Source organism: Aromatoleum toluvorans, assembly GCF_012910905.1.
GTDB classification, from domain to species: domain Bacteria; phylum Pseudomonadota; class Gammaproteobacteria; order Burkholderiales; family Rhodocyclaceae; genus Aromatoleum; species Aromatoleum toluvorans.
This window is the reverse complement of the sequence record NZ_WTVN01000020.1, coordinates 1-57375: the sequence shown is the minus strand read 5'-3', so window position 1 is coordinate 57375 and position 57375 is coordinate 1. Positions and strand designations below refer to the sequence as shown.

Sequence of the window (57375 nt, the reverse complement as noted above, 5' to 3'; positions counted from 1 at the left end):
AGACGGCTGCCGATAAATCACCCGGAAAGCCGATCACCCGAGCACGAAGCGGAGGCCAACATGGTGACCATCATGGACATGACGACGGGCAAGGCGATCGCGGAGCCGCCGGAAGAGTACGGCGACGAGGTGCTGAACGCGAACTGGCTGCCGCCGCAGCCGGAAGTCGCAGCGCAACTGCACGAAGTCGAGCACGCCCCGGACACGCCGGCGATCGACGTCGAGAGTTTCCTCGCAGCGGTGTACCGCTACCAGGAATGAACGACGCAGGTGTTGCGCGCGCGGCCGGTGGGGACGGCGCGCGCGCCGGATTTCCCGCGCCGGGACGCGCGGGCGGCCTGACTCATGCCGCTACAGCGCGTGCAGGCGGTCGCCGCGCATGAAACCCAGCAAGGGTTCGTCGATGCCGCGCCCCAGCGCGAGCACCTTGAACAGTTCCCCCATCTCCTGCGGCGTCGTCAGGCGCTGCACCGCGCGTGCGGCGCGGATGTAATCGGCGCTTTCCTCCGGCGCGCGCCGCGCGAGGCACTCCAGCACCCCGCAGTTGAACAGGAAGGCCGCCTGGTTCGTGTAGCCCATCACGTCCAGCCCGGCGTCGAAGGCGGCTTCGGCGGCCGCGGTGAAATCGACGAAGGCGGTGATGTCGTTGAGCCCCGGCCACAGGAAGGGGTCGGCATGCGCGTTGTGGCGGTAGTAGCACAGCAGCGTGCCGCTCGAACGCGAGGGCAGGTAGTACTCGGCGCGCGGATAGCCGTAGTCGATCAGCAGCAGCGCGCCGCGTTCGAGCCGCGCGGCCCATTCGCCGATCCACGCGCGCGCGGCCAGGTTGATCTCGGTAACATACTCGGCGCTGTCCGCGCGCGGCAGATCGAGTGCCGCGGCGGCCCCGGCGACCGCCCCGGTGGCGGGCGAATCGGCCCAGCGCAGCACGCCCTGGTCGTCGACCGCGACGCCACGCTCGAACAGGGCATCGCCGCGCGTCGCGACCAGATGCACCGGCATCACGTCGAGCACCTCGTTCGCGACCACCGCGCCGGCGAAGCGCTCGGGCAGCGCATCGAGCCATTGGACGCGCGACGCGAGATGCGGCGCCTTCGCCGCCAGCGTGTCGAACTGGCGCTCGCGCAGTTCGCCCGAGACCTCGAGGATGCCGTAGCTTTCCGGCACGCAGCCGCGGCGCTCGAGTTCGAGCAGCAGGTCGGCGGCGAGCAGCCCCGTGCCGGCGCCGACCTCGATCACGTGCGGCGCGGCTGCGCGCATCACCTGCTCGACCTGCGCCGCGAGCGCCTGGCCGAATAGCGGCGTGAGCTCCGGCGACGTGATGAAGTCGCCGCCGGGACCGAACTTTCGCGCCCCGCCGCTGTAATACCCGAGGCCGGGCGCGTAGAGCGCCAGTTCCATGTAACGCGAGAACGGGATCCAGCCGCCCGCTTCGGCAATGGCGGCGGTGATCGTACGGAGTAGGCGCGTGCTCTGGTCGAGCGCGTCGGCCGAAGGTTCGGGAAGGGACATGGGCGAAGTGAAACGGAAAACGCGTATTCTAACCGGCACACCGCAGTCCCCATGCCCGCGGTGCCGCACCAGGGCATTCTGAAACGCAGCTCAAGATGAACGCACAAGATCGACCCGTCATCCTCATCACCGGCGCCGCGCGGCGCGTCGGCGCCGACATCGCGCGCACGCTGCACGCCGGCGGTGCCGACGTCGTGCTGCACTACCGCAGCTCGTCGGCCGACGCCGAAGCGCTCGCCGCCGACCTGAACCGCACGCGCCCGGATTCGGCCTCGACCGTACGCGCCGACCTGAAGGACGACGGCGCCCCCGAGGCGCTCGCCGACGCGCTGCTGGCGCGCCACGGCCGCCTCGACGCGCTGGTGAACAACGCCTCGAGCTTCTTCGCGACGCCGATCGGCCGGATCGACGCGGCGGCGTGGACCGACCTCATCGGCTCGAACCTGAAAGGCCCGCTGTTCCTGTCGCAGGCCCTCGCGCCGGCACTGCGCGCGGCGCGCGGCGCGATCGTGAACATCGTCGACATCCACGCCGAGCGCCCCCTGCGCCATTACCCGCTGTACTGCGCGGCGAAGGCCGGCCTGCTGGGCCTGACCCGGGCCCTGGCGATCGAGCTCGCACCCGAGGTGCGCGTGAACGGCGTGTCGCCCGGCCCGGTCGACTGGCCCGAGGACGGCCAGTTCACCACCGCCGAACGGGACGAGATCGTGCGCCACACGCTGCTGGGCCGTCCCGGCAGCCCCGCCGACATCGCCCGCACGGTGCGCTTCCTGCTGCTCGACGCGCCCTACATCACCGGGCAGATCCTCGCCGTCGACGGCGGCCGCAGCGCGCATCTCTGAGCTGACGCACTCTGCCGAAAGGTATAATTCCGCTCGTTTTTGTCGCAGGATTCCGCCGTGAACGCCCCCACCGCTGCCACCGAGGCAGCCCTCCCGCCCGCCGACGCCCTCCCCGGCCCCTCCGCCGTCGCCAGCGATGCGCGCTTCTCCAACACCTTCCTGCGCCTGAAGAAGAAGCTCGAGCGCAGCGTCGGCAAGGCGATCGCGGACTTCAACATGATCGGCGAAGGCGACACCGTGCTCGTGTGCGTCTCGGGCGGCAAGGACTCCTACACGCTGCTGTCCTGCCTGATGGCGCTGCGCGAGCGCGCGCCGGTGGATTTCCGCATCGTCGCGATGAACCTCGACCAGAAGCAGCCGGGCTTTCCCGCCGACGTGCTGCCGGCCTACTTCGAGTCGATCGGCATCGAGTACCGCATCGTCACCGAGGACACCTACTCGATCGTCAAGGACAAGATCCCCGAGGGCAAGACCACCTGCTCGCTGTGCTCGCGCCTGCGCCGCGGCATCATCTACCGCGTCGCGAAGGAGATCGGCGCGACGCGCATCGCGCTCGGCCACCACCGCGACGACATGATCGAGACGCTGTTCCTCAACATGTTCTTCGGCGGCAAGCTGAAGTCGATGCCTCCGAAGCTCGTCAGCGACAACGGCGAGCACGTCGTAATCCGCCCGCTCGCCTACTGCACCGAGAACGACATCGCCCGCTTCGCGCGCACGATGGATTTCCCCATCATCCCGTGCAACCTGTGCGGCTCGCAGGAGAACGCGCAGCGCAAGCAGATCAAGAACATGCTGCAGGCCTGGGGGCGCGAGTTCCCGGGGCGTATCGAGTCGATCGCGACCGCGATGACCCAGGTCGTGCCTTCGCACCTCGCGGACAACACGCTGTTCGATTTCCGCAGCCTGACGCGCGACACGCCGGTCGCCGAGGGCGACATCGCCTTCGACCGCCCCGAACTGCCGCTCAAGAACAATGTCATTTCCATCGTAAGCGACTTCACGGACGAGGGCTGAGCGCCCATGACGACAGCTTGCGCCGTCGGCGCCGGTTGACGATCATCATCCGGCCCGGAGAATACCGCTCATGCATCGCCCGGCTGCCCCGCAGCCGAACCGCCACAGCAAGGAAACACAGGTCATGGCCCAGCCGAACAATGTGTGCGTCCTCGTCGCCGAGATCCCCGGGGTCGATCGCCTCACCGACGCCCTGGACGCCGCAGAGGCGAAACACGCGCTGGAACGCTGCCTGAATCGCGTCGACCGCGCGATCGAGGCGAAGGGCGGCACGGCGCTGCGCCGCGGTAGCGCACGCATCCGCGCCGTGTTCCCGCGCACCGACGATGCCATCTCCGCCAGTTGCGAAATGCTCGAGCGCGTGCAGAGCCTGCCGCCGCTGCGCGGCCTGCGCATGACGATCTGCGTCGGCCTGCACTTCGGCGCGGACGAATCGGGCGAAGCCGAAGTCGGCGCCCTGCACCTGGCCGAAATCGCCAAGCCGGGGCAGGCGCTGGCGAGCGAAGCCGTCGTCGCCCGGTTGTCATCGGCCTCGCGCCAGTTCGTGGCCGCCGCGCCCTCGCGCGATCCCGCCCTCGCCGGACTGGGCTTCACCGCCTTCACGATCGCGCGCCAGCCTGCCTCGGTGCCGGTCGAGCGGCCGGCCGAGCGGCCGATCATGCAACGCGCGTGCGTGCGCCACGGCGAGGAAACGCTGGTCGTCGACGAATCACGGCCGGTCGTGCTGTTCGGGCGCGAACTCGGCAACGATGTCGTGATCGCCGACCCGCGCGCCTCGCGCCAGCACGCGCGCATCGAACGCCGGCGCGAGGGCTTCGTGCTGATCGACCAGAGCACCAATGGCACCTACTTCGCCGAGGACGGCGGCACCGAGCGCTGCATCAAGGGGGCGGAGATCGTGCTCACGGGCAGCGGCCGCATCGGCTGCGGCTTCGTCGCGAACGAAATCGAGCCCGAGCTGGTGTTCATCGAGATCGTGTAACCGCCCGCCTACGCTGCGGGCGCCACCGTCCGCAGCGCCGCAGATGGACTTCCTTGCCCTGATCGACCCCGGCCCCGACGGCGGGCTGGCCGCCCTCTTCCTCGCGAGCTTCCTGTCCGCGACGCTGCTGCCGGGCGGCTCCGAGCTGGTGCTCGCCGGCGTGCTGAAGCTGCGCCCGGAGCAGCTCGCCCCCGCGCTCGCGCTCGCGACGCTCGGCAACACGCTGGGCGGCATGAGCACCTGGGGCCTCGCACGCCTGCTGCCGCAACGCGCCGACACCACCCGCCTCGACTGGGTGCGCCGTCACGGCGCACCGGCGCTGCTGCTGTCATGGGCGCCCGTCTTCGGCGACGCGCTGTGCGCCGCCGCCGGCTGGCTGCGCCTCGCCTGGCTGCCCTGCCTGCTGTGGATGGGGCTCGGCAAGCTGCTACGCTACGCGCTGATCGCCTTTTCCGTCACCTGAACCTCCCGCATTCCGATGAGCATCCAACGTCACGGCACCACCGCCCGCTACTCCGATATCGTCATTCACAACGGCACCGCCTGGATCGTCGAAGTCCCCGCCAGCGAGGACGCCGACGCCGCCACGCAGACGCGCGAGATCCTCGCGAGCTTCGACCGCCTGCTCGCCCAGGCCGGCAGCGCGCGCGACCGCCTGCTGTCGGCGACGATCTACCTCACCGACATGGCCGACTACGACGCCATGAACGCCGTGTGGGACGCGTGGCTGCCCGCCGGCACGGCGCCCTCGCGCGCCTGCGTGCAGGTCGCCGCGCTCGCCCGCGCCGGCTGGCGCGTCGAAATCGCCCTCGTCGCGGCGGTGTCGCAGCAGAACTGAATCTTCCCGGCCTGCGCCTGTCTCATCCACGCCGACACCCCGCAAAATCAAGCCCCTACGGGCTTCAAGGGCTTAAAGAAGCCTTCTATTGCACCGCAGTAAGTTACAATTTGCGGTTCACTGCTGTCCGGTACCGGAACATCTCATGACCCAACGCCTGCGCGAGATTCCCTACAACTACACGTCGTTCTCCGACCGCGAGATCGTCATCCGCCTGCTCGGCGACGAGGCGTGGCAAGCGCTGAACGCGCTGCGCGAGGAACGCGTGACCGGGCGTTCGGCGCGGATGCTGTACGAGGTGCTGGGCGACATCTGGGTCGTGCAGCGCAACCCCTACCTGCAGGACGACCTCCTCGAAAACCCCGAGCGGCGCAACGCGCTGATCGAGGCGCTGCGCCACCGGCTGCGCGAAGTCGAGAAGCGCCGCGAGGAGAGCGCGGGTGAAGACCCGGAACGCAGCGAGAAGGTCGCGAGCCTCGTCGTCGTCGCGCATGCCGCCGTCGACCGCTTCGCCGCCTTCTTCACCGACACCGAGGCGCTGCGCAGGAAGACGCTCAAGGCGCTCGCCCGCCACACCCGGCGCGACAACATCTGCTTCGACGGCCACGCGCGCGTCTCGCACGTCACCGACGCGACCGACTGGCGCGTCGAATACCCCTTCGTCGTCCTCTGCCCCGATACCGAAGAGGAGATGGCGCCGCTGGTGAAGAGCTGCATCGAGCTGGGCCTCACGATCATCCCGCGCGGCGGCGGCACCGGCTACACCGGCGGCGCCGTGCCGCTCGATGCGCGCTCGGTGGTGATCAACACCGAGAAGCTGATCGACATCGGCGCGGTCGAGGAAACGCTGCTGCCCGGCCTCGACGGCAAGCCGACGCTGCCCTACATGACGATCCGCACCGGCGCGGGCGTCGTCACCGAGCGCGTGTCGGAAGCCGCGGGCCTCGCGGGGCGCGTGTTCGCGGTCGACCCGACCTCGGCGTCCGCGTCGTGCATCGGCGGCAACATCGCGATGAACGCCGGCGGCAAAAAGGCCGTGCTGTGGGGCACGGCGCTCGACAACCTGGCGTGGTGGAAGATGGTCACGCCGGACGGCAACTGGCTCGAAGTCGAACGCCTCGACCACAACTTCGGCAAGATCCACGATCAGGAGACGGTGCATTTCCGCCTGCGCCGCTTCGACGCAAAGAGCTACGCGCTGCTGGGCGAGGAGACCCTGACGATGCCGGGCGCCTCGTGCCGCAAGACCGGCCTCGGCAAGGACGTCACCGACAAGTTCCTCGGCGGCGTGCCGGGCGTGCAGAAGGAAGGCACGGACGGCCTGATCGTCGCTGCGCGCTGGGTGCTGCACAAGATGCCGCCGGTGACGCGCACGGTGTGCCTCGAATTCTTCGGCCAGGTGCGCGAAGCGGTGCCGGCGATCGTCGAGATCACCGACTGGTTCAAGCCGGGCGCCGAAGGCAACCGCCTCGGCGTGCAGCTCGCCGGCCTCGAACACCTCGACGAACGCTACGTGAAGGCGGTCGGCTACACGACCAAGGCGAAGCGCCACGGCCGGCCGAAGATGGTGCTGATCGGCGACATCGTCGGCCACGACGAGGCCTCGGTGATGACCGCGGCCTCGGAAGTCGTGCGCATGTGCAACGTGCGTGCCGCCGAAGGCTTCATCGCGGTGAGCCCGGAACAACGCAAGCGCTTCTGGCTCGACCGCTCGCGCACCGCGGCGATCTCGCGCCACACCAACGCGTTCAAGGTGAACGAGGACGTCGTGATCCCGCTGCCGCGCATGGGCGACTACTGCGACGGCATCGAGCGCATCAACATCGAGCTCTCCACGCAGAACAAGCTCGAACTGTGCGACGCGCTGTCCGAATTCCTGCAGGGCGAGCTGCCGCTCGACCAGGGCGACGCGAACCTCTCCAGCGACGAACTCATCGGCGACCGCCGCCAGGCCGCGCTCGACTACATCGCGAGCGTGCGCCGCCGCTGGCAGTGGCTGCTCGACCACCTCGACCTGCCGCTCGCCGAGGCCGAGGCGCAGTTCGCCGAGTTCGGCGTGCATCCCGGCGAACTGACGAACCGCGCGGCGAACCCGAGGCTCTTCCACCGCCTGCAGGACTACTCCGTCCGCACCTCGTGGAAGAGCGAGCTCAAGCCGCGCCTCGACAAGATCTTCGACGGCGTGGTGTTCCGCCAGGTGCTCGCGCGCATCGAGGAAGTGCACCAGGAAGTGCTGCGCGGGCGTGTCTTCGTCGCGCTGCACATGCACGCCGGCGACGGCAACGTGCACACCAACATCCCGGTGAACTCCGACCACTACGACATGCTGCAGACCGCCAACCGCGCGGTCGACCGCATCATGGCGCTGGCGCGCTCGCTCGACGGCGTGATCTCGGGCGAGCACGGCATCGGCATCACCAAGCTCGACTACCTCACCGACGAGGAGATGGCGAACTTCTGGGCCTACAAGCAGAAGGTCGACCCGGAGGGCCGCTTCAACCGCGGCAAGCTGCAGCGCGGCGGCAACCTCCACAACGCCTACACGCCCAGCTTCAACCTGATGGGCCACGAATCGCTGATCATGGAGCAGACCGAGATCGGCGACATCGCGCACGACATCAAGGACTGCCTGCGCTGCGGCAAGTGCAAGCCGGTGTGCTCGACGCACGTGCCGCGCGCGAACCTGCTGTACAGCCCGCGCAACAAGATCCTCAGCACCTCGCTGCTGATCGAGGCGATGCTCTACGAGGAGCAGACGAGGCGTGGCGTGTCGCTCGCGCACTGGGCCGAGTTCGAGGACGTCGCGGACCACTGCACGGTGTGCCACAAGTGCGAGAAGCCCTGCCCGGTCGACATCGACTTCGGCGACGTGTCGATCAAGATGAGAAACCTGCTGCGCAAGCAGGGCAAGAAGAGCTTCAACCCCGGCAAGGCCGCGGCGATGGCCTTCCTCACCGCGAAGGACCCGGCGACGATCAAGCTGATCCGCAGCGGCATGATCGACCTCGGCTACAAGGCGCAGCGCTTCGCGCACAAGGTCGGCAAGTCGCTGGGGCTGATCCAGTCGCAGGTGAAGGCGCCGCCCGCGACGCTGGGCAAGCCGCCGATCAAGGCGCAGGTGATCCACTTCATCAACAAGCCGATGCCCGGCAACCTGCCGAAACGCACCAGCCGCGCGCTGCTCGACATCGAAGACGACAAGGTCATCCCGGTGATCCGCAACCCGCAAGTGAAGCGCGACGAATCCGAAGCCGTGTTCTACTTCCCCGGCTGCGGCTCGGAGCGCCTCTTCAGCCAGGTGGGACTGGCGACGCAGGCGATGCTGTACCAGGTGGGCGCGACGACGGTGCTGCCGCCCGGGTATCTCTGCTGCGGCTACCCGCAGACCGCTGCCGGCGAGGAGGACAAGGGCCAGCAGATCACGACGGACAACCGCGTGCTCTTCCACCGTGTCGCCAACACGCTCAACTACCTCGACATCAAGACCGTGATCGTGTCCTGCGGCACGTGCATGGACCAGCTGCAGAAGTACCAGTTCGAGAAGATCTTCCCCGGCTGCCGCCTGCTCGACATCCACGAGTACCTGATGGAGAAGGGCGTCAAGCTCGAAGGCATCACCGGCACGAAGTACATGTACCACGAGCCCTGCCACACGCCGATGAAGGTGCATTCGGGCATCAAGGTCGCGAACGAGCTGATGGGCACGCGCGTCGATCTGAGCGACCGCTGCTGCGGCGAATCGGGCACCCTCGCGGTCGCCCGCCCCGACATCTCGACCCAGGTGCGTTTCCGCAAGCAGCAGGAGATCGAGAAGGGCGCGGCGGCGCTGCGCGACGGCGGCCACGACCCGGTCAAGATCCTGACCTCCTGCCCGTCCTGCCTGCAGGGCCTGCATCGCTACACGAACGACGCAGGCGGGGTCGAGGCCGACTACATCGTCGTCGAGATCGCCAAACACGTGCTCGGCGAGAACTGGATGCCGGAGTACGTGCAGCGCGCCAACAGCGGCGGCATCGAGCGGGTACTCCTGTAGACACGCCGCCAGCCAGGAACCGGCGATGCAGAATTCAGGTACTCTGCGTCGCCGCGTTACACCGCCGCGCCATCCGCTAATCCTCCAGCGGTCGCTCCGGATGCAGCCGCCGCCACAGCTCCGGCATCGCCTCGGCGGCACGCAGGCGCAGGCGGTGGGTGACGATGTCGCTGACTTCGGTCTCGCCCGGATTGATCTCGACGCTGGGCACGCCGACCTCGCGCGCCCACCATACCGGCCCCGAGATGTAGGGGAAGACGCTCGTCGTGCCGATCGAGACGATCAGGTCGACGCCGTCCGCGATCAGCGTCTCGAGCCGGTGCAGCCCCTCCTCGGGCAGCATCTCGTCGAACAACACGACGTCGGGCCGCAGCACGCCGCCGCACTTCGGGCACGGGGGCGGCAGCTGCAGGCCGGCGTAGTCGGTGACGCTGCGCTGGTGGCTGCACTCCATGCAGCGCAGGTGATGCACGGTGCCGTGGATCTCGATCAGGTTGCGCGAGCCGGCATCGCAGTGCAGGCCGTCGACGTTCTGCGTGAGCACCCATACGCCGGGTTTCTCGTGCTCCAGCGCGGCGATGATGCGGTGCGCGATGTTGGGCTGGGCACCGCGGCAGTTGGCTTCGATCTGCGCGATGTACTTCCACGCGATGTCGGGGCGGCGGTTCATCATTTCGCCCGACAGCGCCTCCTCGATCGTCAGCCCTTCGTCGGTGAGGCGCTCGTGATACAGCCCGCCGATGCCGCGATAGGTCGGCAGCCCGGAGTCGGCCGACATGCCGGCGCCGGTGATGAAGAGGATGCGTCCGGCGTCGGCGATGAGCTGCGCGACACGATCCAGGGTCTCGGTTTCGGCTTTGGCTTCGGCGGTGCTCATGCTTTCGCCACCTCGACGAGGCAGTCGTAGAAGGTCGGTCCGCCGCCGATGTCGGTCAGCGCCGGCGACGTCACCGCGTTGGCGTTTTCGCCGTCACCCGAGAGCTTGCGCCACCACACCGACGGACACACGACGACGCCCGGCCGCACGCGCTCGGTGACGACCGCCTGCGCGTGAAAGGCGCCGCGGTCGTTGAAGATGCGCAGGCGCTCGCCCGCAGTGATGCCGCGCCGTGCGGCGTCGTCGGGGTGGAGCTCGAGCTTCGGCCCACCCTCCTGCTCGCGAAAGCGCGGCAGGTTGGCGAAGCTGCTGTTGAGGAAGTTGCGCGCCGGCGGCGAGATCATCGCCAGCGGGTAGCGTGCGGCGAGCGCGGGATTGCTGACCGGCGACTCGTGCGGCGGCACCCAGCACGGCAGCGGGTCGAAGCCGCGCTGCGCAAGCGATTCCGAGTAGAACTCGCACTTGCCCGAAGGCGTCGGGAAATCGCCTTTCGCGAAGGGCGCGAAGGGGCGCGGCAGGTTGAGGCGCGCCCAGCCCTTTGCGCGCAGCGTCTCGGGGTCGAGGCCGAACGCGCGGTTGTCGCGGCGGCGGAAGGCCTGCGCGGCGATGTCGTCGTCGGACTCGCACAGCGCCGCATCGGTGAAGCCGAGCCGCGCGGCGAGCAGGCGGAACACCTCGCTGTTGGGCTTCGCCTCGCCGAGCGGCGCGATCGCCGGCTCGTTCGTCAGCGCGTAGAGGTGGCCGTAGGCCTTGTGCACGTCACGGTGCTCGAGCTGGCTCGTGGCGGGCAGGAGGATGTCCGCGTAATCGGCGGTGTCGGTCTGGAACAGCTCGTGCACGACGCAGAAGAGATCCTCGCGCGCGAACCCTTCGCGCACGCGCGTGCCGTTGGGGGCGACCGCGACCGGGTTGGAGTTGTACACGTACAGCGCGCGGATCGGCGGCTCGTCTGCGGTGAGGAGCGCGTCACCGATCGTCGCCATGTTGATCGTGCGTGGCGGGCGGGCGTGGTGCGCCGTGTAGAGGTCCGGGCGTTCCAGCGCCTGCTGGTCGACCGGGAAGTTGCCCGAGGTCGACAGCAGCGCACCGCCCGCGGGGTGCCGCCACGCACCGGTGAGCGCCGGCAGGCAGGCGATGTTGCGCATCACCGTCGCGCCGCCCGCACAGCGGTTGAGGCCGTAGTTCAAGCGGATCGCCGCGGGTTGCGTGCTGCCATACTCGCGCGCGAGGCTGCGGATCGCGTCGGCCGGCAGGCCCGTCAGCGGCGCCGCCCATTCCGGCGTGAAGGCCTTCACGCGTTCGGCGAGCGCGTCGAAGCCCACGGTGTGCGCGGCGACGTAGTCGCGGTCGATCAGGCCGTCGGCGATCAGCACCTGCATCATCGCCAGCGCCAGCGCGCCGTCGGTGCCGGGCCACGGTGCGAGGTGGACATCGCACTTCTCGGCCGTCTGCGAGCGCCACGGGTCGATGCACACGAGCTTCGCGCCGCGCCGCCTGGCCTCCTGGATGTAGCGCCAGCCGTGCAGGTTGGAGACGACCGGGTTGCCGCCCCAGATCAGGATCAGCTTCGCGTCGACGATCGCTTCCGGGTCCATCCCGACCGAAGCGCCCATCGTCGCCTTCCAGCCCGCCGCGCCGGCCGAGGCGCAGATCGTGCGATCGAGGAGCGACGCGCCGAGGCGATGGAAGAAGCGGCGGTCCATGCTCTCGCCCTGCACCAGGCCCATCGTGCCGGCGTAGCTGTAGGGCAGGATCGCGCGCGGGTCGTCGGCCGCGATTGCGGCGAATTTCTCCGCGATGGTGCCGAGCGCCTCGTCCCACGAGATGCGCTCGAAGCGCCCCTCGCCCTTGCGGCCGACGCGCTTCATCGGGTGCAGCAGGCGCTGGTCGGAATACACGCGTTCGAGGTAGTGCGCGACCTTGGTGCACAGCGCGCCGTTCGTGAACGGCAGGTCGTCGGCGCCGCGGATCTTCGTTGCGCGGCCGCCCTCGACGGTGACCTCCATCGCGCAGGTGTCGGGACAGTCGTGTGGACAGGCGGCGCGGACGACCTTGCTGGCAGCATTACTCATGACCACTCCTGAATCACCACGGACCGCGCGGCGCGCGCCGGACTGCAATCCTCGCGAACGAAATCTGCGGTCCGCACGCCGGCCAAAAACGGCCGGCGTTCCGGCACGTCAGCGCTGCTTCGCGGCGGCGCTGCTCAGTTCGAGATAACGGGCACGGTCGGCCTCGAAGCGCGCGCGCGTCGCGTCGAGCGCGCGTGTCTTTTCCTCGATGGTTTTGTTCTGCGACGCGAGTTCGCTGTCGATCGACCGCAGGTTGGCGGCGAGGTCGCGCGGCAGGTCGCGCCCCTTGTAGAACTCGGCGTCCTTCTCGAAGCGCTGGCGCTTCGTGCGCAACTCCTTGTCGCGCTTGCGCGCCTCGTCGATGGCGCGTTCGATGTCGCCGATCTCGCGGTCGCGGCGGCGGTCGAGGTCATCGACGCTCGCGTAAGTCTCCAGCAGGGCCTGGTCGAAGCGGCGCTGCTTGGCCTGGCGCAGCTCGTCGTCCTTCTTCTGCTGCTCCGCCGCGTTGCGCCGGGCGATCTCGTCCGCGCTCAGGGGCGCGGAAACCTGCCGCTTGATCGTGCCCTGCGGCCCCATCTCGCGATACGAGCGGCCGTAGCACGCCTGCGGCAGCACATCACCGCACTGGCGCCGGCCCTCGGCGTCCTCGCAGCAATACACCTTCGCACCGGCCGTGTTCGCCAGCGTCAGGCCCAGCAGAAGCGCCGTGAGGAGCTCAAGGCTGCGTCGCGATGCCATAGGTCTTCCGGTATGCCTGCACGGCGTCGAGGTTGGCGGCCAGCTCCGGGCTGTCGCCCAGGTAGCCGATGAGGTCTTCCAGCGTCGCGACGGCGACGACGGGGATGCCGAAGGATTCGCGCACTTCCTGCACCGCCGATTTCTCGCCCTTGCCGCGTTCCATGCGGTCGAGCGCGATGACGACACCGGCCGCTTCGGCGCCCGCGCCGCGGATGATGTCCACCGACTCGCGCACCGAGGTGCCGGCCGAGATCACGTCGTCGAGAATCAGCACCCGCCCCTTGAGCGGCGCCCCGACGAGCGTGCCGCCTTCGCCGTGGTCCTTGGCTTCCTTGCGATTGAATGCGAAGGGCAGGTTCACACCCTGTTCCGCCAGGCGGATCGCGACGCCGGCGACCAGCGGGATGCCCTTGTAGGCCGGCCCGAAGAGCATGTCGCACGGCACGCCCGCGGCCACGATCGCGCGCGCGTAGAAGCCGCACAGCTCGCGGAACGAGGCGCCGTCGTCGAACAGCCCGGCGTTGAAGAAATACGGCGAGTTGCGCCCCGCCTTGGTCACGAAGGACCCGAATCGCAGCACGCCCTTGTCGCAGGCCAGCGCGATGAAATCCCGGCTAAAATCCACGCTTTACATCCAGTTCTGGGTTATCCGGCCGAATGTTACGCATCATCACCCTAAACCTCAACGGCATCCGCTCGGCGACGACCAAAGGCTTCCTCGACTGGCTCGCCGCGCAGGACGCGGACATCGTGTGCCTGCAGGAACTGAAGGCGCAGGCGGGCGACCTGAGCGAGGCGATGCGCGCGCCGGCGGGCTACACCGGCTATTTCCACCACGCGGAGAAAAAGGGCTACAGCGGCGTGGGACTGTACGCGCGGCGCACGCCCGACCGTGTCGTCGAAGGCCTCGGCATTGCCGACATCGACGCCGAGGGACGCTTCCTGCAGCTCGATTTCGGCCAGCTGTCGGTCGTGTCGCTGTACCTGCCGTCGGGATCGAGCTCCGAGGAGCGCCAGCAGATCAAGTTCAGCTTCATGGAGCGCTTCCTGCCGCACATGGAGAGGCTCCACGCGAGCGGACGCGAGGTCGTGATCTGCGGCGACTGGAACATCGCGCACCAGGAAATCGACCTCAGGAACTGGAAATCGAACCAGAAGAACTCGGGCTTCCTGCCCGAGGAGCGCGCGTGGATGACGCGCGTGCTCAACGGTCAGGGCTGGGTCGACGTCTACCGGCGCCTGTACCCGGACACGACCGACGCCTGCTACACGTGGTGGTCGAACCGCGGCCAGGCCTGGGCGAAGAACGTGGGCTGGCGCCTGGACTACCAGCTCGCGACGCCGGCCCTTGCCGCGACGGCGCGCGAGGCACGGATCTACAAGGATCAGCGCTTCTCCGACCACGCCCCGCTGACCATCGACTACGACTGGTCCGCCTGATTCCGGCCGGTGCGCCACCGCGTCACGGCGATACGCCTTTAGCATTTGCCTTCGGCCGCGAATGGGGTTAGCCTGATTTCGAGTCTGCGCACGCGCGCCATGTCGCGCTCCCACCCCATACGGAGGGTTGAAGAATGTCCCACGATGCCGACGTTTCTCGCGACAAGCTCGTTTCCGACTTCAAGGTGGTGATCAGCGACGCAGAGGAGCTGCTGAAGCTGACCGCGGGCCAGGCGGGCGACAAGCTGAGCGAAGTCCGCGGCCGCCTCGGCGACCGGATGCTGGCCGCCAAGGACCGCATTGCCGACCTGGAAGCCGCAGCCGTGGAGCGGGCCAAGAAGGTCGCCAACGCGACCGACGACTACGTGCAGAAGAATCCGTGGCAGTCGGTCGGCATCGCCGCCGGCGTCGCCTTCCTGCTGGGACTGCTGGCCGGCCGTCGCTGAGCCGTGGCCGAGGAACGCCAGCAACGCCTTGCGGGAAGCCTGCGCGGCTTCCTGGATGCCGGTCTCGCGACCGCGCAGACGCGGCTGGAGTTGCTCGCCGTCGAGGCGCAGGAAGAGAAGCTGCGCCTCGCCGCCCTGCTCTTCAACATCCTGTTGAGCGCGGTGTTTCTCGGCTTCGGTGTCGTGTTCCTGGCGGTGTTCCTCACGGTCCTGTTCTGGGAGGGTCATCGCCTGCTCGCGCTGGGCTTGGGCATGGTCGCCTTGCTCGGGGCCGGGGTCTTGACGGCGCGCAATGCGGCACGCGAGATCAAGCGCGGGAGCCGCCTGTTCGCGGCGAGCCTGGGCGAGCTCGCGCGCGACCGCGACGCGCTGCGGCCGCGCGAATGAATCCGCGGCAGCTCGAACTGGCGCTGAAGAAGCAGCGCCTGCAGTTCGCCGCGGAACGCCAGCGCGAAGCCTTCGTCGCCGGCCTCGAACGCGTCGAATCCCTGCTCGACGTCGTCGACCGTGCCCGCGACCGCGCGCACGGACTGCGCGAGCATGTGCCGCTGCTGTCCGCGCTGGCGATCGCGATTGCGTTCTTCCGGCCGCGCCTGGCGCTGCGCGTGGCACGTCGCGCGTGGCTGGGCTGGATGCTGTATCGCAAGCTCGGCCGCGGGATCGAGCCGCTGCTCGGCTTCCTGAGGCGCTTCGCCAACTGACGCCGCGCGGCCGGCGGGCGCGTGTTGCGCCGTGCAACGCGACGGCGCCGGGCCGGTCCAACGCAAGGACGCAGGGCAAACCCTCCGGTAGAATTCGTTCCTTTTGAACGACAGCAGGAGAGGCGCGATGGCGGTCGATCTGGATGAAATCATCCGCGTGCGCGAAGAGGCCGATTGCCTGGCCGACGGCGCCACGGTGAATGCGGCGCTGGACCGCATGGCGGCGGAAATCACCGCGCAGATGCGCGACAGGAACCCGATCGTGTACGTCGTGATGAACGGCGGCATGATCCTGGCTGGTCAGATCCTGCCGCGCCTGCCCTTCCCGCTCGAACTCGCCTATCTGCACGCGACGCGCTACGGCCACGCGCTGAAGGGCGCGAACCTCGACTGGCGCATGCGGCCGACGCAGGACCTGCGCGGGCGCGCGGTGCTGGTGCTCGACGACATCCTCGACGAGGGTCACACGCTGCACGCGATCCTCGAATACCTGAAAGGCGAAGGGGCCTCGGAGGTGCGCTCGGCGGTGCTCACGCACAAGCTCCACGACCGCAAGGCCTATCCGGGCATGCGCGCGGACTTCACCGGGCTGGACGTCGCCGACCGCTTCCTGTTCGGCTGCGGCATGGACTACAAGGGCTACTGGCGCAACGCGCCGGGCATCTACGCGGTGAAGGGACTCTGAGGACGGCAACCATGCTGATCACGTTCAAGTCGGCCGCGGGCGCCGACGTCATCATGTTCGGCGACATCGCGAAGCGGCTCGTCGCGATCCTCGGCAAGGATCCGCAGGACGCGAAGGGCATCGTCACCGTCGCGCAGCTGCCCGACGCGATCGCGCGCCTGCGCGCGACCATCGACGAAGAGAAGGCGCGCCACAAGACCGCTGCGCAGGATGACGACGAGGACGCCCCCGATCCCGAGCGCCACGGCATGGCCGCGCCGGTGAGCCTCGCGCAGCGCGCGTGGCCGCTGCTGGACCTGCTGCAGCTGTCGCACAAGGAAGGCGTGCCGGTGACCTGGGGCGTGTGAGCGCGACGGCCGGGGCTCAGCTCTCACCGGCACAGACTGCCGGCGCGGGACGCCGTACCCAGAACACGTAGCTCGCGAGGCTGCCGAGGGCGGTGGCGGCGATCACGAACGCCATCGGCACCACCGAGCCGGCGAGCGAATGGCCGACGAACACGCCTGCGAGCGCCGCGAGTCCCATCTGCGAGCAGCCCATCAGCGAGGCCGCGGAGCCGGCCATGTGCGGATAGGGCGCCAGGCCGATCGCGGCGGCGTTGGGCATCACGAGGCCGATCGAGCAGGCCGAGAACCACATCGGCAGCATTACCGCGAGCGGGTGGTGCACGCCGCCGAGCGCGAGGCCCAGCATCGTGCCTCCGGCCGCGACGCCGAGCAGCGCGCCGTTGCGCATCAGGCGCTCCGGCCCGAGGCGGCGCGACAGCCTGCCGGAAGCCGTCGTCCCGGACATGTAGCCCGACACCATCAGGCCGAACGCAAGGCCCATCTCCTGCGGCGTGAAGCCGAACATGCCGATGAAGACGAAGGACGCGCCCGAGATGAAGGCGAAGAGGCCCGCGTAGGCGAGCGCGTTGCACATCAGCACGCCGCGGTAGCGGCGGTCGCGCAGCAGCGTCGCGAAGTTCGTCAACATCTCGGCGGGCCGCCCGGCCGACGGGTTCAGGTGGGGATTGGTCTCGCGCAGCAGGAGCGCAGTCGCGCCCCACAGGAGCGCCGAATAGACCGCCAGGAAGACGAACGTCGCGCGCCAGCCCGACCATACCGTGAGCCAGCCGCCCAGCATCGGCCCGACAAGCGGCGCCAGCGCCATCGCGGTGCCGACGTAGGAGAGCATGCGCGCGGAGTCGTGCGGGCCATAGACGTCGCGCACGACCGCCCGCCCGAGCACCGGCCCCGCACAGGCGCCAAGCGCCTGCAGGAAGCGGGCGACGATCAGCGCCTCGATCGAGGCTGCGAAGATGCAGGCGATCGACGCGACGAGGTACACCGCAATGCCGAAGAGCAGCGCCGGCCGCCGGCCGTAGCGGTCCGACAGCGGGCCGTAGGCGAGTTGCCCGACCGCGAAGCCGGACAGGTAGACCGACAGCGTGAGCTGCGTGTGCGCGACGTCGGTCACCAGCGCCGTCGTGATCGCCGGCAGCGCCGGCAGGTAGAAGTCGGTCGACAGCGGGCCGAGCGCGACCAGCGCGGTGACGAGGATGGCGAGCGTCAGCGAAGGAGCAGCGTTCATCGTGCAGTTGGAGAAAAACGGGTTCCCGGGCGTAGCGCTCGGTGCGCCGGGCGCGGATCCCACATATTTAATATTATTTGATATCACCCAATATGCAGGCGCATCTATTCCGCGTCGGGTTGCCTGCCGGGCGCGGCCTGACGGAACGCCTCGAGCTCGTCGCACGCGGCCGCGATGCGCAGGATCGTCGGCATCCCGTCGAGCTTCGCGCCGAAACGCCGCGCGTTGAACACCTGCGGCACGAGGCAGCAGTCCGCGAGGCCGGGCGTGTCGCCGTGGCAGAAGCGGCCGGTGCGCGCATCGTGCACGAGCGTCGCTTCGACCGCCGCAAGGCCGACCTCGACCCAGTGACGGTACCACGCGTCCTTGTGCGCGTCGTCGACGCCCAGCTCGTGCTTCAGGTATTGCAGCACGCGCAGGTTGTTGAGCGGGTGGATGTCGCACGCGATCGCCTGCGCGAGGGCGCGCGCGCGCGCACGGCCCGGCGCATCGGCGGGCAGCAGCGGCGGCTCGGGATGCGTCTCGTCGAGGTATTCGATGATCGCGAGCGACTGCGTCAGCAGCCGGCCGTCGTCGTCGAGCGCGGGCACGAGTCCGGCGGGGTTCAGCGCGAGGTATTCCGGCTTGCGGTGCTGGCCGCCGTCCTTCACCAGATGGATTGGCACGGATTCGCAGGGGAGGCCCTTCAGATTGAGGGCGATGCGCACGCGGTACGCGGCGGAGCTGCGGAAATAGGTGTAGAGCTTCATCGCCGTCACACCCCCTCGCGGGCGACCCGCATCGCCTCGCGCAGCACCGAGATGTCGCCGATGTGGTTCGCCAGCAGCAGGATCAGGCGCGCATTGACCATCGCGCTCTGTTCGTCGGTGAGGTCGCGGTGCGTGTCGATCAGCGCCTCGTAGAAGTCGTCGCCGGGCGAAAAGCTGCGGAAATAGCGCTTGCCGGGGGTGAAGAAGTTGGGGTCGGTGTTGAGGCTCATGGCTGCAGTCCTTCAGGCATTGCAGGTCGCGCGCGCCAGGGCGGCGCGCACCGCGGTGACGTCGAAGCCGCGCCAGCGCGCGGCGACGTGCTGGTCGGGGCGGATCAGGTAGGTCGTGCCGGGCTTGAGGTCGTAGCGCTCGCGGATGCGCCCCTTCGCGTCGAGCAGCGTCTTCAGCCCGCCCGGCGCCGTGCCCCGCTCGGCGACAACCAGGATCTCGACCGCAATCGCACCTGCGGCGAGCGCCGCGAATGCCGTGGCGGTGGCGACATCGACATCCGCCGCGTCCGGCATGCAGTACAGCAGCTGGAAGCGGTTGCCCGCCGCCTGCAGCAGCCACTGCTCGCCGCCCGCGCTCTCGACCGGCGCGTCGTCCATCGGCGCGCCGGGCACCATGTTGCCGGCGAAGGCTTCCGCGTCGGGCGTGTTGAGGCGCGAAGCGGTGAGGAAACTCGGCACCGACAGCCGCCCCGAATTCACCAGCGCGCGCGCGAAGGGGTAGTCCTTCGCGAGCCCCAGCACGGCGTTGCGGAAGGTCCGGCTGGTCGCGCTCTTCGGCGTGATGAAATCGGTCGAACGCGTCGAGTTCATGATGTTCTCGTCGGCGGCGACGACGCGCTCCTCGGAGTAGGTGTCGAGGAGCCGCGCCGGCGCCCTGCCGTCCAGCACGAGCTTGAGCTTCCACACGAGGTTGTCGCTGTCCTGGATGCCGGAGTTCGCGCCGCGCGCGCCGAAGGGCGAAACCTGGTGCGCGGCGTCGCCGGTGAAGAGCAGCCGCCCGTGGCGGAATTCGTGCATGCGGCGGCACTGGAAGGTATAGACGCTGACCCATTCGAGCTCGAACTCGCGCTGCTCGCCGAGCATCGCCCGGATGCGCGGGATCACCTTCTCGGGCTTCTTCTCTTCCTCCGGGTCGACGTTCCAGCCGAGCTGGAAGTCGATGCGCCACACGTTGTCGGCCTGGCGGTGCAGCAGCACCGACTGGTTCGGGTGGAAGGGCGGGTCGAACCAGAACCAGCGCTCGGTCGGGTAGTCCGCCTTCATCACGACGTCGGCGATCAGGAAGCGGTCCATGAAGATCCTGCCTTCGATGTCGAGCCCCATCATGTGGCGGATCGGACTGCGCGCACCGTCGGCAACGACCAGCCAGTCGGTGTCGATGCCATAGGCGCCGTCGGGCGTCTCGACGCGCAGGCTGACGCGCTCGCCGTGATCGGTCACGGCGATCACGTTGTTCTTCCAGCGCAGGTCGATGTTCGGCAAGGCCTGCGCGCGGCGCACGAGGTATTCCTCGAGGTAGTACTGCTGCAGGTTGATCATGCCCGGGCGGTGGTGGTCCGGCTCGGGACAGAGGTTGAAGTTGAACACCTCCTGCTCGCGGAAGAAGGTGCGGCCGACGTTCCACGACACGCCCTTCCGTACCATCTCCTCGGCGCAGCCGAGACGGTCCATGATTTCCAGCGCACGCTTCGCGTAGCACACGCCGCGCGAACCGATCGACACCGTGTCGTCGTTGTCGAGCAGCACCACCGGCACGCCGTGGATCGCGAGATCGATCGCCGCCGCGAGCCCCACGGGACCGGCGCCGACGACCACCACCGGATGGCGTCCGTCGCGTCGTTCGGCAATCTCCGGCGGGCGGCGGTACTCGAACTTCGGGTACTGGTACGAGCTCAGCACGGGCCTCTCCTCCTCGATGTCGCATCTGCCGGCGCCGCCTTCTGTCGGGCGTGTCCCCGGTGGTTTTTCTATCGCATCCGTCCTGCAACGCGCAGGGATGAATCATCCTAGATGCTTATTTGTTAATCGTCAATTCATTTGCTATCGTTGAATTGCACGCAGAATGCAGCGCCCCCACAGCTGCTAAGATTCGCCCTCATGGGAGACAACAGATTGGACAACGAAACACTCGAAGAGCGCCCGAGCGGGAAGAGCGGCGACCGGCGCGGCATCCAGTCGATCGAAGTCGGCGGCGCACTACTGCAGGCGCTGGTCCGTCACGATGCGCCGATGATCCTCAAGGACCTCGCCCGCGAGGCGGGCATGCCGCCGGCCAAGGCCCACCCCTACCTCGTGAGCTTCGGCAAGCTCGGCCTCATCGAGCAGGACCCGGTGACCGGCCGCTACGGGCTGGGCGCCTTCGCGCTGCAGATGGGCCTGTCGGCGCTGCACGGCGTGAACCCGCTGCGCGTCGCGACGCCCGAGGCAGCACGGCTCTCGGACGAGATCCAGCAGAACGTCGCGGTCGCCGTATGGGGCAACCACGGCCCGACCATCGTCAGCATCGAGGAATGCAGCCGGCAGGTGCATGTGAACATGCGCGTCGGCACGGTCATGGACCTCCTCACCTCCGCCACCGGCCGCACCTTCGCCGCCTTCCTCCCCGCACGCCAGACGACCGCCCTCATTGAGGACGAATTCGCCCGCCAGGCCCTCACGCGCGAACAGCTCGAAGCCGAGTTCGCCGAGATCCGCCGCGAGCGCCTCGCCCGCGCCCTCGGCAAGCCGATCCCCGGCATCAACGCCTTCACCGCCCCGGTTTTCGACCATAACGGCCACCTCGCCCTGGCGATCACCGCGATGGGCCCCGCCGCGAGCTTCGATCCGGCATGGGACGGCGCGGTGGCGACGAAGCTGCGCGCGTGCGCGAAGGCGATTTCGGCACGGCTGGGAAAGACCGAGCCCTGAGCGGATAGCGAACCGCGCGCTGCGCCGCTCGCAGCCGTTCAACCAAGACAAGGGCATTCTTCACCGCCTCGCGGGGGGCGTGATCGCTATGATTGCGTCACGTCACCCCCGAGGCTGCAGTGAGCCAGACCGACCGCATCATCCGCATCCGCAAGTTCCTCGACGAACGGCGCTCCGTGAGCCGCCGCATGCTGCTGGAAACGCTCGAGGTCTCCCCGGCCACCCTCAAGCGCGACATCGCCTTCCTGCGCAATGTCATGAACATCCCGATCGCGTGGGACCCCGAGCTCGGCGGCTACCGTCTCGATCCTCGCCTGACCAGCGGCGCGCAGTACGAACTGCCCGGCCTGTGGTTCTCCGACAAGGAAATCCACGCGCTGCTGACGATGCAGCATCTCCTCGCCAACCTCGACCCCGGCGGCCTCCTCGCCCCGCACGTGCAGCCGCTCGTTGCCCGCCTCAACAAGCTGTTGGGCGCCACCGACCATCCCGCCGACGAAATCCGCCGCCGCGTGCTGATCGTCGGCATCGGCAAGCGCAGCCTCAAGCTCGCCCACTTCGAGAACATCGGCTCCGCACTGCTGCGCCGCAAGCGCCTCGCCATCCGCTACTACGCCCGCGGCCGCGACGCCGAGACGACGCGCGAAATCTCGCCGCAACGCCTCGTCCATTACCGCGAAAACTGGTACCTCGACGCCTGGTGCCACCTGCGCGGCGCACTGCGCAACTTCGCCGTCGACAGCATCCGTCAGGTCGAACTCCTCGACACCGTAGCGAAAGACATTCCCAACCAGACCCTCGACACCGTCCTCGGCCCCGGTTACGGCATCTTCGCCGGCAATGAATTGCAGTGGGCGCGGCTGCGCTTCTCGGCGGAACGGGCACGCTGGGTCGCGACCGAACACTGGCACCCTCAGCAGCGCGGCGCATTCGAGGCGGATGGCAGCTACGTGCTCGAAGTGCCGTATGCCGATCACCGGGAACTGATGATGGATGTGCTGAAGCACGGGACGCATTGCGAGGTGCTGGGGCCGGAGGGGTTGCGGCGGGTGGTGGCGGCGGAGGTGGCAGGGATGATGGAGAAATACAAAAAGGATGATCGCGAGAGGCTCATCCGGTGAGCCCGGCAAGTCCGACAATGGACGCCAACGAGATTGAGGGACGGGCCCGATGAGCGATCCGGAATACTTTCGGTACTGGGGCAAGGCGCGACCGCAGGACGGAGACGGGGCCGGATATCACTTGCTGCCGTATCACTGCCTGGATGTGGCGGCCGTCGGCGCAGTACTGCTACGCAAACAGCGAATCATCCTCGACCGTTGGTTCGCGACCACACAACTCGAGCCGGATCAACACGACGCCTTGGCCGTGTTCTTCCTTGCGCTCCACGATCTCGGAAAATTTGCGCGCGGCTTTCAGAATCAGGTGAGCTTCGCCAACGCTACGCTGGTCTCCCCGAACCCCCGCTATCGCTACGGCAACGGCATACGTCACGACACGCTCGGCTGGGTTGCGTGGAAATCGCGGATTCGGCAGCAGATAGCCCTACCGCGTCTGCCTGCACCGAAGAACTCGGCGTGGCTGACGTGGTTGCGCGCCACCACCGGCCATCATGGCGTCCCGCCCCGGGAGACCGACGGAACATTGCCGATCGAACCCGATTTCTACTTCCACGAGGAAGACCTCGTCGCTGCAGCCCGTTTCGTCGCCGACCTTGCCGAATTCCTTCTACCAGAGGGGCTACCGGAACCGGACGGCTCGCTCAAGCAGGCGCTGTACGATGCATCCTGGCAGTTGGCGGGTTTCGCAGTCCTTTCGGATTGGGTCGGTTCGAGTCAAACCTGCTTCCCGTATCTTGCCGAACCGCTTCCGCTTGAACGTTACTGGCACGACCATGCCCTTCCGCAAGCAGAAAAGGCGCTTGAACAGATCGGTCTCAATCTGGCCCAAGTGGCTCCTTTCGCATCGGCCCAAGCGTTGTTCAGCTACCTGACTCCGCCCACCCCCTTGCAGCAGTTTGCGGCCGAAACGCCGCTCGCCCGCGGTCCTCAGCTGATCCTCCTGGAAGACGTCACCGGGGCCGGCAAGACCGAGGCGGCGCTGATCTTCGCACACCGGTTGATGACAAGCGGCCAAGGGAGCGGCCTGTATTTCGGACTGCCGACAATGGCGACGTCTAACCAGATGTACCGTAGGGTCGGCACCGTCTACCGCCGTTTCTTCCGTCCTCGTCCGGCTCCGTCACTCGTACTGGCCCACGGGGCACGCGAGCTGGTCGATGACTTCAGCGCCAGCATCCTTCCGGTCCAGCCGGCCGACCGCGATTACGACAGCCGTGAGGCCACGGCCAGCGCGCTTTGCACCGCATGGATCGCCGACTCGAACAAGAAAGCGCTGCTGGCCAATGTCGGCGTCGGCACGCTCGATCAGGCGCTCCTCGCGGCCCTGCCGGCGCAGCACCAGTCGTTGCGACTGCTCGGCCTGCAAGGCAAGGTACTGGTGGCGGATGAAGTCCATGCCTATGACGCTTACACCGGACGGCTTCTCCAGGTCCTCCTCGAACAGCACGCACGCCAAGGCGGCAGCGCCGTCCTCCTCTCCGCCACCTTGCCTGCGGAGCTCCGCAGTATCTTGGTCGGCGCATTCCGGCGCGGCCTTCGCACATCCTGCGAAGACGGGGAGGAAGAAGCGGCGCCTTATCCTCTCGTCACCCATGTCCATGAAGGTGGAGTTTCGCGCACTCCAGTCGGTACCAGGCCGGAAGTCGCACGTCGGGTCCAGGTGCGGTTTCTGCATGACCTTGACGAGGTCATTCGCCGCATTCGCGGTGCGGCGGCGGCCGGACAATGTGTTGTGTGGATTCGCAACACCGTGGACGATGCCCGCGACGCCTGGGAACGCTTGCGGCAAACAGAGGGCATCGACGTCGCGCGTCTGACACTCTTCCATAGCCGCTACGCCCTCGCCGACCGGCTCGTGATCGAGGACCACGTACTCGACGTGCTCGGAAAGGACTCCGACAGCGACTCCCGTCACGCCCGAATCGTGGTCTCATCGCAAGTCATGGAGCAGTCGGTCGATTGCGACGCGGACGTCATGATTTCGGATCTCGCGCCGGTCGATCTCCTGATCCAGCGCGCCGGCCGTCTGCACCGGCATACCCGCGACGCATCGGGAAATCCGTCCGACATCGAAGGGCGACCGGCGCCGGAGCTCATCGTTCTGGCCCCGGAATTCGACGCCGACCCCGCCGCCGACTGGCACCGCGGCCCCTTTCCGCGCGCATCGCGGGTGTATGCCGATACCGGCCGTCTATGGCTGACGCAACGAATCCTCGCGACAACCGGCGCCATCGTCATGCCGGAAGGCGCCCGAACGCTGATCGAAGCCGTGTACGGGCCGGACGCCGAACTCGACATACCGCCGGGCCTGCAAGACGCATCGTTGAAAAAGCAGGGCGAAGCCATCGGCGACCGAACCCTCGCGAACACGAACACCCTCGATTTCGGCCAAGGCTACTGCCAGGAAGCCGGCCGCTGGGATCGCGAGGAAGACAAGCCGACGCGTCTCGGCGACGAGGACCGCGAATTCGTGTTAGCAGTGGCAGACGCCAGCGGATTGCGGCCGTGGGCGGCCGGACACGCCCACCCCTGGGCGGCGAGTGCAGTGAAGGTGCCCGCACGACGGCTCGACTGCCTTGCCAGCGAATGGATCGCCCGTTTCGGAAGTGGAATCGAGGCGCTGAAGCAGACGCATCGCTTCCTGAAATACGCCGACATCCTGCCGGTGGAGTGCGACGGCGAAGTCGGACATGCGGAGGGGCTGAATCTGAAAGGAGAAAAAGTGGAAGTGCACTACGACGCCCGTCTGGGCCTCGAGACGAAACGAGCCGAAAAATGAGCCTCGCACGATCGATCCGGGAGACCGGACCTCGCAGCGAACGAGGTCCGGTTTGCCGAAGGCACTGCCTATGCCGTCCCCACGAACGTGGGGAACTCCCACTTAACCCGACTCTTCAAGCGGTCCATCCCCAATAAGAGGGGAACAAATGGACATACGACTGTAGCATCGGATCGGCGAATCCACAAAAATTAAACTTGATGAGTCTGTGTACGTGAAGTTGACTCGCATAACCCAAACGAATACGATGCAGCTATCGTTACGACATAACATTCGAGGTCGCCGATGACACTCATTGAGCTGAATCTCTTGCCGCTCTTGGACCGCACCGAGAAAGCGGAGGGTCATTCGCCCACAGCTATCGCGCGCCCGGACCTCATTGACATCGTTGCCGCCCGTCCCGACTTCCGTTCCGCGCTCTACCAGTTTCTCATCGGCCTCCTGCAAACCACCTTCGCACCGGAAGACGAAGACGAATGGCTGGAGTACTGGGAATCGCCTCCTGACGAGAACGCGCTGAAAGCTGCGTTCGCTCCGTGGCGCGATGCGTTCGTGCTCGACGGCGACGGCCCTGCCTTCATGCAGGATCTCGACTTGCCCAACGGCGAAGAAAAGCCGATCGCCTCACTGCTCATCGACGCCCCGGGTGACAAGACCATTCGGGACAACCTCGATTTCTTCAACAAGCGGGATCGCGTCGAAGCCATGTGTCCCGCTTGCGCAGCAATCGCGCTATACGCCCTGCAAATTAACGCGCCCTCTGGCGGCGTCGGTCACCGGGTATCCCTCCGGGGAGGCGGACCGCTGACCTGTCTCCTCGTACCCTCCGCAATCGACGGAACGCCACCCAGCCTGTGGCACCGCCTGTGGCTGAATGTCCTCCCGCGGAACAAGATCGCCCAACTGAACGGTTCCTGCACGGGCCAGGCGCGATCGGACATCCTGCCGTGGCTGGCCCCGACGCGGACCAGCGAACGGAAGGACGGGCAGACTACACCCGACGATGCCCACCCGTTGCAGGCTTACTGGAGCATGCCGCGGCGTATCCGCCTCGACTGGACGCGCGTGCGCGCCGGCCACTGCGATATCTGCGGAATAGCATCCGAACGCCTGCTGACCGGCTACCGAACCCGAAACTACGGCATCAACTATCTCGGCTGGGAGCACCCGCTGACCCCGTACTACCACGATCCGAAAGACAAGGAACTGCCGCTCTCGATGAAGGGGCAGAAGGGCGGGATCGGCTATCGCCACTGGCTCGGATTGGTCATGGGCAACGCCGACCGCCAACCCGAATCGGCACGCGTGGTTCGTCATTACCTGACGGAAAAACGCGACCTGCTCCCGCCCGGCCCCGAGCCGCGTTTGTGGGTTTCGGGGTACGACATGGACAACATGAAAGCCCGTTGCTGGTACGACGCGACGCTTCCGGTCCACTCGCCTCCAGGCGGCCGTGAGAATGAGTTCCGACACCACGTTCGCGACCTGCTCGATGTCGCGGTAGAAGCGGCAAAGCTGCTTTCCGGACATGTGAAGAAGGCTTGGGCCGATCGCCCCGGCGATCTCAAGGATGAGCCGGCCATCGGACAAAGTTTCTGGCAGGCGTCGGAGACAACCTTCTACCGCGCCCTCGACGCACTGACGCTGCCGGAAGGTCTGGAGCCCGTACCTCTCGCTTCAACGCAGCGCGCGTGGCTGCGTGCGGTGCGGAAGACTGCCCTCGACCTGTTCGACGATTGGGTGACGGGCGAATACGAAAAGGACTGGGACATCGAACGAACGGTGAGGGCGCGTGCCGACCTGGCGAAGTGGCTCAACGCTGCCAAGCCGATGAGAGCGATGTGGAAATTCGTGAATGAACAGCTGAAGGAGCCGGCATGACCGAAAAACTGCGCTTCCTGTCTCCCGCCCAGGCCGAAACCGTTCGGAACTGGTGGTACGCGTTGCAGCCGCACAGCGAAGACGAACCCGAGCCGAATAAAAGGTTCTCGATGTTTACCCGCCGCGACCGGGCCGAATTGCGTCGCTGCGAAACTCCCGATCAGGTACTGCTGCTCGGTGCCTTCGTGCGCCTCGCTCACGCGCTGCTGCCACTCGAAGCAGGAAAGCAGACGCCCTACGTCGAGGGCGACGCCACCGCGTATGCGCTCGTAGCCGGCCTGCTCGCCCATGTCGAAACCGACTTGAAGGATGGATCCAGCTTCGGCGCCCGGCTCGGTGAAACCAACGACGCTGACCGGCCGCACATGAGCGCCATGCGTTTTGCGCGCCTGCAAACCGCATCGACCGAAGCCGAGTTCTTTCAGCTCGGCCGACGGGCGATTCAGCTCGTCGGCAAGAAGGCCGACGTTGTGATGCTGGCCGACGATCTTCTGGCCTGGGTGCGGGAATTCCGGGGCCATCAGCCCGGCAAGCCGAAGGACCGCCTTCGCGTTCGCTGGGCGACCGAGTACTTCACCGCGGCGAAGCATCTGGAATCGAACAAGGACCTCGCCTGACATCGCGAACATGTTGCATACGCAAGGGAGACTCATATGACCCGTTTCATCCAGCTACATCTGCTCGTCGCCTATCCGCCCTCCAACCTCAATCGGGACGATCTCGGCCGCCCCAAGACGGCAAAGGTCGGCGGCACGGAACGCCTTCGCGTCTCGTCGCAAAGTCTCAAACGCGCATGGCGTACCTCGGACGTATTCCAGTCGGCGCTGAGCGGCCACATCGGCACGAGAACCAAACGCCTCGGGGCCGAAACCTACAACGCGCTCGTGGCGGGTGACATCAAGGAGTCCGACGCCAGGGATTGGGCGGCGAAGATTACGGCGGTCTTCGGCAAACCGAAGAAAGACAACCCGCTCGAAACCGAAACCCTGGTGCACGTCTCCCCCGAAGAACGCGAAACTCTCAATGCCCTGAGCCGGACCCTGATTTCCGAGAGACGTCCCCCGACCGACGAGGAGCTGGACGGCCTGCTGCACACGCAATATGCGGTAGACATCGGAATGTTCGGCCGCATGATCGCCGACCGGCCGGAATGCAACGGAGAAGCGGCGGTGCAGGTCGCGCACGCGCTCGGCGTGCACGCGTCGGCCGTCGAAGACGATTACTTCACGGCCGTCGACGACCTCAACCAGCGTGACGAGACCGGCGCGGGCCACGTCGGCGAGGCCGGATTCGCGTCGGCCCTTTTCTATCAATACATCTGCATCGATCGCGACCAGCTGCTGAAGAATCTGGGCGGCGACGAGACCCTGACTGCGAGGGCACTGCGCGCACTGACCGAGACGGCGCTCACGGTCGGCCCCTCCGGCAAGCAGAACAGCTTCGCCTCGCGCGCCTACGCTCATTTCGCGCTGGCAGAGAAAGGACAGCGCCAACCGCGATCGCTGTCGCTCGCCTTCCTGAAACCGATCAACGGCGGGGACTACGGCCACGCGACTACCACTGAACTGATCAGGGTTCGCGACAACATGGACAAGGTCTATGGTCCGTGTGCCGATGCGCACAAACAGTTCGATGTCCTCGCGGGCGAGGGAAGCATGGCCGAACTGGTCGACTTCGTCGCCGGAGCCTGAACATGGCCGAGTACCTGGTCTTCCGGCTCTACGGGCCGATGGCAAGCTGGGGCGAAATCGCGGTCGGTGAATCACGGCACTCGGCCAGCCAGCCATCGCGCTCGGCGCTGCTCGGCCTGCTCGGCGCGGCGCTCGGGGTGCGCCGTGAAGACGACGACGCCCAGGCACGCCTCAACGCCGGCTATCGCTTCGGCATCAAACTGCACGCTACAGGTCATCCGCTCCGCGATTACCACACGGTTCAAGCAGGCCCGCAACTGAAGAAGCTGACCTATCGAACCCGCCGCCAGGAACTCGCGCTGCCGACTCGCGAGCAGCTCGGCACTTTGCTGTCTGCGCGCGAGTACCGCTGCGACGCGTTCGCCACCGTGGCAGTGGGCACGACGCCCGAGGCCCCCTGGTCGCTCGGCCGGCTGACCGAAGCGTTGCGGTATCCGGCATTTCCCCTGTATCTCGGACGGAAATCCTGCCCTCTGTCGGCGCCGCTCGCGCCGCGAGTCGCCGAATTCGACAGCCTCAAATCCGCGCTCGACGCCTTCGACGCATCGCCGTTCCCGGAACTGGACAAGGATGCAACCCGCGCCAGCAACATCGCACAACGCTGGCTGAAACTCGGCAGCGGGCAAGCGCGGTACTACTGGGACGAAGCATGGGGCGTCGAAGCGCTCGCCCCGGATAGCCCCGCGACCATGTCACTGACGCGGCACGACACCCCCACGTCCCGCCGTCGCTGGCAGTTTTCTCCCAGACAGGAATTCATGCGGCTGGAGGATGCTTCGTGAGCGATCACCATTACTTCTCGCGTGTACGCCTGGATCTCGCCGGGCTGGATCGGCGGGAACTCCTGCGCCTTACTTGCGGCGACGCCTATATCGACCATGCCATGATGTGGCGTCTGTTCCCCGGCGATGCCGAAGCACGGCGAGACTTCGTCTTCCGTGCCGAGCGAGACCCGAACGACTGGCCCGAATACTACGTCGTCTCGCAGCGCCAGCCACGGTCGATACCGGGCTTGCTGGACGTCGCCTCGAAACCCTTTGCGCCGGCGCTGCATACGGGGGACCGGCTGCACTTCCGACTACGCGCAAACCCAACCGAGGCAACGGCCGAGGCGGTAGGCTCCACAGAGCTGGCACGCTACAACGCCCAAAGAACGCTCTCCGGTCTGAAAGAGAAGCCTCAGCGCGTCCGACGGCGATTTCATGACGTGCTGATGGCGACCAAGCGCCGTCATCCCGTACCCGAATCCGGATCGAGCGAACACAAGCAGGCCCAATGGGATGCGCTCGACAATGCGGCGCGAACATGGATCTCCAAGCGCCTGGGAGAAGCAGGCGTGCGCTCCGTCGACAGACTCAGCCGATTCAGCGGCGAACTGGAACCGAGCATCGACTGGACAGGTTATACGCAGCATCGCCTGGAACATCGGGGAAGAAGAATCCAGTTTTCTTCGGTGGACTACGAGGGAATGGTTGAGGTGACCGACCCTGCAAAATTGCAGCTAGCCCTCGTCGCGGGCATAGGCCGGGCCAAAGCCTTCGGTTGCGGTCTGCTGCTCGTCCGTCGCGCCGAGTGATTTGTTCTATCATTTGATAGCACAATCATGCGACCGGAGCCCGCCATGGAAACCTTCACCGTCCGCGACCTGCGCGAGCGCACCGGGGAGCTGATCCGCGGTGCCGAGGCGGGCAAGCTGTCCGTCGTCACCAAACACGGCAACCCGGTCTTCGTTGCCGTGCCCTTCGACGATGCCTTGCTGGAAAGCGGCGTGCGGACGTCGCTGGCGATCAAGCTGTTCGACGAGGGCACGCTGACGCTGGCGCAGGCCGCGAAGTTCGCCGGGCTGGGCATCGAGGAGATGATCGAACGCACGGGAGCCGCGGGTGTCGCGGTCGTCCAGCAGACGCCGGACGAGCTCAACGATGAGCTCGATGTGATCGCGAATCATGGTCGTCGCCGATAGCGGACCGCTGATCGCATTGGCGCGACTGGATCTGCTCCGGTTGCTGCCGCGCCATTTCGACGAAGTGCTGGTGCCGGGCGAAGTGTTCGCCGAATGCACCGTCCATCCGCAGCGCCCCGGCGCTCGGGCCATTCTCTCAGCGCGCGAGTCCGGATTGTTCGAGTGCGTCGAGGTGACCGGCACGGAGCAGTTCGCCGCCGATCATTTGCTAGACGCGGGCGAAGCGGCTGCGCTGATCCTCGCGCGCGACCGCGCTTGCCCTGCCCTCGTCGACGAACGCAAAGGGCGACGCGTCGCCCGGCAACTCGGCATCCCGGTCGTCGGCACCGTCGGCATACTGCTTGCGGCCCGCAAGGCCGGCGAGATCGATGCGCTGGCACCGCTTTTCGATGCGCTATCCTCGTTCGGGTATCGGGTGCCGACCGATCTGGTGCACGAAGCGCTTCGCCGCGCAGGAGAAATCTGAACGTGCTGCCGCCACTCAAACCCATCGCCATCAAGGAGCGGATGTCGATCGTCTTCGTCGAGCGCGGCGAGATCGACGTGATCGATGGCGCCTTCGTGCGCGTCGACTGCGAAGGCGAACGTGTCCGTCCGGTCCTCACGCATATTCCGGTGGGTGGGGTTGCCTGCATCATGCTGGAGCCCGGAACGCGCGTCTCCCACCGGGCGGCAGCGCTCGCCGCCCGGGTCGGGACGCTGCTCGTGTGGGTCGGCGAGGCCGGTGTCCGGTTGTATTCGTCCGGCCAGCCCGGCGGCGCTCGGGCCGACCGGCTGCTATATCAGGCGAAGCTCGCGCTCGATGAAACGCTGCGGCTGAAAGTCGTGCGCAAGATGTACGCGTTGCGCTTCGGCGAAGAGCCGCCCGCGCGGCGCAGCGTCGAGCAACTGCGCGGTATCGAAGGGGCGCGCGTGCGGCGCACCTATCAGTTGCTTGCGCAGAAGTTCAGCGTGAAATGGTCGGGACGCGATTACAACCCGGAAGACTGGGACGTTTCCGATCTCCCCAATCGCTGCCTGTCCTCGGCCACAGCGGCCCTCTATGGCGTAACCGAAGCCGCCGTCCTCGCCGCGGGCTACGCGCCCGCCGTCGGCTTCATCCATACGGGCAAACCGCTGTCCTTCGTCTACGACGTGGCCGACATCTACAAATTCGAGACTGTCGTCCCCGCCGCTTTCAAGGTCGCCGCGAGCGAACCCGGCAATCCGGAGCGCGCCGTCCGCCTCGCCTGCCGCGACATCTTCCGGCAGACAAGGCTCCTGGAGCGCATCATCCCGGACATCGAGGAGATCCTTGCCGCGGGGGAAATCCCTCGTCCCGATCCCCCCGAAAACGCCGTCGGGCCCGCCATCCCCAACCCGGAAAGCCTTGGCGATGCTGGTCATCGTTCTTGAAAACGCCCCGCCCCGGCTGCGCGGGCGACTTGCGGTGTGGCTACTGGAGATCCGCGCGGGCGTCTATGTCGGCAACTATTCTCGAAAGGTGCGGGAGCATATTTGGACCCAGGTGGAAGACGGCATCGAAGACGGCAACGCCGTCATGGCCTGGCACACGAACAACGAAGCCGGCTTCGAATTCCAGACCCTAGGCGCCAACCGCCGCCTGCCGGCGGACTGGGATGGAGTGCGGCTGGTAAGCTTCCATCCGGAAGTCGAGAATCTCGATCCTTAACAATCCGGAAAAATTCTTTCGGCATCAAAAATCGTTGGTAGAATTTTGCGCTCTGAAATTTCCATGTGAATTCATGGAGATGGAAGAAGTGCGTTCCCCACGGGCGTGGGGATGAACCGTCGGATACCTCGCGGGGGCTTTATCCCGTGGGGCGTTCCCCACGGGCGTGGGGATGAACCGGTTCCGAAGGGGCACGAACCGCAGGTCCTGAAGCGTTCCCCACGGGCGTGGGGATGAACCGATCGGGAGACGGGACAGTTTTTGTGTCCGCGTGCGTTCCCCACGGGCGTGGGGATGAACCGCGGTCGTGTGGTAGTTCTCGACGGCGTGAGCCGCGTTCCCCACGGGCGTGGGGATGAACCGGTTTCCAAGGTCGTTCTGCACGGCATTAAGCCGCGTTCCCCACGGGCGTGGGGATGAACCGGGGGCGTTATGGGCGTGTGGGTATTGTTGGCGGCGTTCCCCACGGGCGTGGGGATGAACCGTGGTGGTCTGAGGGGTATGGCTGGACGGGTTTCGCGTTCCCCACGGGCGTGGGGATGAACCGATCGCGCAGGAGCTAGGCGCGAATCAGGAATGGCGTTCCCCACGGGCGTGGGGATGAACCGCCCGCATCCGCCGCCGTCGCGGTGGGCGAGAAGCGTTCCCCACGGGCGTGGGGATGAACCGCTTTCACGTCAGTTTCTGCCCTTGGTAGTAGAGCGTTCCCCACGGGCGTGGGGATGAACCGGCGATTTCCATCCCGCCTTTGCCCGCTCCGCCGCGTTCCCCACGGGCGTGGGGATGAACCGTGATAGAGGAAGCGTTCTAATGAACTCGGGGGGCGTTCCCCACGGGCGTGGGGATGAACCGGGTCTACCCGACCGCTGCTGCGGCCGGGCTTGGCGTTCCCCACGGGCGTGGGGATGAACCGGGCAACCGCTGCGACGGGTGCGGAGGCATCTAGCGTTCCCCACGGGCGTGGGGATGAACCGTTCCTGCAGGGCGGCGAGCGTTTCGGATTTGGGCGTTCCCCACGGGCGTGGGGATGAACCGTCAGGGCGTATCGGTCGCGTGCCGTTCGCTGAGCGTTCCCCACGGGCGTGGGGATGAACCGGGCAATTCGTGGAGCGCGTGGAACGACGTAACGCGTTCCCCACGGGCGTGGGGATGAACCGCCGCCTCGCGGGCGGCATTTTCTGAGAGAGAGGCGTTCCCCACGGGCGTGGGGATGAACCGTGGATCAAGACGGGAAAGATCTCCGCTACGAAGCGTTCCCCACGGGCGTGGGGATGAACCCCCTTCGCGTATTGGACCGTGCGTACGCTGTGGGCGTTCCCCACGGGCGTGGGGATGAACCGCGGTGTCCAATCACGATATCCAGCACGACCCCGCGTTCCCCACGGGCGTGGGGATGAACCCCGAACAGCGCGTGCTCAATGAGGTCTGCGATGGCGTTCCCCACGGGCGTGGGGATGAACCGCGCCCGATCTGCACGCACGTCTCGAACACGTCGCGTTCCCCACGGGCGTGGGGATGAACCGGGGCCGTGACGGGAGTGCTGCAACTGCTGGGCGCGTTCCCCACGGGCGTGGGGATGAACCGTCCCTCTACAACGGCGGCAGCCTGCGCACCACGCGTTCCCCACGGGCGTGGGGATGAACCGCGGATGGTCTGTTCGGCGAGTTTCCCGCTCAGGCGTTCCCCACGGGCGTGGGGATGAACCGGTGGAGAGCTGAGCCATGGCCGACCGCGCCCCGCGTTCCCCACGGGCGTGGGGATGAACCGGCCGACGTCGGCGTCGAGGGCGTTGCGGCGGAGCGTTCCCCACGGGCGTGGGGATGAACCGGTGATGCTCATGGTGGTGGTCTCCTTGGTTACGCGTTCCCCACGGGCGTGGGGATGAACCTGCCGGGAGGGCCGAACGCCAGCATGACCGGACGCGTTCCCCACGGGCGTGGGGATGAACCGCTGTAGCTATCGCAGTGACACTTCGGGCACACGCGTTCCCCACGGGCGTGGGGATGAACCGCCGCGGCTGTTGCGCAGGTAGGCGTCGGCGGCGCGTTCCCCACGGGCGTGGGGATGAACCGCCTTCGTAGCCGCCGCGACCGAGGAGCTTCCAGCGTTCCCCACGGGCGTGGGGATGAACCGGCCGAGGAAGTCGAGATCGACGGCGGCAAGCGGCGTTCCCCACGGGCGTGGGGATGAACCGTGAATCGCTTTCCCTTGCGACCCAGGCGCAGCGCGTTCCCCACGGGCGTGGGGATGAACCGACGCTTCCAGGATTACCGTGATTGGCACTGTTGCGTTCCCCACGGGCGTGGGGATGAACCAGCGTCTGTTCAGCGCCGTTCAGGTCGGTATATGCGTTCCCCACGGGCGTGGGGATGAACCGTGGCGGAATACTGCCGCAACGACGTTGAAATCGCGTTCCCCACGGGCGTGGGGATGAACCGGCATCGCAGGCCAGCCAATTGGACGAGGCCGAGCGTTCCCCACGGGCGTGGGGATGAACCGCGGGTCATCAGCCCGGTATCGTCTGCGGACGAGCGTTCCCCACGGGCGTGGGGATGAACCGCGCAAGGACTACGTGCTGCTCGACCTGCCCAGGCGTTCCCCACGGGCGTGGGGATGAACCGTAACAGCAATGTGTGGGTACTCGGGCTGTCCTGCGTTCCCCACGGGCGTGGGGATGAACCGGGCAGCGGCAGCACCTCGAGCGCTTTCTCGCAGCGTTCCCCACGGGCGTGGGGATGAACCGGGGTCGATGCGCTGGCTATGCTGCGGGCGGCGGCGTTCCCCACGGGCGTGGGGATGAACCGCGGGCCGTGGTCTCACACCGAACAGAACGGCGCGCGTTCCCCACGGGCGTGGGGATGAACCGGATGCGCTCCCATTCGTTGTAGATCTGCATGTGCGTTCCCCACGGGCGTGGGGATGAACCGATCGGCTTTGCCGACATCCGCAAGGCGGTGAAGCGTTCCCCACGGGCGTGGGGATGAACCGTTGTTCGCGAAGTGGGCCATGTCCTCGGCCAGAGCGTTCCCCACGGGCGTGGGGATGAACCGCGCGGTTTCGATCCGCGACCTGCTGCCTGAAGGCGTTCCCCACGGGCGTGGGGATGAACCGGCAGACGCGGCCCTTTCGAGGAACCAAGTAGGGCGTTCCCCACGGGCGTGGGGATGAACCGGTGCCGCACTTGGCCTCGATGTAACCCATGGCGCGTTCCCCACGGGCGTGGGGATGAACCGCCCGCGGCGGTTGCCGTGGGGGAGTTGCGCGAGCGTTCCCCACGGGCGTGGGGATGAACCGGTCGCGCAGCATCGTTTTTGCAAAATCTGTCAGCGTTCCCCACGGGCGTGGGGATGAACCGGACAAGAACTTGTTCGAGCGCAGCTTAGCATCGCGTTCCCCACGGGCGTGGGGATGAACCGGCATGTACTACGAAGAGCGAGTTGTGAATGGCGCGTTCCCCACGGGCGTGGGGATGAACCGTGTTCCAGGGGCACAACAGGAGGTCGAAAAATGCGTTCCCCACGGGCGTGGGGATGAACCGCGGTGCAAGAAATCCGCGCGGGCTTCTAGCTGGCGTTCCCCACGGGCGTGGGGATGAACCGGCGACGGTTCAGATAGCGCCAAACCGGATCACGCGTTCCCCACGGGCGTGGGGATGAACCGGTCATCATCCGTTTCTTGTCGGTGCAGTGGCGGCGTTCCCCACGGGCGTGGGGATGAACCGCCCGGCACGCCGACCATGACGCCAATCAGCACGCGTTCCCCACGGGCGTGGGGATGAACCGTTGTCGGACACCACTCTGCGCGAACTGCGCGGGCGTTCCCCACGGGCGTGGGGATGAACCGCGCAAAGAACTGGAGGCCAACAAATGACGACTGCGTTCCCCACGGGCGTGGGGATGAACCGCCGACATGCCGCGGCCGGTGTATGTGAACGGAGCGTTCCCCACGGGCGTGGGGATGAACCGTCACGTTCGACCTCATCAACCCCATCGGCGGCGCGTTCCCCACGGGCGTGGGGATGAACCGGGTGAGACTGCACGAGGCGCGCGAATTCGGGCGCGTTCCCCACGGGCGTGGGGATGAACCGCCGAGCTTGCAGGTCGTCAGCGCCGTGAACGCGCGTTCCCCACGGGCGTGGGGATGAACCGCGGCCGAACAGGCTTTGTCCGCCTGCGCGTTGGCGTTCCCCACGGGCGTGGGGATGAACCGCCGCAGTAGCTGCGCTGTGGGCCGGAGTCGCAGCGTTCCCCACGGGCGTGGGGATGAACCGGCCATCGCTTCCTGCGAGTCGCGGGCGCCGAGGCGTTCCCCACGGGCGTGGGGATGAACCGCGTCACGATCCACGGCGACCGCCGTCCACGTGGCGTTCCCCACGGGCGTGGGGATGAACCGTGCCGCTTGCGCTTCTTCATGGGTGCGCTGCAGCGTTCCCCACGGGCGTGGGGATGAACCGCTTCGGTGGAAGCCACGTGCAGCCGGAAGCGCGCGTTCCCCACGGGCGTGGGGATGAACCGCTGGTGCGGGGTCACACGCCAGTCGGTGGCCTGCGTTCCCCACGGGCGTGGGGATGAACCGATGGAATGGAGGGCGCGGTAACGCTCGCGCTCGCGTTCCCCACGGGCGTGGGGATGAACCGTCGATGTCGTCGGAGAGGAAATTCGCCATCACGCGTTCCCCACGGGCGTGGGGATGAACCGCGCTGGAGAACAAGGCCAGCCGCCTGCGCGCCGCGTTCCCCACGGGCGTGGGGATGAACCGGACTGGGCGGAATTCAGCAAAGCCAATCCGAAGCGTTCCCCACGGGCGTGGGGATGAACCGAACGATATGCAGGGAAGTCAGAACGCTACGAGGCGTTCCCCACGGGCGTGGGGATGAACCGGGGGTCATGCGCTACGTGGTGGAGGCTGCAGAGCGTTCCCCACGGGCGTGGGGATGAACCGGCGATACGGTCATCATCGATCCGGCGGTGCAAGCGTTCCCCACGGGCGTGGGGATGAACCGTCCGAGCCTCGACAACCACCTCGCGCTCGGCTGCGTTCCCCACGGGCGTGGGGATGAACCGGAAGGCCGCGTCGTTGGCGTCGCCGCGATACTGCGTTCCCCACGGGCGTGGGGATGAACCGCCGGGTAACGGCGTACACGTTGAATCGGGCATGCGTTCCCCACGGGCGTGGGGATGAACCGAAGCTCAAGGATGGATCGCTCGCGGCCAATCCGCGTTCCCCACGGGCGTGGGGATGAACCGCGGCGCCTTGCCCTGCATGCTGGCCGGAAGAAGCGTTCCCCACGGGCGTGGGGATGAACCGTACCGCCCTCGCGGCGTGAATGAGTGCGGCCAGCGTTCCCCACGGGCGTGGGGATGAACCGTATCGGAACGCATCCGACACCCCTTCCGTGACGCGTTCCCCACGGGCGTGGGGATGAACCGGTGATTGACCTTGCCAGCACGGTCGGTAGCGAGCGTTCCCCACGGGCGTGGGGATGAACCGCGCGTGCTCGGCATCGATCTGCCGTGGATCGAGCGTTCCCCACGGGCGTGGGGATGAACCGGCGCTACTCGATCAATACGAGCGCGAACGCCAGCGTTCCCCACGGGCGTGGGGATGAACCGCCACGAGGTGAGCCCGGCCGACCAGATCCAGGGCGTTCCCCACGGGCGTGGGGATGAACCGCATTGCGCACTGAGACGCCCACGCCATCGTGAAGCGTTCCCCACGGGCGTGGGGATGAACCGTCGCGCAGGCGATCACGGACGGGCGCGTGTGCGCGTTCCCCACGGGCGTGGGGATGAACCGCATCAGGAATTCATCGTTCTCGGTCTTGCCGGGCGTTCCCCACGGGCGTGGGGATGAACCGGATCCGCAGTGGGTGCGATGGACCGGCGAGCGGCGTTCCCCACGGGCGTGGGGATGAACCGGACTGGAACGCGCGGCTTGGAGCATGGAGCGAGCGTTCCCCACGGGCGTGGGGATGAACCGGCCTCGCAGCCTGGCGGTCTCTTTCCGCAGGCGCGTTCCCCACGGGCGTGGGGATGAACCGCGCGTCTTCATTCTCTCATTCTGTGCTGAAAAGCGTTCCCCACGGGCGTGGGGATGAACCGGATGAGAAGCCCGTAGGTGGCCCGCTGGCGCGGCGTTCCCCACGGGCGTGGGGATGAACCGGCAACGGCAATTGGACGAGGCGACTTTTTCAAGCGTTCCCCACGGGCGTGGGGATGAACCGAACCTCACGGGGGCGGTATCGGGGTTCTCGTCGCGTTCCCCACGGGCGTGGGGATGAACCGCCGGCCGCGCATGTCGTCCGCGTACTCGTGGGGCGTTCCCCGCGGGCGTGGTGTGGGGGTAAATCGAACGACGCGACGGAGATTCCCCGTACACGGGGACGAATTGCGATCAGTGTACGAATCATGGCCACCCACGTGCGATGATGCCTTTCCGAAGCATGCTCGCGCGAACGTTACGCCCATGGACACTTTGGTGACTACGTCACGGTGCCACCGACTTCCCGAATGTCAGCCGCGGTGGAGCGCCGTCGGTGCAGTGGCCTTGGCACTTATGTCGCCCGGCCCCGCACAGGCACAGCAGATCCCCGTCATCGCCGTCGATGTCGGCCACACCCTCGCCGCCCCCGGCGCCACCAGTGCGCGCGGCCGCGCGGAATTCGAGTTCAATCGCGAGCTCGCCGGGCGCGTCGTTGCGGCGCTCGAACGCCTCGGCCTGCGCGCCGAACTGATCAACGCCGACGGCCGCATCGAATCGCTGCAGGCCCGGCCTGCCCGCGCTGCCGACGCGGATTTCCTGATTTCGATCCACCACGACTCGGTCAGCGAGCGCTACCTCACGCCGTGGGAATGGGAGGGGATGCCGCGGGATTTCAGCGACCTGTGGGCGGGGCATTCGCTCTTCGTGTCACGCAACAATCCGGACCCCGACGCGAGCCTGACGTGCGCGTCGGCGATCGGCCTGCGGCTGCAGCGCGCCGGCTTCGTCCCCACGGACAAGAACCGCATCCGCCGCGAAACGGCCGACGCGCAGCTTGCGATCCACTATTACGACAATCTCGTCGTGCTGTACCGCGCCCGCCAGCCTGCGGTGCTGTTCGAGGCCGGCGTGATCAAGCACCGCGACGAGGAACTGCTCCTGCGCGACCCGGACCGCCAGCAGCGCATGGCCGAGGAGATCGCCACCGGCGTCGCCGCCTGCGTCACGGCCGGCGGCATCGCCACCGCACATCGGGCGGACTGAGGCGAACCGCGGGTTGCCTGGCGCAGTGGGGCGCGCCCGCCTACTTGAGGCTCGCGAGATACTGGACGACCGACTCGATGTTCGCCTCGCCGAGCTGACCGACGGCGGTGCTCATTTCCGCGTTGGTGCGCTCGCCGCTGCGGGTGAGGTAGCGCTTGAGGCTCACGCGCAGGTAAGCGGGTTGCTGGCCCGCGATGCGCGCGAAGGTCTCGGTGCCGTGGCCGTCCGCCTGATGGCAGGACACGCACAGGCGCTTGTAATGATCCGCCCCGGCGGTCGCCGCGGGCGGTGCCGGGGTGACGGCAGGTGCCGCCGGCTGATTCGCGTAGAACAGCGCGATGGCGGCCTTCTCACGGTCGCCCAGGACCTTCATCAGGCCCTGCATGAACTCGTTGCGGCGCTTGCCCGACAGGAAGGCGTCGATCTGGCTGACGACGTAGACCGGACTCTGGCTGGCGAGATTGGGGACCTCGGGATTGCGGGCGATGCCCTTGTCGCCATGGCAGTTCTTGCAGAAGAAAGCGGCCGTGTCGCCTTCGTGAACGAGGGCTGCACGGGTTGCCGAATCGGCCGCCGCCTTTCCGATCAATTGCATCACCGCGTCGTTGCCGGCGAATGCCGTGCCGGTGCTGGCGCCGATCAGCAGCGCCGCGACGAGAGCCAGACGGCTCCGGATCATGTTCGTTTCCCCCGGGAAGAGTGGCGGGCCATGGCGACTCGCGGTCATGCCGATGGCAAAACCCGCATTTGAGCATGGTTTCCGGCCCCCGGTCCACGGATGCCGGCGCACGCTCAGACGAACACCGGTTCGGGCTCCAGATTCACGCCGAAGCGGGCGAAGACGTCGGCCTGTATCGCCCGCGCAATGCGCTCCACGTCGGCGCCCGTCGCGCCCCCGCGATTGACCAGCACCAGCGCCTGCTGCTCGTAGGCGCCGACGGGGCCGAGGTCGCGTCCCTTCCAGCCGCAACGGTCGATCAGCCAGCCGGCCGCGAGCTTGAAGCGGCTGTCGGGCTGCGGGTAGCGCGGCAGGTCGGGATGGGCGGCGTCGAGGCGCGCGAGCAGGTCGGCGTCGACGACAGGGTTCTTGAAGAAGCTGCCGGCGTTGCCGATGCGCGCGGGGTCGGGAAGCTTGCGCCGGCGGATCGCGATGACGGCGTCCGATACGTCCAGCGCGGACGGTGTGGCGATGCCCCGCGCGGCGAGCTCGCGCGCGACGTCGGCGTAGCCCGTGACCGGCTGCCAGCCCTTGGGCAGGCGGAAAGTGACGGCGGTGATCAGCACGCGCCCCGCCAGTTCGCGCTTGAACACGCTGTCACGGTAGGCGAAGCGGCAGTCGGCCCCCGCGAGCCGCAGCGGCGCGCCCGTTTCCAGCGAAACCGCCTGCAGGCTGTGGAAGCGCTCCGCCATCTCGAGCCCGTAGGCGCCGATGTTCTGCACCGGGGCGGCGCCGACCGTGCCCGGGATCAGCGACAGGTTCTCCAATCCCGGCCAGCCCTGTGCCAGCGTCCAGCGCACGAAGTCGTGCCAGTTCTCGCCCGCGCCGGCCTCGACATACCACGCGTCGGCGTCCTCGCCGGCGAGGCGGCGCCCGGCGATCCCGACCTTCAGCACGAGTCCGGGGAAATCGCGCGTCAGCACGAGATTGCTGCCGCCGCCGAGGATCAGGCGCGGCAGCGTCCATTCGGGGCCCGCGATCAGCGCGGCGACCTGCGCGGCATCCTCGATCGTCGCGAGCCGGGCGGCGCGCGCCGGCAGGCCGAAGGTGTTGTAGGGGCGGAGGTCGGCATCGCGCACGAGCGGCGGCATGGCCGGGGTGGGGAATGCGTCACTTCGCACGGGCGAGCGCCTCGGTCGCAGTCGGTTCGATGGGGAAGACGCGATCGTAGGCGAGATTGAAGACGAAGGCGTAGATCACATACGCCGTCGCCAGACCGAGGTCGGCCACCAGCGCGTCGATCCAGCCCATGCCGGTCCACGCCATGATGACCGGCAGGGTCATCAGCAGCAGCCCGCCCTCGAAGCCGAGCGCGTGCAGCGCGCGCATGCCGAACGGCCGGCGGTCGGCGGTGCGGCCGGTGATGCGGCCTTCGATGAAGTCGAAGAGGGTGTTATACACCGCGTTCCAGAGCGCGGCGATCAGCGCGGCGACGGCGAGGAGGCCCAGCGAATCGGCCATCGGCACGCCGCTCAGCCATGCGAACGGCGGCGTGATGAGCGCGAGGCCGCCGGCCTCGAACAGGATCACCTGGCGGGCGCGGTCCCATGCGGAGCGAAGTTTGGGGTGGTGGGCGGTCAAGACGGCTACTCGGAGGGGCGACCCGAGAAGATAGAACCTCGCCCCGCCAAAATCAACCGCTGCACCGCAACAAAACGCGCCGCGTCAATTGCAACTCACTGCCGCTCGCCGTCCTGGCCGAAGGGCCTGCGACGCCGCTGCTGCTGTTCTTCCTCGCCGCGACGGTTGTCCTGCTGCTGCACTTCCCGCTGCTGCTGCACGCGTTCGCGCAGCCGCTCCATCTGGTTGCGCTGCTGCTCGGCCTGCTGCTGTTGCTGCTGTTGCTGCTGTTGCTGCTGTTGCTGGATCTGGCGCTGCTGCTGGACCTGCGCCTCGCGTTGCCGCTGCTCCAACTGCTGGCGCAGCGCGTCACGCCTGCGCTCCTGCTCCTGCGCCTGCATCGCCTGCTGACGGTCGCGTTCTTCGCGCTGCTGCCCGAACTGCTGACGGCGCGCCTCACGCTCGCTCGCCTCCTGCTGGCGCTGCTGCTCCATCTGCTGGCGCAGCGAATCGCGCCGGCGCTCCTGCTCCTGCACCTGGAGCACCTGCTGACGGTCGCGTTCGGCGCGTTGCTGCTCGATCTGCTGGCGTTGCGCGTCGAAGCGCTGCTGGCGTTCGTCCCGACGCTGGTCGGCTTCCTCGCGCTGGGCGCGGCTGGCCTCTTCGCGCCGCTGCTCCAGCCGATCGCGCAGGAACGAGCGCTGGCGCTGCTGCTCTTCCTGTTGCGCGGCGGCGGCATCGCGACGCCCCTGCTCGTCACGGTCGCGCACGTTCTGGTTCTGTTGTTGACGCAACGCTTCCAGGCGCTCCTGGCGAATCTGGTCGCGCCGCCCGTCCTGCGGGTCGCTCAGGAACGGACGCTGGCGTTGCTGGCCCTGCTGCTGTTGCTGTTGCTGCTGCTGCTCGCGCTCGCGCAGCTGCCGCATGCCCTCGGCGAATCGCCCCTGACGAGGATCGACTCGTTGCTGGTCCTCCTGGCGCAGCTGCTGGACCTCGGCCGGCTGCACGGCGCGCACGCGCGTGCCGTCCTGGCGCACCACTTCACGCACCGGGAAGCCGCGCCGTTCCCATTCCCTGAGGCGGTGTTCGCGACGGTTCTCGACGTCGAGCGTGACCGGCGTGGGCGGGCGCAGGATGCGCTCCGACACCCGCGTCACCGCGTCACTGCGATCGCGGAAGGCATAACGCACCTGCTGGGGCGTCTTCACGACGCGGTCGATCTCGACGATGTTGGTGACCTGCGTGATATTCACCTGGCGCACGTAGGTCGGGCTGTAGCGGTAATGCGGGACGAACACCTCATGCGGCGCGAGCGGGAACCAGCCGACGTTCGGCAGCCCGGAAGAATAGGTGATGCTCACGCCCGGCGAGCCGATCCACGCGACCAGTGCCGGCGCGTAGATCGGGCGCGCGATGTAGCGTCCGGGCACCCAGGCCCAGGAGCCGCGGATGCGCACCCAGCGGCCGTAGTGGAAGGGTGCGAAGCCCCACGGCGCGTCATCCACCCAGGTCCAGCCCCACGGGGCGACCGAGACCCAGTGCCCGTAGCGGTACGGCGCCCAGCCGTACGGCACGCTGCGCGGGAACCACACCGGACCGTAGTCGTCGTATTCGCGCCAGTCGCCGTACTCGTACAGATCCTCGGCGCCGGTCATCTCGGGCGAGACATAGCGATTGCGCGCGACGCGGTCGTCGCGGTCGTCGCGCTCGAACGACCACGCGATGAAGTCATCCTGGTCGGGGTCGTCCCACTGCACCTCGTCCGGGCCGTCGCTCCACAACTGCGCACGGCGTCCCTCGGTCACGGCGATCTGGCGGTCGGCGGTGCGGAAGTCGATGTGGCCGCGGTGGTTGCTCACCAGGGTCGCGGAGCCGAGGAAGTCGACGCGGTACTGCCCCGGCTCGGCCGGCAGGGCGATGCCGTCGCGCGTCTCGACTTCGATCGCATCCTCGCGGTCGGCGCTGCGGATGCGCATCGCGACGCTGCCTTCCTTGAGCCTCACGCGGATGCGTTCCTCGTCGAGGCGCCGCACCTCGACCGAGGTCGCCTGGTCGAGGCGCAGCACGCTCGATCCGATGCGCACTTCGGCGCGCGCATCGGGCTGGGTGGCGAGTTCGTCGCCGGTCGTGACCGGCAGGTTCACGCCCGCGCGCACCCAGTCGCGGCCGCCGTCGCGCCGCAGGGCGACTTCGCCCTCGACGACCGACAGGCGGCCCACCCGGGCGGGCGGGTCGGCGAGTGCCGTGCCGCTCGCGCCCGCCAGGGCCAGCATCAGCGGCAGGAACAGCATCAGGCGCAAGATCTTCATCAGGTCGCTGACCATCTTGGTGTTACTCCGGACTGACCCCTCGCGGGGCGGACGGACCCGGCGCACGACATACCCACCCCCGGCGCGGGAATTCCTGAGTATTCAACGGCCATGCGGGCGCCGTTGCCGACACCCCACACAAATCCTTTCAATTCTGCGGGCGCTGGCGCTCCGTTGCGGCTCCGCCCGGGGCCTCCGGCGCCGGAATCAGCGGACGCACTTCGCCGGTCGCCATGCCCGCATCCGTGTTGCCGCGGACCGGCTCGTCCGCCCCGCCCTCGCCTTCGGGCACGGCCTTGGTCGCCGGCACGAGCGCCGGTTCCGGATCGACGACGGGATGGCTCAGGTAGGGCGTCAGGGTCGGCGCCATCGACCTCAGGATCTGCACCGGCAGGCCGGAGGTGAACTTGAACGAGGCGGCGTCCGGCCCGATCACGTACGCGGTCAGGGTGCCGAAGTGACGTGGGCCGAGGTAGAAGACGAAGGTCGCGGTACGGTTCATCGCGATGCCGCCCTTGACCTGGCCGCGCCCGCCCGAGATCACGATGCGGTTGTCGCCGGTGCCGGTCTTGCCGCCGACCGCGAGCGGGGTGCCGTCGGGCGCGGTGAAGGCGCCGGCAAGGCGCCGTGCGGTGCCGCCCTCGACGACCTCGGACAGGGCGCCGTGCAGCGCCGCCGCGACCTCGGCGGACATCACGCGCTCGCCCTCGCCCGGCCGGCGCGCGAACACGGTCTCGTAGGGCGTGCCGGCGGCGAAATGCAGGCGGTCGATGCGCTCGGTCTGCAGCCGCACTCCGCCGTTGACGATGACGCCCATCAGCTCGGCGAGCGCCGCGGGGCGGTCGCCGGAGCTGCCCAGCGCCGTCGCGAGCGAGGGCACGAGGCGGTTGAACGGGTAGCCCAGCCGCGCCCAGCGGCGGTGGATGTCGAGGAAGGCCTCGACCTCGAGGATCGTGTAGATGCGCGTGTCCTGCGCCCCCTTGTAGCGCGTGCGGAACAGCCAGCGGTACACCGCCTGGCGCTCGGCCTTGCTCGCGGCGATCGCCTCGTCGTAGCTCGCCTCCGGATGGTTGGCGAGGTAGCCGGCAAGCCACAGTTCCAAGGGATGCACGCGCGCGATGAAGCCCTGGTCGGGCAGGTCGAAGGTGCCCGGGGCGTAGCGCTTGTACAGGGACGCGAGCCGGTCTTCGCCCAGCTCCACGGTCGGCAGGCGCTCCGCGACGAAGGCCGAGAAGGTCTTGAGGTCGGCCTCGGGATTGAGATAGCGGTACGCCGCGGCCAGGCGGTCGGCGGTGGGGCGCAGGCCGTCCATGAAGGTGGCGCGGATCTTCTCCGGGCTCTGCCCCTTGTACTTGCGCCAGAAGCGCCGCATGAAGACCTGCGCCTCGCGGTCGGCGAACTTGGCGAGATACTCGCTGCGGCGCGGATCGTCGTCGTCCTGCAGCAGCTTCGCGGTGCTGCCGGGCACCTCGTACATCGTGTGGCGCACGATGTCGCGCATCAGGCGCACGAACGGCAGGTTGATCGAGGCCTGCAGCGCCTGGCGGATCGTCGGCACGCGGCCGTTGTCTTCCTTGCGGAAGTTGTTGAAGGTGTGGAGCCCGCCGCCGGTGAAGAAGGCCTCGCCGGGGCTCGCCGAATAGGAGCGCTCGAGCGCCGCCTCGAGCATCGCGGGGAGGTTGCGGTCCTGCGCGCCGATCAGGTAGTCGATCGCCCAGCGCTTGATGTGGTCGTGGCTGTCGACCTGGACCGCGCGCAACTCCGCGGCCGATTGCGACGCATGGCGCTGGTGCAGTTCGGAGATGAGTTCGAGGTAGGTCGCGAGCACGCGCAGCTTCGCGGTGGAGCCGAGCTCGAGCTTGCTGCCCTCGTTGATGTCGAGCGGCTGGTCGGTGGTGTCGGTCTGCACGCGCACGCGGTTGCCGCCGGCGGTACGCTCGAACAGCGTGAAGCTGTAATGCACCTTGTCGAGCTGGGCGGGCGTGAGCAGGCGCTCGCCGATGATGCCCGCGTTGCGGCCGAAGTCGGGCTCGGCGAGCCGCTGCAGGTATTCGGTGACGACTTCCTGCAGCTTGCCGTCCAGCGTCGTCGACGCCTGCAGGTCGAGGCGGTCGAGCTCGTACAGCGACACGCCGAGCATGCCGGCGATGCGCGTGCGCACCAGCGTCGAGCCCTTGTCCGCCGCCACCGGCACGCGCGCGGGATCGACCGCGGGATCGCGGAACGCGAGTTTCGCCTTGAGTCCGGCATCGCGCAGGCCCGCGCCGATCAGCCCGCCTTCGGCGAGGATGCGCAGGTGCGCGTCGGTCAGCTTCGCGAGGTCGTCGCGGCCGCGGCCGAGATAGTACGAGGGGCGGCGGTGCGCGATCATCAGCGCAATCACCTGGCGCAGCGCGAGCCCCTGTTCGGCGAGCGCCTCGCCGGTCGCCTCGTCCTGCGCGAGCAGCCGGTTCACGTGCGCGAAGTCGGCCCCGAACCACACCCACAGGCCATCGCCCAGGCCATGCACTTCGCCATACACGGGGGCCGCCGAGAGCGGCACGGTGTTGAGGTAGTCGAGCACCAGCGAGCGCCGCACCGGCATCGTGTCCGCGCCGTCGCGATACGCACGCACGCTCGCGGACACCATCTGGCGCAGCTTCTCGCGCGGGGAATGCGTGACGCCGTCGGGCGAGTGGCGGTATTTCTCGATCTGCGTCGCCAGCGTGCTGCCGCCCGGGGTGTTGAGGTCCTCGTCGACGACCTTGACGAGCTGCGCGAAGATCGCGCGGCCGAAGCGCGCCCAATCGACGGCCGGGTTCATGTGCGCGCGCTGCGGGTCGAGCAGGTCGCGGTTCTCGATGAACAGCAGGCTCTGCACGACACGCGCGGGGACGCTCTCGAAGGCGTCGTAGTGGCGGATCGGGTAGCGCGTCGCGTACAGCGCGTCGCCGCGCGCGTCGCTCACCGCCAGGCCGGTTTGCGTCTTTTCGGGGTACGGGGGGAAATAGCCGCGCCCGGCGTAGTCGAACAGCGCGTCGGAGAAGCGCGCCTGGCGCTCGACCGCGAAATCGCGCGCGGCGAGGCGCTCGGAGAATTCCGTCAGCTGCGTGTAGCCGAGGCGCTGGTCGAAGGGCCCGTGCTCGGGGAAGCGGATCGCAGTGCTCGGACCGGGCTGCAGCTCCCAGGTGAGCTTCGCGGCGTAGCGCGGGATCTCGCGCGACTGCAGCCACGAGGTCTCGCTTTCGTAGTAGGCCGCCACGCCGGCGACGACGACCGCCAGGAAACACAGCCAGAACAGCGTGCGCCGCAGCGCTCTGAACCACCCCCGCCGTTGCGGTTTGTCGTTGCCTGACACGTTGACGCCCGGATGCATGTGATGCGGGGATTATCCAGCATCGGCACGCCTTTCAGATACGCATGTTGTATGAAGGAAACAGCCGCGCCATGCTGCAGCGCGGTATCCGCCGCCTCATTCCCCTCCGCTCAGGCCAGCACCTGGCCGTGCTCGCGCGTCGCGTGGAAGCCGACCTTGGGCCACTTCTCCATCGTCACTTCGAGGTTGTAGCGGCTGGAGGCGAGATACACCGGGTTGCCATCGACGTCCTTGCCGATGCGCATCGCCTGTTCGCGCTCGAAGTTGCGCCGCGTCACGTCGTCGGGGAAGGTGAGCCAGCGCGCGGTGTGGATGTCGGCCGATTCGAAGATCGCGTCGACCTTGTACTCGTCCTTCAGGCGCTGCGCGACGACCTCGAACTGCAGCTGGCCGACCGCACCCAGCAGCATGTTGCCGCCTTCCTGCTCGAACACCTGGATCGCACCCTCCTCGCCGAGTTCCTGCAAGCCCTTCTGCAACTGCTTGGACTTGAGCGGGTCGCGCAGGCGCGCGGCGCTGAAGAGTTCCGGCGAGAAGTACGGGATGCCCTTGAAGCCGAGGCTCTCGCCTTCGGTGAGGGTGTCGCCGATGTGCAGCTGGCCGTGGTTGTGGATGCCGATGATGTCGCCGGCGACGCCGTCTTCCATCAATACCCGTTCATTCGCCATGAAGGTCAGCGCGTTGGCGAGCTTCATGTCGCGGCCCGCGCGCACGTGCTTGACCTTCATGCCCGAGGTGTAGCGCCCCGAGCAGATGCGGAAGAAGGCGATGCGGTCGCGGTGCTTGGGGTCCATGTTGGCCTGGATCTTGAACACGAAGCCGCTGAAGGGCGCTTCGGCGGGCTGCACGAGGCGCGTGTCGCTGTCGCTCACGCCCGCCGAATTTACGCCGGCAACGCGGGGCTGCGGCGGCGGCGCCCAGTCGATCAGCGCCTGCAGGATCTCCTGCACGCCGAAGTTGTTGATACCGGAGCCGAAGAACACCGGCGTCTGCTTGCCGGCGAGGAAGTCGCCGAGCGAGAACGGGGTCGACGCGCCCTGGATCAGGTCGACATCGTCGCGCAGCTTGCCGACTTCGAGCGGGAACAGCTCGTCGAGCTGGGCGTTCACGATGCCCTTGATGAGCTCGCCCTCGCTGCGCTTTTCCTCGCCCGCGGTGAAGCGCAGCACGCGATCCTCGAGCAGGTGATACACGCCGCGGAAGGTCTTGCCCATGCCGATCGGCCAGGTGATCGGCGCACAGTCGATCTTCAGCACCTCCTCGATCTCCTGCAGCAGGTCGAAGGTCTCGCGCACCTCGCGGTCCATCTTGTTCACGAAGGTGATGATCGGCGTGTTGCGCAGGCGGCACACCTCGAGCAGCTTGATCGTCTGCGCCTCGACGCCCTTGGCGGCATCGATCACCATCACCGCCGCATCGACGGCGGTGAGCACGCGGTAGGTGTCTTCCGAGAAGTCTTGGTGGCCCGGGGTGTCGAGCAGGTTGATGGTGTGCCCCTGGTACTCGAACTGCATCACCGAGCTGGTCACCGAGATGCCGCGCTGCTTTTCGACTTCCATCCAGTCTGAGGTCGCGTGGCGGGCGCTCTTGCGCGCCTTGACGGTGCCGGCGAGCTGGATCGCGCCGCCGAACAGCAGCAGCTTCTCGGTCAGCGTGGTCTTGCCGGCGTCGGGGTGGGAGATGATGCCGAAGGTGCGGCGCTTCGCGACGTCGCGCATCAGTTCGGGCGGGTAGGGGATGTCGGCCATGATCGGTTCGCAAAAAACAAAGCCGCCGGCCGGAATCGGCGCGGCGGGACAAACGCAATTCTATCAAGGAACTAGGCCGCACCACCGGCCAATGGCAGCAAAGCGGCGGAAATCTGCGATGATGCGCGCCAGTTCAGCCCCGCCTTCCCACCGGAATCCGCCCGCCATGCCCAAAGCCGCCCCCACGCTCCGTCAGCGCAAGGTCTTCGCCCTCACCCGCATCCTCGGCGGCCTCGTCGCCGCTTTCTACCTCGGCTACGTCGTCATCGCGAATCTCGCCGCCGGCGTGCCCTTCGACAGCAAGCTGATGTTCACCGCGCTGGTGGCGGCAGCGGGATTCGGCTATGCGGCCTGGTACCTGCGCGATCTTTCCGCGGTTGCGCGCGAGGAGCGCGAACAGGGCGTAAACGGCAACGGCGGCGCGAAAGGCTGACCCTTCGCACCGCCGTCGATTGCGCCGGGTTTCCCCGGCGTCCCTGCCTGTATCAGCGTGCCGGCTGCTTCTCTGCGACGTAGGGCTCGTGCAGCACCACCGGCTTCGCCGCACGCTTGCGCATGCGGATGTTGAGCATCTCGACGGCCACCGAGAAGGCCATCGCCGAGTAGATGTAGCCCTTCGGCACGTGGTGGCCGAAACCTTCGGCGAGCAGCACGACGCCGACCACCATCAGGAAGGACAGCGCGAGCATCTTCACGGTCGGGTGATCGGAGACGAAGTTGCCGATCGGCGCCGAGGCCACCATCATCAGTCCGACCGACGCCACCACGGCCGCCATCATCACGGTGAGGTTGTTCACCATGCCGATCGCAGTGATGATCGAGTCGAGCGAGAACACCAGGTCGATGACGATGATCTGCATGATCACCGCGGTGAAGGTCGCCTTGACGGCCGACGACGCCTCGCCTTCCTCGCCTTCCATCAGCTGGTGGATCTCGCCGGTGCTCTTCCACACCAGGAACAGGCCGCCGCCGAGCAGGATCAGGTCGCGCGCCGAGAAGCCGTGGCCGAACAGCTCGAACAGTGCCTGATTGAGGCCGGCGAGCCACGCGAGGATGGACAGCAGCGCGAGGCGCATGAACATCGCGAGGAACAGGCCGAGGCGACGCGCGAACGCACGCCGCTCGGGCGGCAGCTTGTCGACGAGGATCGAGATGAAGATGATGTTGTCGATGCCCAGCACCAGCTCGAGTGCGGTGAGGGTCAGGAAGGCGACGATGAGCTGCGGGTCGGTGAGGAATTCGATCATGGCGGTTCGTTAATTGACGATCCCGCCTGTATAACACGCCCACCGCAGGAATACCGAATTGCGGAACCGCAGCGCGGGTTCCGCAATTCCTGATTGACGCCGGCCGGCACGCGGCCGGAGGCGCGGTCAGCGCCGGCGGTTCTTGCCGACCTGGTCGCCGATGACGCCGCCGATCGCCGCACCGCCGACCGTGCCGAGCACCCCGCCGTCGCTGAGCACGGACCCGGCGACACCGCCGACCCCGGCCCCGACCACGGCGCTCTTCTCGCGCGCGGACATGCCATCCCACGTCGCACAGGCGCTCGTCGCCAGCACGACAACGATCGCAGAAATGCCAGTTCGAATGTTCATGACGTACTCCTTGCCTCGCTTTTCGACGCACAGGCACCCGGCCACCGGCCGTTGTACTCACAATGGGACGCGATTTTGTCCTCTGCGTTCCCTCGCGGCACAGGGGCAGTGTTACAAGCGTTGAGCGGCAGCCTGCACCGCCGGGCCCCACGTGGCGCCAGAGGCGTCATGCCGGCAGCGCGAAGGCGCACCCTGCCCGGCGCCCCCCGGCCGCAACGAACTATTACAAGCGGGTTCGCGGTGCGAGCCTACAGATAGTCGATCGCACTGTTCGACCATCACCATTCGCATGGCGAACACGGTATGCTTCCATGCTTTGCATCTGCCGCACCAGAACCACGATTCCCGTGACTGCCCTACCGATCCCGCTTCCCGGTCTGTGCATGGCGCTCGCCTGCAGCGCGATGGGCTCGGCCACGGCATTTGCCGGGGATTCGTATTTCGAGGAGCTGCCGCTGGTGCTGAGCGCGACACGCCTGCCGCAGCCCCTGCAAGAGGTGCCCGGCGCGGTCACGGTCATCGATCGCGAGCTGATCGCCGCCACCGGCTACCGCGACCTCGCGCGCGTGATGCGCCTGGTCGCCGGCATGCAGGTCGGCCAGGAGCGGGGCCACCGGCAGTGGGTGACCTACCACGGCCTGTCCAATGATTTTCCGACGGAAATGCAGGTGCTGATCGACGGCCGCTCCGTCATCACACCGAGCGCCTTCGGCGGCCTGGACTGGACCGGACTCGCCGTGACGCTGGACGAGATCGACCGCATCGAGGTCGTGCGCGGCACCAATGCGACGAGCTTCGGCGCGAACGCCTTCCTCGGCGTCATCAACATCATCACCCGGCACAGCGCGGAAGGCCGGGGAATGTCCGTCGGCATCCGCGCCGGCGCGGACCAGGTGCGCGATGCGCAATTCACCTGGAGCGGCGGCGAGGCCCCGCTGACGCTGCGGGCGAGCGCCGCGACGCAGCGCGATGCCGGCTTCGGGCACCTGAGCGACTCGCGCCATACCGACACGTTCTCGCTGCGCGGCGACCTCCAGCTCTCGCCGCACGACAGCCTGCTGATGCGCGTCGCGGCGAACACGGGCCTGCGCGGCGAGGGCTACGCCGGGTCGGTGTTCGGCAACAACGCCTTGCGCGACAGCCGCAACGACAGCCATACCGTGCATCTGCAGTGGCAGCACAACGACACCACCGACGACGAGTGGCTGGTCAATTACTACCGCAACCACGAGCGCATCCGCGACGAATGGCGCGCGAGCGCGCCGCCGTTCTTCCCGGCCGTGCCGCTCGAACGCAACCGTACCAGCACGCGCGACAGCATCGAGGTGCAACGCCGCAGCGCCCCGCGGAGCGACCTCCAGTTCGTGTGGGGCGGCGAGGCGCAGCGCGAGGAGGTCGACTCGCCCTTCCTGTTCTTCGGCGGCAACCCGGACGCGCAATACCTGTACCGCCTGTTCGGCGACGTCGAATGGCGCGTCCTCGACACCGTGACGCTCAACGTCGGCGGCGCGCAGGAGCGCTACTCCGGCGCGGAGACGCATTTCAGCCCGCGCGCGTTCGCGAACTGGCAAGTCGTGCCGGGACACACGCTGCGCGCCGGCTATTCGCGCGCCTTCCGCCAGCACAACGTGTTCGAGCGCTTCGGCGACATCCGCGCGATCGACCCGGCGAGCGGCGAGGTGCTCGTCCGCCCCTTCCTGCCCAATCCGGATCTCCGGCAAACGCGCATCCATGCCACCGAGGCCGGCTATTTCGGGCGCTTCGACACATGGAGCACGACACTCGACGTGCGCGTGTTCGACGAGCACATCCACGACTTCATCGTGCGCGTGCCGCAACCCGACCCGACGCCCGCGCCGCTCCTGTCGCCGAGCCGCAGCCCCTTCCCGTTCAGCCTCGGCTCGACGCGCTACGAGAACCTCGATTCGACGGTACGATTGCGCGGCATCGAATACGAGCTGTCGACGCGTCCGCGCAACGGCACGGAACTGCGCCTCGCGCACAGCATCGTCGACCGCAGCAGCCGCGAACCCGGCATCGAGGAGCGCAGCGCCCCCTACACGGCCAGCCTGAGCTGGCTGCAGGACTGGGGGCGCGGCTGGAAGAGCATGCTCAGCGTCCTGCGCATGGGACCGCTCGCCGGCGGCGACGGCTTCGTCCCGAGCTTCCGCTACGTGGCGCGCCCATACACGACGGTCGATGCGAACCTCAGCCATACGACGCGCATCAACGGTCACTCGGTGCAGTTCGCGCTGACGGCCCTGAACCTCGGCAAGCGCCACCAGGAGATCGCCGACCGCAGCCAGCAGGCCGCCCAGCTGGTTGCGACCGGCAGCAACGCCCCGGTCAATCCCGTCAGCCCGAGCGTGTACCTGTCGATGACGCTGGCGCTCGAACGCTTCACGCGCGAATGAGCACCCGCCACACGCTCGCGCTGCGGCCGCATCCGCAGACGCCGGGCAGCCCGATCACGGAACTCGGCGCAGATCTGCGGCAGCGGCCGGACGGCGCGCTGCACCTGCATTTCGAACTGCGCGGCGCCATCGACCGCATCCTCGTCCCCGCCCCCCTGCCGCCCGCCGCGGCCGACGGCCTGTGGGCGCACACCTGCTGCGAGGCCTTCGTCGGCGTCGCGGGCAGCAGCACGTACCGCGAGTTCAACTTCTCGCCGTCGGGCCGCTGGGCGATCTACGACTTCGACGCTTATCGCGTGCGCGCCTCCGCGGTCGTGCCGCTGCCGCCCCCGGCGCTCACACTCGAGCGACGTGGCGACGTGCTGGCGCTGGACGCGACGCTGGCGCCGACGGCGCTGCCCGACGGCGCCGTGCTGCAGATCGGACTCGCGACAGTCGTCGAAGCGGCCGACGGCACGCTATCCTATTGGGCGCTGCACCACCCCGGTGCCCGGCCCGACTTCCACCACCGCGACGCCTTCACGCTGACGCTCGTTCGGCCCTGAGCGCGTCGCGTACCACCGGAACACCCATGACCGCTTCCATCCGGTTCGGCCTCGACCGCCTGCTCGCAGACCCCGCGCTGCGCCGCCCGCTCGCCGGCCGCCGCGTCGCCCTGCTCGCCCACCCCGCCTCGGTCACGCGCGACCTCACGCATTCGCTCGACGCGCTCGCGGCCCTGCCCGACATCCGGCTCAGCGCCGCCTTCGGCCCGCAGCACGGCCTGCGCGGCGACAAGCAGGACAACATGGTCGAGTCGCCCGACTTCATCGACCCGCTGCACGGCATCCCCGTCTTCAGCCTGTACGGCGAGGTGCGGCGCCCCACCGACGCGATGATGGACAGCTTCGACGTGCTGCTGGTCGACCTGCAGGACCTCGGCTGCCGCATCTACACCTTCATCACGACGCTGCGCTACGTGCTGGAAGCCGCGGCGCGCCACGGCAAGGCCGTGTGGGTGCTCGACCGCCCCAACCCCGCCGGCCGGCCGGCCGAAGGCCTCGCGCTGCGCCCCGGCTGGGAGAGCTTCGTCGGCGCCGGCCCGCTGCCGATGCGCCATGGCCTGACGATGGGCGAGCTCGCGCGCTGGTTCGTCGCGACGCTGCGACTCGACGTCGAGTGCGAGGTGATCGCGATGGACGGCTGGCAGCCGGACGCCGCGCCCGGCCACGGGTGGCCGCTGGGCGAGCGCAGCTGGGTCAATCCCAGCCCCAACGCACCCAACCTGTCGATGGCGCGCGCCTATGCCGGCACCGTGATGCTGGAAGGCACGACGCTGTCCGAAGGCCGCGGCACGACGCGCCCGCTGGAGCTCTTCGGCGCCCCCGACATCGACGCGCGCGCGCTCCGCGCCGAGATGCAGCGCCTCGCCCCGCACTGGCTCGCCGGCTGCGTGCTGCGCGAGTGCTGGTTCGAGCCCACCTTCCACAAGCACGCCGGCAAGCTGTGCAGCGGCCTGCAGATCCACGTCGAAGACCCCATGCACTACGGCCACGCCGCCTTCCGCCCGTGGCGCCTGCAGGCGCTCGCATTCAAGGCGTTGCGCCGCCTGCAGCCCGACTACCCGCTGTGGCGCGACTTCCCCTACGAGTACGAACACGACCGCCTCGCCATCGACCTCATCAACGGCAGCGAACTGCTGCGGCAATGGGTCGACGATCCGGCCGCGACACCGGCCGACCTCGACGCGCTGACCGTCCCCGACGAGACCGCCTGGACGGCGGCGCGCGAAGCCTTCCTGCTCTATCGCTGAACGGTGTAACGCCGCACCGGACGCGGATCCTGGCGCACGGGCCGGCCGCGCCGTCGCCGCGTGGCGGCGGTCTTGCTCACGCGCGCCGCTCGGCGATCATGCCCACGCGGTCAACACCTTGATACAAATCACTTTTCCATGACGGCCCGGACGCCTGCAAAGTGGCGGCCGTGTTTCCCCCGGATGGAGAAGAAGCTTGCTGACACAACGCCTGATCTGCGCCGCTCTCTCGCTGAGCGTGCTCACCCCCCTGGTCGCCGGCGCCGCCGGGGCCTTCACTCCCGTTGCCGTTGACACGCAGCCGCAGCGCTCGACCGAGCCCGAGCCGGACGCGAACTACGTCTTCGGCCTGCTCGACCGCGACGGTGATGGCCGCATCGACGGCATCGAAGCGCGCGCCTCGGGGCCGTTGGTGAAGTACTTCGGCGACATCGACACCGATCGCGACGGCAAGATCAGCCGCGCCGAGTGGGCCGCCTACTTCGAGCACCAGACCCCGCGCGCCTGAGGCCCCAGGCCGCGCGCTTCACTGCGCGCAGCGCCCCCGGAAGCCACGGCGCGTACGGGCGCGAGCTGCATCGGCGTAGAACTTCACCGCATTGCGCCGCGCACCGGCTGCGGCGGCTACAATTCGCAACGAGATGTTGCGCCGGCCCCGCGGCGCGGCACGATCGTCACCGGAGCGAATGCGATGAACGACGCCCTGCGCATCTTTGCGTGCCACTCCAACCGCGCGCTGGCCACCGAGATCTGCGACCACCTCGGGCTGGCGCTGAGCCCGCTCGAAATCTCGCGCTTCTCCAACGACAACCTGCATGTGCAGATCCGCGAGAACGTGCGCGAGCGCGACGTCTTCGTCGTGCAATCCTTCACCGAGCCCGTCAGCGACCACATCATGGAGCTGATGATCACGCTCGATGCGCTGCGCAGCGCGTCGGCGCGGCGCGTCACCGCGGTGATCCCCTACTATTCCTACGCGCGCTCCGACAAGAAGGACGCCCCGCGCATCTCGATCACCGGGCGCCTGATCGCCGACATGCTGCAGACCGCGGGCGCGAACCGCGTGCTGACGATGGACCTGCACGCCGACCAGGTGCACGGCTTCTTCTCGGTGCCAGTCGACCACCTCACCGCGATCCCCACCATCGCCGACCACTTCCGCCGCAACTACGACCTCGCACACATGGTCGCGTGCGCGACCGATGCCGGGGGCGCGAAGCGCGTCGGGCGTTTCTCGGAGCGCCTGGGCATCCCGATGGCGATCATCGACAAGCGCCGCGTCAGCGACACCAACGTCACGCACGGCGAAGTCGTCGGCGACGTGAAGGGGCGCGACGTCGTGATCTTCGAGGACGAGATCTCGACCGGCGGCACGCTGCTGTCGACGATCGCCACGCTGAAGGCCGCCGGCGCGCGCTCGATCCACGCCGGCGCGGTGCATGCGGTGCTGTGCGGCCCGGCGATCGAACGGCTGCGCAACGCGCCGATCGAGTCGATCGTCGTCACCAACACCGTGCATATGCCGCCGGGCAAGCACCTCGACAAGATCACCCAGCTCACCGTCGCGCCGCTCTTCGCCGCGGCGATCGAGCGCATCCACAGCGGCGAAAGCGTCGGCGCGCTGTTCGAGTAGCGGCCGCCCCGCTCAGGTCGGGCGATTCGCGGCGAGCCAGGCCTCGTAGCCGCCCTTGAGCGGGCGCACGGCGACATATCCGAGTTCGCTCAACACGCGCGCGGCACGCACCGCGGTCGCATCCGCAGGGCATGCGCACATCGTCACGACGGGCCGCTCGCGCGGCCAGTCGCCCACTGCGTCCAGCAGCTTCTCGACGTCCGCCGCGCGCGCGCCGGCGATCGGGCCGGTCTCGGCGACCATCGCCGCACTGCGCAGGTCGAGCAGCAGCGGCGGCGCCTCGGACGCCAGCGCTTCCACCAGCTCCAGCGGCGTCACATGCGGGATCGCCGCGAGCTTCTCGAAGCGGTAGCGCTGCCACAGCTTCCACGCCAGCCAGCCCGCAAGCGCCAGCGCGACGATGACGACCACCCTCGTGCCGTGACGGCTCATCGCTGCCAGCGCCTCCTGCAACGCGTCGCGCAACCACCAGCC

General features: G+C 67.9%; 50 protein-coding genes and 1 CRISPR repeat array. Of the genes, 32 read left to right on the top strand and 18 right to left on the bottom strand.

Annotated elements, in window-relative coordinates; genetic code table 11:
* The first annotated feature begins 60 nt into the window (after positions 1–60).
* Positions 61–261: a hypothetical protein gene (locus GPA22_RS13795; protein ID WP_169256645.1), complete on the top strand. Its 201-nt coding sequence runs from the start codon at positions 61–63 to the stop codon at positions 259–261.
* A 90-nt stretch (positions 262–351) separates the two neighbouring features.
* Here GPA22_RS13795 and GPA22_RS13790 read toward each other — a convergent pair whose 3' ends face one another.
* Positions 352–1512: a class I SAM-dependent methyltransferase gene (locus GPA22_RS13790; RefSeq protein WP_169256644.1), complete on the bottom strand. Its 1161-nt coding sequence runs from the start codon at positions 1510–1512 to the stop codon at positions 352–354.
* Positions 1513–1607: 95 nt separating this feature from the next.
* Here GPA22_RS13790 and GPA22_RS13785 point away from each other — a divergent pair, with 95 nt between their 5' ends.
* From GPA22_RS13785 to GPA22_RS13760, 6 genes are all read left to right on the top strand, one after another.
* Positions 1608–2354 carry a pteridine reductase gene (locus tag GPA22_RS13785; RefSeq protein WP_169256643.1) on the top strand — a complete coding sequence of 249 codons (747 nt, stop codon included), beginning with the start codon at positions 1608–1610 and terminating at the stop codon, positions 2352–2354.
* Positions 2355–2411: 57 nt separating this feature from the next.
* Complete coding sequence (gene ttcA / locus GPA22_RS13780; protein WP_169256642.1) at positions 2412–3371, top strand: tRNA 2-thiocytidine(32) synthetase TtcA; 960 nt, start codon at positions 2412–2414, stop codon at positions 3369–3371.
* Between the two features lie 124 nt (positions 3372–3495).
* On the top strand, positions 3496–4353 hold the full coding sequence (locus tag GPA22_RS13775; RefSeq protein ID WP_169256641.1) for an FHA domain-containing protein: 858 nt from the start codon (positions 3496–3498) through the stop codon (positions 4351–4353).
* Positions 4354–4396: 43 nt separating this feature from the next.
* Positions 4397–4816, top strand: a complete 420-nt coding sequence (locus tag GPA22_RS13770; RefSeq protein WP_169256640.1) for a YqaA family protein — start codon at positions 4397–4399, stop codon at positions 4814–4816.
* Between the two features lie 15 nt (positions 4817–4831).
* The gene (locus GPA22_RS13765) at positions 4832–5191 is read left to right on the top strand and encodes a RidA family protein (RefSeq protein WP_169256639.1); all 360 of its coding nucleotides are present in this window, start codon (positions 4832–4834) and stop codon (positions 5189–5191) included.
* 145 nt (positions 5192–5336) lie between these two features.
* Positions 5337–9224, top strand: coding sequence for a DUF3683 domain-containing protein (locus GPA22_RS13760; protein ID WP_169256638.1), 3888 nt, complete (start codon positions 5337–5339; stop codon positions 9222–9224).
* A gap of 76 nt (positions 9225–9300) precedes the next feature.
* Here GPA22_RS13760 and GPA22_RS13755 read toward each other — a convergent pair whose 3' ends face one another.
* The 4 genes from GPA22_RS13755 to pyrE all read right to left on the bottom strand — a co-directional run bounded on the left by GPA22_RS13755 (position 9301) and on the right by pyrE (position 13536).
* Entirely contained in the window at positions 9301–10101 is an 801-nt protein-coding gene (locus tag GPA22_RS13755; protein WP_169256637.1) for an NAD-dependent deacylase, read from the bottom strand.
* Positions 10098–12173: a molybdopterin-containing oxidoreductase family protein gene (locus tag GPA22_RS13750; protein WP_169256636.1), complete on the bottom strand. Its 2076-nt coding sequence runs from the start codon at positions 12171–12173 to the stop codon at positions 10098–10100. The genes GPA22_RS13755 and GPA22_RS13750 overlap by 4 nt, the downstream gene beginning before the upstream one ends.
* Before the next feature lie 108 nt (positions 12174–12281).
* Positions 12282–12911: a hypothetical protein gene (locus GPA22_RS13745; protein WP_169256635.1), complete on the bottom strand. Its 630-nt coding sequence runs from the start codon at positions 12909–12911 to the stop codon at positions 12282–12284.
* The gene (pyrE, locus tag GPA22_RS13740) at positions 12889–13536 is read right to left on the bottom strand and encodes an orotate phosphoribosyltransferase (RefSeq protein ID WP_169256634.1); all 648 of its coding nucleotides are present in this window, start codon (positions 13534–13536) and stop codon (positions 12889–12891) included. Before pyrE ends, GPA22_RS13745 begins: the two co-directional genes overlap by 23 nt.
* 32 nt (positions 13537–13568) lie before the next feature.
* Between pyrE and GPA22_RS13735 the strand changes: the two genes are divergently transcribed.
* The 6 genes from GPA22_RS13735 (at position 13569) to GPA22_RS13710 (ending at position 16530) form a co-directional block, all read left to right on the top strand.
* On the top strand, positions 13569–14351 hold the full coding sequence (locus GPA22_RS13735) for an exodeoxyribonuclease III (RefSeq protein WP_169256633.1): 783 nt from the start codon (positions 13569–13571) through the stop codon (positions 14349–14351).
* A gap of 134 nt (positions 14352–14485) precedes the next feature.
* Positions 14486–14797: an ElaB/YgaM/YqjD family protein gene (locus tag GPA22_RS13730; protein WP_169256632.1), complete on the top strand. Its 312-nt coding sequence runs from the start codon at positions 14486–14488 to the stop codon at positions 14795–14797.
* Positions 14798–14800: 3 nt separating this feature from the next.
* Positions 14801–15184, top strand: a complete 384-nt coding sequence (locus GPA22_RS13725; RefSeq protein WP_169256631.1) for a phage holin family protein — start codon at positions 14801–14803, stop codon at positions 15182–15184.
* On the top strand, positions 15181–15498 hold the full coding sequence (locus GPA22_RS13720; RefSeq protein WP_169256630.1) for a YqjK-like family protein: 318 nt from the start codon (positions 15181–15183) through the stop codon (positions 15496–15498). Before GPA22_RS13725 ends, GPA22_RS13720 begins: the two co-directional genes overlap by 4 nt.
* A gap of 127 nt (positions 15499–15625) precedes the next feature.
* Positions 15626–16183 carry a hypoxanthine-guanine phosphoribosyltransferase gene (locus GPA22_RS13715; RefSeq protein WP_121430429.1) on the top strand — a complete coding sequence of 186 codons (558 nt, stop codon included), beginning with the start codon at positions 15626–15628 and terminating at the stop codon, positions 16181–16183.
* Positions 16184–16194: 11 nt separating this feature from the next.
* Positions 16195–16530 (top strand): DUF1840 domain-containing protein, encoded by a 336-nt coding sequence (locus GPA22_RS13710; RefSeq protein ID WP_169256629.1) that lies wholly within the window; start codon positions 16195–16197, stop codon positions 16528–16530.
* A gap of 16 nt (positions 16531–16546) precedes the next feature.
* On the opposite strand, the gene GPA22_RS13705 is transcribed toward GPA22_RS13710, so the two are convergent.
* The 4 genes from GPA22_RS13705 to GPA22_RS13690 form a co-directional block, all read right to left on the bottom strand.
* Positions 16547–17755, bottom strand: coding sequence for a multidrug effflux MFS transporter (locus GPA22_RS13705; protein ID WP_169256628.1), 1209 nt, complete (start codon positions 17753–17755; stop codon positions 16547–16549).
* A gap of 104 nt (positions 17756–17859) precedes the next feature.
* Positions 17860–18504, bottom strand: coding sequence for a maleylacetoacetate isomerase (gene maiA / locus GPA22_RS13700; RefSeq protein WP_169256627.1), 645 nt, complete (start codon positions 18502–18504; stop codon positions 17860–17862).
* A gap of 5 nt (positions 18505–18509) precedes the next feature.
* Positions 18510–18734, bottom strand: a complete 225-nt coding sequence (locus GPA22_RS13695) for a DUF2783 domain-containing protein (RefSeq protein ID WP_169256626.1) — start codon at positions 18732–18734, stop codon at positions 18510–18512.
* Positions 18735–18746: 12 nt separating this feature from the next.
* A complete protein-coding gene (locus tag GPA22_RS13690) occupies positions 18747–20414 on the bottom strand; it encodes an FAD-dependent monooxygenase (protein ID WP_169256625.1) in 1668 nt (555 codons plus the stop codon).
* 213 nt (positions 20415–20627) lie between these two features.
* On the opposite strand from GPA22_RS13690, the gene GPA22_RS13685 reads away from it, so the two are divergent.
* From GPA22_RS13685 to GPA22_RS13625, 13 genes are all read left to right on the top strand, one after another.
* Entirely contained in the window at positions 20628–21422 is a 795-nt protein-coding gene (locus GPA22_RS13685) for an IclR family transcriptional regulator (protein WP_246264360.1), read from the top strand.
* Between the two features lie 119 nt (positions 21423–21541).
* A complete protein-coding gene (locus tag GPA22_RS13680; protein ID WP_169256623.1) occupies positions 21542–22543 on the top strand; it encodes a WYL domain-containing protein in 1002 nt (333 codons plus the stop codon).
* A 49-nt stretch (positions 22544–22592) separates the two neighbouring features.
* Positions 22593–25322: a CRISPR-associated helicase Cas3' gene (cas3, locus tag GPA22_RS13675; RefSeq protein WP_169256622.1), complete on the top strand. Its 2730-nt coding sequence runs from the start codon at positions 22593–22595 to the stop codon at positions 25320–25322.
* A 285-nt stretch (positions 25323–25607) separates the two neighbouring features.
* Positions 25608–27203, top strand: a complete 1596-nt coding sequence (casA, locus tag GPA22_RS13670) for a type I-E CRISPR-associated protein Cse1/CasA (protein ID WP_169256621.1) — start codon at positions 25608–25610, stop codon at positions 27201–27203.
* Positions 27200–27820 (top strand): type I-E CRISPR-associated protein Cse2/CasB, encoded by a 621-nt coding sequence (casB, locus tag GPA22_RS13665; protein WP_169256620.1) that lies wholly within the window; start codon positions 27200–27202, stop codon positions 27818–27820. Before casA ends, casB begins: the two co-directional genes overlap by 4 nt.
* A gap of 36 nt (positions 27821–27856) precedes the next feature.
* Complete coding sequence (gene cas7e / locus GPA22_RS13660; RefSeq protein WP_169256619.1) at positions 27857–28894, top strand: type I-E CRISPR-associated protein Cas7/Cse4/CasC; 1038 nt, start codon at positions 27857–27859, stop codon at positions 28892–28894.
* A 2-nt stretch (positions 28895–28896) separates the two neighbouring features.
* Positions 28897–29676 (top strand): type I-E CRISPR-associated protein Cas5/CasD, encoded by a 780-nt coding sequence (gene cas5e / locus GPA22_RS13655; protein ID WP_169256618.1) that lies wholly within the window; start codon positions 28897–28899, stop codon positions 29674–29676.
* Positions 29673–30470, top strand: a complete 798-nt coding sequence (gene cas6e, locus GPA22_RS13650) for a type I-E CRISPR-associated protein Cas6/Cse3/CasE (RefSeq protein ID WP_169256617.1) — start codon at positions 29673–29675, stop codon at positions 30468–30470. Before cas5e ends, cas6e begins: the two co-directional genes overlap by 4 nt.
* 45 nt (positions 30471–30515) lie before the next feature.
* On the top strand, positions 30516–30857 hold the full coding sequence (locus GPA22_RS13645; RefSeq protein WP_169256616.1) for a DUF7317 family protein: 342 nt from the start codon (positions 30516–30518) through the stop codon (positions 30855–30857).
* Positions 30841–31323: a PIN domain-containing protein gene (locus tag GPA22_RS13640; RefSeq protein ID WP_169256615.1), complete on the top strand. Its 483-nt coding sequence runs from the start codon at positions 30841–30843 to the stop codon at positions 31321–31323. Before GPA22_RS13645 ends, GPA22_RS13640 begins: the two co-directional genes overlap by 17 nt.
* A 2-nt stretch (positions 31324–31325) precedes the next feature.
* Entirely contained in the window at positions 31326–32252 is a 927-nt protein-coding gene (gene cas1e / locus GPA22_RS13635; protein WP_169256614.1) for a type I-E CRISPR-associated endonuclease Cas1e, read from the top strand.
* Positions 32233–32529 carry a type I-E CRISPR-associated endoribonuclease Cas2e gene (cas2e, locus tag GPA22_RS13630; RefSeq protein WP_169256613.1) on the top strand — a complete coding sequence of 99 codons (297 nt, stop codon included), beginning with the start codon at positions 32233–32235 and terminating at the stop codon, positions 32527–32529. The genes cas1e and cas2e overlap by 20 nt, the downstream gene beginning before the upstream one ends.
* A 90-nt stretch (positions 32530–32619) precedes the next feature.
* A CRISPR array of direct repeats spans positions 32620–38813; the repeat unit is 29 nt; unit sequence GCGTTCCCCACGGGCGTGGGGATGAACCG.
* Positions 38814–39084: 271 nt separating this feature from the next.
* On the top strand, positions 39085–39774 hold the full coding sequence (locus tag GPA22_RS13625) for an N-acetylmuramoyl-L-alanine amidase family protein (RefSeq protein WP_246264365.1): 690 nt from the start codon (positions 39085–39087) through the stop codon (positions 39772–39774).
* Between the two features lie 40 nt (positions 39775–39814).
* Here GPA22_RS13625 and GPA22_RS13620 read toward each other — a convergent pair whose 3' ends face one another.
* The 6 genes from GPA22_RS13620 to GPA22_RS13595 all read right to left on the bottom strand — a co-directional run bounded on the left by GPA22_RS13620 (position 39815) and on the right by GPA22_RS13595 (position 49464).
* On the bottom strand, positions 39815–40453 hold the full coding sequence (locus GPA22_RS13620; protein ID WP_169256611.1) for a c-type cytochrome: 639 nt from the start codon (positions 40451–40453) through the stop codon (positions 39815–39817).
* A 113-nt stretch (positions 40454–40566) separates the two neighbouring features.
* Positions 40567–41583, bottom strand: a complete 1017-nt coding sequence (gene murB, locus GPA22_RS13615) for a UDP-N-acetylmuramate dehydrogenase (protein WP_169256678.1) — start codon at positions 41581–41583, stop codon at positions 40567–40569.
* A gap of 19 nt (positions 41584–41602) precedes the next feature.
* Complete coding sequence (locus GPA22_RS13610; RefSeq protein ID WP_169256610.1) at positions 41603–42073, bottom strand: PACE efflux transporter; 471 nt, start codon at positions 42071–42073, stop codon at positions 41603–41605.
* A gap of 95 nt (positions 42074–42168) precedes the next feature.
* Complete coding sequence (locus GPA22_RS13605; RefSeq protein WP_169256609.1) at positions 42169–44376, bottom strand: DUF6600 domain-containing protein; 2208 nt, start codon at positions 44374–44376, stop codon at positions 42169–42171.
* A gap of 133 nt (positions 44377–44509) precedes the next feature.
* Positions 44510–47716 (bottom strand): transglycosylase domain-containing protein, encoded by a 3207-nt coding sequence (locus GPA22_RS13600; RefSeq protein ID WP_169256608.1) that lies wholly within the window; start codon positions 47714–47716, stop codon positions 44510–44512.
* Between the two features lie 110 nt (positions 47717–47826).
* Positions 47827–49464: a peptide chain release factor 3 gene (locus GPA22_RS13595; protein ID WP_169256607.1), complete on the bottom strand. Its 1638-nt coding sequence runs from the start codon at positions 49462–49464 to the stop codon at positions 47827–47829.
* Between the two features lie 166 nt (positions 49465–49630).
* On the opposite strand from GPA22_RS13595, the gene GPA22_RS13590 reads away from it, so the two are divergent.
* Positions 49631–49897, top strand: a complete 267-nt coding sequence (locus GPA22_RS13590) for a hypothetical protein (protein WP_169256606.1) — start codon at positions 49631–49633, stop codon at positions 49895–49897.
* A gap of 52 nt (positions 49898–49949) precedes the next feature.
* Here GPA22_RS13590 and GPA22_RS13585 read toward each other — a convergent pair whose 3' ends face one another.
* Positions 49950–50711, bottom strand: a complete 762-nt coding sequence (locus tag GPA22_RS13585; protein WP_169256605.1) for a TerC family protein — start codon at positions 50709–50711, stop codon at positions 49950–49952.
* A 126-nt stretch (positions 50712–50837) separates the two neighbouring features.
* Positions 50838–51062 carry a glycine zipper 2TM domain-containing protein gene (locus GPA22_RS13580; protein WP_169256604.1) on the bottom strand — a complete coding sequence of 75 codons (225 nt, stop codon included), beginning with the start codon at positions 51060–51062 and terminating at the stop codon, positions 50838–50840.
* A gap of 347 nt (positions 51063–51409) precedes the next feature.
* On the opposite strand from GPA22_RS13580, the gene GPA22_RS13575 reads away from it, so the two are divergent.
* The 5 genes from GPA22_RS13575 (at position 51410) to GPA22_RS13555 (ending at position 56901) form a co-directional block, all read left to right on the top strand.
* Positions 51410–53476, top strand: coding sequence for a TonB-dependent receptor plug domain-containing protein (locus tag GPA22_RS13575; RefSeq protein ID WP_343036053.1), 2067 nt, complete (start codon positions 51410–51412; stop codon positions 53474–53476).
* Entirely contained in the window at positions 53473–54021 is a 549-nt protein-coding gene (locus GPA22_RS13570) for a DOMON-like domain-containing protein (protein WP_169256602.1), read from the top strand. The genes GPA22_RS13575 and GPA22_RS13570 overlap by 4 nt, the downstream gene beginning before the upstream one ends.
* A gap of 26 nt (positions 54022–54047) precedes the next feature.
* Positions 54048–55268: an exo-beta-N-acetylmuramidase NamZ family protein gene (locus GPA22_RS13565; protein WP_169256601.1), complete on the top strand. Its 1221-nt coding sequence runs from the start codon at positions 54048–54050 to the stop codon at positions 55266–55268.
* 196 nt (positions 55269–55464) lie between these two features.
* Positions 55465–55776 (top strand): EF-hand domain-containing protein, encoded by a 312-nt coding sequence (locus tag GPA22_RS13560; protein ID WP_169256600.1) that lies wholly within the window; start codon positions 55465–55467, stop codon positions 55774–55776.
* A 183-nt stretch (positions 55777–55959) separates the two neighbouring features.
* On the top strand, positions 55960–56901 hold the full coding sequence (locus GPA22_RS13555) for a ribose-phosphate diphosphokinase (RefSeq protein WP_169256599.1): 942 nt from the start codon (positions 55960–55962) through the stop codon (positions 56899–56901).
* Positions 56902–56913: 12 nt separating this feature from the next.
* Here the strand turns inward: GPA22_RS13555 and GPA22_RS13550 are convergent.
* A partial coding sequence (locus GPA22_RS13550; protein ID WP_281374131.1) for a rhodanese-like domain-containing protein occupies positions 56914–57375 on the bottom strand: 462 nt, incomplete at its 5' end.

Coding starts and splice junctions, on each gene's coding strand:
- GPA22_RS13730 (WP_169256632.1), top strand. CDS start 14,486: ATGTCCCACGATGCCGACGTTTCTCGCGACAAGCTCGTTTCCGACTTC.
- GPA22_RS13785 (WP_169256643.1), top strand. CDS start 1,608: ATGAACGCACAAGATCGACCCGTCATCCTCATCACCGGCGCCGCGCGG.
- murB (WP_169256678.1), bottom strand. CDS start 41,583: ATGCCGCCGCTCGTGCGCGATGCCGACCTCCGCCCCTACAACACCTTC.
- casB (WP_169256620.1), top strand. CDS start 27,200: ATGACCGAAAAACTGCGCTTCCTGTCTCCCGCCCAGGCCGAAACCGTT.
- cas5e (WP_169256618.1), top strand. CDS start 28,897: ATGGCCGAGTACCTGGTCTTCCGGCTCTACGGGCCGATGGCAAGCTGG.
- GPA22_RS13640 (WP_169256615.1), top strand. CDS start 30,841: ATGGTCGTCGCCGATAGCGGACCGCTGATCGCATTGGCGCGACTGGAT.
- cas7e (WP_169256619.1), top strand. CDS start 27,857: ATGACCCGTTTCATCCAGCTACATCTGCTCGTCGCCTATCCGCCCTCC.
- GPA22_RS13605 (WP_169256609.1), bottom strand. CDS start 44,376: ATGGTCAGCGACCTGATGAAGATCTTGCGCCTGATGCTGTTCCTGCCG.
- casA (WP_169256621.1), top strand. CDS start 25,608: ATGACACTCATTGAGCTGAATCTCTTGCCGCTCTTGGACCGCACCGAG.
- GPA22_RS13590 (WP_169256606.1), top strand. CDS start 49,631: ATGCCCAAAGCCGCCCCCACGCTCCGTCAGCGCAAGGTCTTCGCCCTC.
- GPA22_RS13645 (WP_169256616.1), top strand. CDS start 30,516: ATGGAAACCTTCACCGTCCGCGACCTGCGCGAGCGCACCGGGGAGCTG.
- GPA22_RS13580 (WP_169256604.1), bottom strand. CDS start 51,062: ATGAACATTCGAACTGGCATTTCTGCGATCGTTGTCGTGCTGGCGACG.
- GPA22_RS13715 (WP_121430429.1), top strand. CDS start 15,626: ATGGCGGTCGATCTGGATGAAATCATCCGCGTGCGCGAAGAGGCCGAT.
- GPA22_RS13795 (WP_169256645.1), top strand. CDS start 61: ATGGTGACCATCATGGACATGACGACGGGCAAGGCGATCGCGGAGCCG.
- cas2e (WP_169256613.1), top strand. CDS start 32,233: ATGCTGGTCATCGTTCTTGAAAACGCCCCGCCCCGGCTGCGCGGGCGA.
- GPA22_RS13570 (WP_169256602.1), top strand. CDS start 53,473: ATGAGCACCCGCCACACGCTCGCGCTGCGGCCGCATCCGCAGACGCCG.
- GPA22_RS13710 (WP_169256629.1), top strand. CDS start 16,195: ATGCTGATCACGTTCAAGTCGGCCGCGGGCGCCGACGTCATCATGTTC.
- GPA22_RS13750 (WP_169256636.1), bottom strand. CDS start 12,173: ATGAGTAATGCTGCCAGCAAGGTCGTCCGCGCCGCCTGTCCACACGAC.
- GPA22_RS13745 (WP_169256635.1), bottom strand. CDS start 12,911: ATGGCATCGCGACGCAGCCTTGAGCTCCTCACGGCGCTTCTGCTGGGC.
- GPA22_RS13600 (WP_169256608.1), bottom strand. CDS start 47,716: ATGCATCCGGGCGTCAACGTGTCAGGCAACGACAAACCGCAACGGCGG.
- GPA22_RS13620 (WP_169256611.1), bottom strand. CDS start 40,453: ATGATCCGGAGCCGTCTGGCTCTCGTCGCGGCGCTGCTGATCGGCGCC.
- cas3 (WP_169256622.1), top strand. CDS start 22,593: ATGAGCGATCCGGAATACTTTCGGTACTGGGGCAAGGCGCGACCGCAG.
- GPA22_RS13760 (WP_169256638.1), top strand. CDS start 5,337: ATGACCCAACGCCTGCGCGAGATTCCCTACAACTACACGTCGTTCTCC.
- GPA22_RS13585 (WP_169256605.1), bottom strand. CDS start 50,711: ATGATCGAATTCCTCACCGACCCGCAGCTCATCGTCGCCTTCCTGACC.
- GPA22_RS13735 (WP_169256633.1), top strand. CDS start 13,569: ATGTTACGCATCATCACCCTAAACCTCAACGGCATCCGCTCGGCGACG.
- GPA22_RS13770 (WP_169256640.1), top strand. CDS start 4,397: ATGGACTTCCTTGCCCTGATCGACCCCGGCCCCGACGGCGGGCTGGCC.
- GPA22_RS13705 (WP_169256628.1), bottom strand. CDS start 17,755: ATGAACGCTGCTCCTTCGCTGACGCTCGCCATCCTCGTCACCGCGCTG.
- GPA22_RS13755 (WP_169256637.1), bottom strand. CDS start 10,101: ATGAGCACCGCCGAAGCCAAAGCCGAAACCGAGACCCTGGATCGTGTC.
- GPA22_RS13625 (WP_246264365.1), top strand. CDS start 39,085: ATGTCGCCCGGCCCCGCACAGGCACAGCAGATCCCCGTCATCGCCGTC.
- GPA22_RS13695 (WP_169256626.1), bottom strand. CDS start 18,734: ATGAGCCTCAACACCGACCCCAACTTCTTCACCCCCGGCAAGCGCTAT.
- GPA22_RS13595 (WP_169256607.1), bottom strand. CDS start 49,464: ATGGCCGACATCCCCTACCCGCCCGAACTGATGCGCGACGTCGCGAAG.
- GPA22_RS13790 (WP_169256644.1), bottom strand. CDS start 1,512: ATGTCCCTTCCCGAACCTTCGGCCGACGCGCTCGACCAGAGCACGCGC.
- GPA22_RS13765 (WP_169256639.1), top strand. CDS start 4,832: ATGAGCATCCAACGTCACGGCACCACCGCCCGCTACTCCGATATCGTC.
- GPA22_RS13720 (WP_169256630.1), top strand. CDS start 15,181: ATGAATCCGCGGCAGCTCGAACTGGCGCTGAAGAAGCAGCGCCTGCAG.
- maiA (WP_169256627.1), bottom strand. CDS start 18,504: ATGAAGCTCTACACCTATTTCCGCAGCTCCGCCGCGTACCGCGTGCGC.
- GPA22_RS13555 (WP_169256599.1), top strand. CDS start 55,960: ATGAACGACGCCCTGCGCATCTTTGCGTGCCACTCCAACCGCGCGCTG.
- GPA22_RS13565 (WP_169256601.1), top strand. CDS start 54,048: ATGACCGCTTCCATCCGGTTCGGCCTCGACCGCCTGCTCGCAGACCCC.
- GPA22_RS13775 (WP_169256641.1), top strand. CDS start 3,496: ATGGCCCAGCCGAACAATGTGTGCGTCCTCGTCGCCGAGATCCCCGGG.